The 41,954-nt window shown below is 37.7% G+C and carries 38 protein-coding genes and 1 pseudogene; 14 read left to right on the top strand and 25 right to left on the bottom strand.

The annotated features are described in order from the left end of the window. A partial coding sequence (locus ACR2MV_RS13750; RefSeq protein ID WP_434022569.1) for a tRNA (adenosine(37)-N6)-threonylcarbamoyltransferase complex transferase subunit TsaD occupies positions 1 to 565 on the bottom strand: 565 nt, incomplete at its 3' end. A gap of 96 nt (positions 566 to 661) precedes the next feature. On the opposite strand from ACR2MV_RS13750, the gene ACR2MV_RS13745 reads away from it, so the two are divergent. From ACR2MV_RS13745 to ACR2MV_RS13720, 6 genes are all read left to right on the top strand, one after another. Continuing rightward, complete coding sequence (locus ACR2MV_RS13745) at positions 662 to 5,107, top strand: translocation/assembly module TamB domain-containing protein (RefSeq protein WP_434022567.1); 4,446 nt, start codon at positions 662 to 664, stop codon at positions 5,105 to 5,107. A gap of 167 nt (positions 5,108 to 5,274) precedes the next feature. After that, positions 5,275 to 6,576 (top strand): sugar MFS transporter, encoded by a 1,302-nt coding sequence (locus ACR2MV_RS13740; RefSeq protein ID WP_434022565.1) that lies wholly within the window; start codon positions 5,275 to 5,277, stop codon positions 6,574 to 6,576. 187 nt (positions 6,577 to 6,763) lie between these two features. Further along, on the top strand, positions 6,764 to 8,215 hold the full coding sequence (locus ACR2MV_RS13735) for a sodium:solute symporter (RefSeq protein WP_434022564.1): 1,452 nt from the start codon (positions 6,764 to 6,766) through the stop codon (positions 8,213 to 8,215). A gap of 6 nt (positions 8,216 to 8,221) precedes the next feature. Further along, positions 8,222 to 9,043 carry an N-acetylmuramic acid 6-phosphate etherase gene (gene murQ, locus ACR2MV_RS13730; RefSeq protein WP_434022562.1) on the top strand — a complete coding sequence of 274 codons (822 nt, stop codon included), beginning with the start codon at positions 8,222 to 8,224 and terminating at the stop codon, positions 9,041 to 9,043. Between the two features lie 69 nt (positions 9,044 to 9,112). Next, positions 9,113 to 9,856 carry a shikimate dehydrogenase family protein gene (locus ACR2MV_RS13725; protein ID WP_434022561.1) on the top strand — a complete coding sequence of 248 codons (744 nt, stop codon included), beginning with the start codon at positions 9,113 to 9,115 and terminating at the stop codon, positions 9,854 to 9,856. A gap of 131 nt (positions 9,857 to 9,987) precedes the next feature. Next, entirely contained in the window at positions 9,988 to 12,078 is a 2,091-nt protein-coding gene (locus tag ACR2MV_RS13720; RefSeq protein ID WP_434022560.1) for a DUF349 domain-containing protein, read from the top strand. A 44-nt stretch (positions 12,079 to 12,122) separates the two neighbouring features. Here ACR2MV_RS13720 and ACR2MV_RS13715 read toward each other — a convergent pair whose 3' ends face one another. From ACR2MV_RS13715 to ACR2MV_RS13700, 4 genes are all read right to left on the bottom strand, one after another. Next, on the bottom strand, positions 12,123 to 12,521 hold the full coding sequence (locus tag ACR2MV_RS13715; RefSeq protein ID WP_434022558.1) for a hypothetical protein: 399 nt from the start codon (positions 12,519 to 12,521) through the stop codon (positions 12,123 to 12,125). 11 nt (positions 12,522 to 12,532) lie between these two features. Further along, positions 12,533 to 13,297 carry an alpha/beta hydrolase-fold protein gene (locus ACR2MV_RS13710; protein WP_434022557.1) on the bottom strand — a complete coding sequence of 255 codons (765 nt, stop codon included), beginning with the start codon at positions 13,295 to 13,297 and terminating at the stop codon, positions 12,533 to 12,535. A gap of 27 nt (positions 13,298 to 13,324) precedes the next feature. After that, positions 13,325 to 14,065, bottom strand: a complete 741-nt coding sequence (locus ACR2MV_RS13705; protein WP_434022555.1) for a hypothetical protein — start codon at positions 14,063 to 14,065, stop codon at positions 13,325 to 13,327. A 350-nt stretch (positions 14,066 to 14,415) separates the two neighbouring features. Beyond that, on the bottom strand, positions 14,416 to 15,852 hold the full coding sequence (locus tag ACR2MV_RS13700) for a serine hydrolase (RefSeq protein WP_434022553.1): 1,437 nt from the start codon (positions 15,850 to 15,852) through the stop codon (positions 14,416 to 14,418). A 214-nt stretch (positions 15,853 to 16,066) separates the two neighbouring features. Between ACR2MV_RS13700 and ettA the strand changes: the two genes are divergently transcribed. Both ettA and nudK read left to right on the top strand, forming a co-directional pair. Then, complete coding sequence (ettA, locus tag ACR2MV_RS13695; RefSeq protein WP_434022551.1) at positions 16,067 to 17,758, top strand: energy-dependent translational throttle protein EttA; 1,692 nt, start codon at positions 16,067 to 16,069, stop codon at positions 17,756 to 17,758. Between the two features lie 6 nt (positions 17,759 to 17,764). Continuing rightward, positions 17,765 to 18,349, top strand: coding sequence for a GDP-mannose pyrophosphatase NudK (gene nudK, locus ACR2MV_RS13690; RefSeq protein WP_434022549.1), 585 nt, complete (start codon positions 17,765 to 17,767; stop codon positions 18,347 to 18,349). 28 nt (positions 18,350 to 18,377) lie between these two features. On the opposite strand, the gene ACR2MV_RS13685 is transcribed toward nudK, so the two are convergent. The 10 genes from ACR2MV_RS13685 to ACR2MV_RS13640 form a co-directional block, all read right to left on the bottom strand. Beyond that, complete coding sequence (locus tag ACR2MV_RS13685) at positions 18,378 to 20,195, bottom strand: hypothetical protein (protein WP_434022547.1); 1,818 nt, start codon at positions 20,193 to 20,195, stop codon at positions 18,378 to 18,380. A 213-nt stretch (positions 20,196 to 20,408) separates the two neighbouring features. Beyond that, positions 20,409 to 20,600, bottom strand: coding sequence for a cold-shock protein (locus ACR2MV_RS13680; RefSeq protein WP_434022546.1), 192 nt, complete (start codon positions 20,598 to 20,600; stop codon positions 20,409 to 20,411). Between the two features lie 75 nt (positions 20,601 to 20,675). After that, positions 20,676 to 21,905, bottom strand: a complete 1,230-nt coding sequence (locus ACR2MV_RS13675) for an Nramp family divalent metal transporter (RefSeq protein WP_434022544.1) — start codon at positions 21,903 to 21,905, stop codon at positions 20,676 to 20,678. Positions 21,906 to 21,914: 9 nt separating this feature from the next. After that, positions 21,915 to 22,469, bottom strand: coding sequence for an RNA polymerase sigma factor (locus ACR2MV_RS13670; RefSeq protein ID WP_434022543.1), 555 nt, complete (start codon positions 22,467 to 22,469; stop codon positions 21,915 to 21,917). Positions 22,470 to 22,481: 12 nt separating this feature from the next. Next, entirely contained in the window at positions 22,482 to 23,582 is a 1,101-nt protein-coding gene (locus ACR2MV_RS13665) for a glycosyltransferase (protein WP_434022541.1), read from the bottom strand. A 9-nt stretch (positions 23,583 to 23,591) separates the two neighbouring features. Next, complete coding sequence (locus ACR2MV_RS13660) at positions 23,592 to 23,813, bottom strand: membrane or secreted protein (RefSeq protein WP_434022540.1); 222 nt, start codon at positions 23,811 to 23,813, stop codon at positions 23,592 to 23,594. A gap of 89 nt (positions 23,814 to 23,902) precedes the next feature. Next, on the bottom strand, positions 23,903 to 24,673 hold the full coding sequence (locus ACR2MV_RS13655; RefSeq protein ID WP_434022538.1) for a GNAT family N-acetyltransferase: 771 nt from the start codon (positions 24,671 to 24,673) through the stop codon (positions 23,903 to 23,905). Between the two features lie 70 nt (positions 24,674 to 24,743). Next, entirely contained in the window at positions 24,744 to 26,849 is a 2,106-nt protein-coding gene (locus tag ACR2MV_RS13650; protein WP_434022536.1) for an elongation factor G, read from the bottom strand. A 152-nt stretch (positions 26,850 to 27,001) separates the two neighbouring features. After that, on the bottom strand, positions 27,002 to 28,006 hold the full coding sequence (murB, locus tag ACR2MV_RS13645) for a UDP-N-acetylmuramate dehydrogenase (protein WP_434022534.1): 1,005 nt from the start codon (positions 28,004 to 28,006) through the stop codon (positions 27,002 to 27,004). Then, positions 28,006 to 29,196 (bottom strand): pyridoxal phosphate-dependent aminotransferase, encoded by a 1,191-nt coding sequence (locus ACR2MV_RS13640; RefSeq protein ID WP_434022532.1) that lies wholly within the window; start codon positions 29,194 to 29,196, stop codon positions 28,006 to 28,008. The genes murB and ACR2MV_RS13640 overlap by 1 nt, the downstream gene beginning before the upstream one ends. A gap of 127 nt (positions 29,197 to 29,323) precedes the next feature. Between ACR2MV_RS13640 and ACR2MV_RS13635 the strand changes: the two genes are divergently transcribed. The 4 genes from ACR2MV_RS13635 (at position 29,324) to ACR2MV_RS13620 (ending at position 31,806) form a co-directional block, all read left to right on the top strand. Next, positions 29,324 to 29,686, top strand: a complete 363-nt coding sequence (locus ACR2MV_RS13635; RefSeq protein WP_434022531.1) for a YtxH domain-containing protein — start codon at positions 29,324 to 29,326, stop codon at positions 29,684 to 29,686. Positions 29,687 to 29,705: 19 nt separating this feature from the next. Further along, on the top strand, positions 29,706 to 30,056 hold the full coding sequence (locus ACR2MV_RS13630) for a hypothetical protein (RefSeq protein ID WP_434022530.1): 351 nt from the start codon (positions 29,706 to 29,708) through the stop codon (positions 30,054 to 30,056). Beyond that, positions 30,046 to 30,384, top strand: a complete 339-nt coding sequence (locus tag ACR2MV_RS13625) for a hypothetical protein (protein WP_434022528.1) — start codon at positions 30,046 to 30,048, stop codon at positions 30,382 to 30,384. Before ACR2MV_RS13630 ends, ACR2MV_RS13625 begins: the two co-directional genes overlap by 11 nt. Before the next feature lie 96 nt (positions 30,385 to 30,480). Then, the gene (locus ACR2MV_RS13620; protein WP_434022527.1) at positions 30,481 to 31,806 is read left to right on the top strand and encodes a PDZ domain-containing protein; all 1,326 of its coding nucleotides are present in this window, start codon (positions 30,481 to 30,483) and stop codon (positions 31,804 to 31,806) included. Positions 31,807 to 31,831: 25 nt separating this feature from the next. Here the strand turns inward: ACR2MV_RS13620 and ACR2MV_RS13615 are convergent, their stop codons facing one another. After that, positions 31,832 to 32,281 (bottom strand): DUF1573 domain-containing protein, encoded by a 450-nt coding sequence (locus ACR2MV_RS13615; protein ID WP_434022526.1) that lies wholly within the window; start codon positions 32,279 to 32,281, stop codon positions 31,832 to 31,834. Positions 32,282 to 32,392: 111 nt separating this feature from the next. Here ACR2MV_RS13615 and ACR2MV_RS13610 point away from each other — a divergent pair, with 111 nt between their 5' ends. After that, positions 32,393 to 35,023 (top strand): valine--tRNA ligase, encoded by a 2,631-nt coding sequence (locus ACR2MV_RS13610; protein ID WP_434022524.1) that lies wholly within the window; start codon positions 32,393 to 32,395, stop codon positions 35,021 to 35,023. Positions 35,024 to 35,034: 11 nt separating this feature from the next. Here ACR2MV_RS13610 and ACR2MV_RS13605 read toward each other — a convergent pair whose 3' ends face one another. From ACR2MV_RS13605 to rsfS, 8 genes are read right to left on the bottom strand one after another with little or no spacing between them, the layout of a single operon-like run. After that, a complete protein-coding gene (locus ACR2MV_RS13605; protein ID WP_434022522.1) occupies positions 35,035 to 35,451 on the bottom strand; it encodes a VOC family protein in 417 nt (138 codons plus the stop codon). A gap of 3 nt (positions 35,452 to 35,454) precedes the next feature. Beyond that, the gene (locus ACR2MV_RS13600) at positions 35,455 to 36,072 is read right to left on the bottom strand and encodes a YceI family protein (RefSeq protein ID WP_434022520.1); all 618 of its coding nucleotides are present in this window, start codon (positions 36,070 to 36,072) and stop codon (positions 35,455 to 35,457) included. A gap of 31 nt (positions 36,073 to 36,103) precedes the next feature. Next, positions 36,104 to 36,373 carry an acyl-CoA-binding protein gene (locus ACR2MV_RS13595; RefSeq protein WP_434022519.1) on the bottom strand — a complete coding sequence of 90 codons (270 nt, stop codon included), beginning with the start codon at positions 36,371 to 36,373 and terminating at the stop codon, positions 36,104 to 36,106. Continuing rightward, the gene (locus ACR2MV_RS13590) at positions 36,373 to 37,023 is read right to left on the bottom strand and encodes a phosphatidylserine decarboxylase family protein (RefSeq protein ID WP_434022517.1); all 651 of its coding nucleotides are present in this window, start codon (positions 37,021 to 37,023) and stop codon (positions 36,373 to 36,375) included. The genes ACR2MV_RS13595 and ACR2MV_RS13590 overlap by 1 nt, the downstream gene beginning before the upstream one ends. Further along, complete coding sequence (locus ACR2MV_RS13585) at positions 37,023 to 37,844, bottom strand: phosphatidate cytidylyltransferase (protein WP_434022515.1); 822 nt, start codon at positions 37,842 to 37,844, stop codon at positions 37,023 to 37,025. The genes ACR2MV_RS13590 and ACR2MV_RS13585 overlap by 1 nt, the downstream gene beginning before the upstream one ends. Before the next feature lie 4 nt (positions 37,845 to 37,848). Further along, positions 37,849 to 38,448 carry an LUD domain-containing protein gene (locus tag ACR2MV_RS13580; RefSeq protein ID WP_434022514.1) on the bottom strand — a complete coding sequence of 200 codons (600 nt, stop codon included), beginning with the start codon at positions 38,446 to 38,448 and terminating at the stop codon, positions 37,849 to 37,851. Between the two features lie 39 nt (positions 38,449 to 38,487). Continuing rightward, complete coding sequence (gene ftsH / locus ACR2MV_RS13575) at positions 38,488 to 40,536, bottom strand: ATP-dependent zinc metalloprotease FtsH (RefSeq protein ID WP_434022512.1); 2,049 nt, start codon at positions 40,534 to 40,536, stop codon at positions 38,488 to 38,490. Between the two features lie 27 nt (positions 40,537 to 40,563). Then, positions 40,564 to 40,935 carry a ribosome silencing factor gene (gene rsfS / locus ACR2MV_RS13570; protein WP_434022511.1) on the bottom strand — a complete coding sequence of 124 codons (372 nt, stop codon included), beginning with the start codon at positions 40,933 to 40,935 and terminating at the stop codon, positions 40,564 to 40,566. A 73-nt stretch (positions 40,936 to 41,008) separates the two neighbouring features. On the opposite strand from rsfS, the gene ACR2MV_RS13565 reads away from it, so the two are divergent. Continuing rightward, entirely contained in the window at positions 41,009 to 41,740 is a 732-nt protein-coding gene (locus tag ACR2MV_RS13565) for a biotin--[acetyl-CoA-carboxylase] ligase (RefSeq protein ID WP_434022509.1), read from the top strand. A gap of 11 nt (positions 41,741 to 41,751) precedes the next feature. Here the strand turns inward: ACR2MV_RS13565 and ACR2MV_RS13560 are convergent. Continuing rightward, positions 41,752 to 41,954, bottom strand: a pseudogene (locus tag ACR2MV_RS13560) (SRPBCC family protein); the annotation flags it as partial.

Raw genomic sequence — 41,954 nt, 5'->3', positions numbered from 1 at the left:
CAAGTGGACCACCTGGATAAGGAAGTCCCAATAGTTTGGCCGTTTTATCGAAAGCTTCTCCAACGGCGTCATCGATTGTTTCACCTAAAATTACAAACTCCTGATAATTGATGACCTTTAAAATCTGCGTATGTCCCCCGCTAATGGTCATGCAAAGAAATGGGAATGGCGGGATTCGTTGAGTCTCATCTTCAATAAAATGTGCCATCACATGGGCCTGCATATGGTTCACCGGGATGAGCGGAATACCCAAGGCTATAGCAAGCGACTTTGCAAATGAAGTTCCAACCAGCAAAGAACCCATTAATCCAGGGCCCTGAGTAAAGGCAATTGCATCCAATTCCTCTTTTTTTACCTTCGCTTGCGCCAAGGCCTGATCCACCACGGGAACAATATTCTGCTGATGGGCTCTTGAAGCCAATTCCGGAACCACACCTCCATAGGCCGCATGTATATTTTGATTGGCTATCACATTCGATAATACCTGGTTATTTTTGAGCACGGCAGCCCCTGTATCATCGCATGATGACTCTATTGAAAGTATGTGAATAGTTTTTTTTTGCATGAGAAAAATTTAGGCACAAATATTGTACTTTTAAAAATGCAAATTTAGAAATAAAATATTATCAGGCGTTTTAAAAGAATAGCAATTCGTATTTTTTTGATCGGTAGCTTTTTGCTGGTGATGCTGAGTGTTATACTCTCATTTTCAACCGTTCAAACCAGCCTGGCCAAAGCTGTGACGAGCAGGGTCAACAAAGCCTATGGCACATCCATTGATATAAATAGATTGGACCTTTCATCAATTCGAAATGTGGCATTGAAAGAAGTGCTTATCAGAGATCATCATGGAGACACCTTGATCGCTGCCAGTTCCCTTGAAACATCCATTTTGAATTACCGGCAGTTATTTAGCAGCGAGCTGAATTTTGGGGATATTTATTTAAAAGATGGAAAACTTATACTGCGCACTTATAAGGATGAAACGATAAATAGCCTTTCCGTTTTTGTTAATAAGTTTAGAAAGGACAGTTTAAGCGAATCAAAGAAATTTAAAATGTCTTCTTCTTTAATCAGTGTGGAGAATATCAATTTTTCATTATTTAATGAAAATAAAAAAGAAGGTCCCATTGTCTATTATAACAGAATAGAGGGTGATTTCGAGGATTTTAAAATAGACGGGTCGAATGTAAGTGCCAATGCCAGAGAAATTAGGGTTGTTGATGATCATGATATTGCAGTAACGAGTTTTACAACAGATTTCAGCTATGCTGATACACGCATGGAATTTTATAACACCCACCTTTATACCAAAGGATCGGAGTTACATGCAGATGTGGTATTTAATTATGAAAAAGGAGATCTGTCGGATTTCACCAATAAGGTAGAGATTGAGGCGGATTTTAAAAAAGCGGATGTTGTACTGTCCGATTTGAAGAAACTCTATGGCCAGTTTGGAAGGCATGACAAAATCCATTTCACAGCAAAAGCCAAAGGAACTATTAATGATTTTGTTATAGAGGATATTGATTTAGAGTCAGACAGGCACTCTTCTTTACGAGGGGATGTACATTTAAAAAATGTCCTCTACCGCGAGAAATTCAGATTAAAGGGAGATATCAAAGAAATCAGTTCCAATTATGACCACTTAACCAATTTATTGCCGGGTCTGTTAGGAGAGAAGATCCCAAAAGAGTTAGAAAAGATTGGCTATTTTTCCAGTAGTGGAAAGGTATATATTACCAGATCAAATGTTGACATTCAGTTACGGACGATCGCACAAATGGGTATGTCTGATGTTGATTTAAAATTATATGATATTGATAAAGGGGATCTTGCCTCCTATAAAGGGAAAATTGAACTGGTTGATTTTAAACTGGGTGAATTTGTAAAAGACAGTTTAATTGGAGATTTTTCGATGGTAGGAGAAGTAGAAGGACAAGGTTTTTCTATCGATAAGATTAGTATCGGAATCAAGGGGCATATTTCAAAACATCAATACAAAGGATATACCTATACAAATATTGATATCAATGGAGTATTAAGAGACAAGCAATTTGATGGATATTTAAATGTGAACGATCCGAATATCAGACTTGACTTTAAAGGACTGGCTGAACTTGCCGATAATAAAAAATTCAAGTTTGAGGCGAATGTTGATTATGCTGACTTTTTAAAATTAAATCTATTTACCAGGGATGAAAAATCTATTCTGAAGGGTAAAATTATGATGGATCTCACCGGGAGCAGTCTTGATAATATTGAAGGCTCTCTCAGTTTTAAAGACGCTTCTTATTCAAATCAGAATGATGACTATTACTTTAAGGATTTTGCGATTACTTCAGAGAACAGGGATGATATCAGAGAAATTAAAGTGAATTCCACCGACATTGTGAACGGTTTTGTAAGAGGTAATTTTAAGTTTAGGGACCTGAAGAAACTAGGAATGAATTCTTTGGGGAGCTTATTCGTAAATTATGAAAAGGAAAATGTGGAAGAGGGACAGTTTTTAGCCTTTCGGTTTAATATTTACAACAAGATTGTCGATGTTTTTTTTCCAAACCTGCAGTTAGGACCCAACTCTATTATTCGGGGTTCGGTTGATTCAGATGAGGATGTGTTCAATTTGACCATAAAATCACCTCATATTGAGGCATTTAACTATACGATTGATAAGATTGACTTGCAGGTGGATAATCAGAACCCCTTGTATAATACACTGCTAAGTATTGATGAAATAGACTCCAAATATTACAATTTGTCTGAGATTAATCTGGTGAATGTGATGTTGAACGACACCTTGTTTATGAGGGCAGATATGCTAGGGGGTAGGGAAAAACAAGAAAAATATAGTTTTAGTTTTTACCACACGATAAACGAAAAGAACCAGTCTGTTTTGGGGATGAAAACCTCGGAATTGACTTTTAAACAAAACACCTGGTATATCAATCCTGAAAATAACAATCAGAATAAGATCGTATACGATGATGATATTAAGACTTATGCCATTGATAACTTTAACATGATTACTGGCAATCAAGAGGTGCATCTGGCGGGATTACTGACTTCAGATCAGGAAAAGAATATAGATTTAAAGCTTTCAAATGTCAATCTTGATGATATTACGCCTTCAATCGATAGCGTTGCACTGGACGGGAAAGTCAATGGATCCATAAATTTCAGGGCTGTAAATGATAAGATTCTTCCCATAGCCGATCTGGCCATCAACTATTTTAGCATTAACGATGATTACTACGGTGACCTTCGGTTTAATGCGGAATCTGATCAGAACATTCGTAATTATACATTTGACCTTCTTTTAGAAAACTCAGATTTAAAAACTGTTACAGCTCAGGGAGCCATTGATTTTGCAGCCAAAGAACCAACGATCCTTGCTTCAGCCAAATTAGATCGATTTCGGGTGAATGGTTTTAGCCCTTTAGGTAAGAATGTCTTAAGAAACATACGGGGCTATGCCAGTGGCGAAGCAATGATTACCGGAAATTTGTCGAACCCTGATATTGGTGGAGAAATAATTCTGATGGATTCGGGTCTGGAATTACCTTATTTAGGGGTAGATTATGATTTTGAAGGGCAGTCGGTGGTGAAGTTATATAACCACACCTTCGATTTTCAGTCTTTTCAAGTAGTGGATAGAGAGATGAAAACCCGAGGAGTTATCAGTGGTACCATTACTCATGAAGGATTTAAAAAATGGATGATGGATCTTAGATTAACTACAGATAATTTACTGGTATTAAACACAGAGGATAAAGAAGGAGCGCTGTATTATGGTACGGGACTTTTGGGAGGAAGCACAACGTTAAAAGGGTATACGGATGATCTTGTTATCAATGTGAATGGAACCACTAATGCCGGAACGGAATTCATTGTGCCATTAGGCAATGTAAGCACGGTAAACAGTACGAAATTGATTCATTTTGAAAATGTTGAGTTGGAAGAAGGGGAGGAAAAGAAAGATGATGTGGTATTTGAAAAGTTAAAAGGTTTAAACCTTAATTTTAGATTAAATGTTACGAGACAGGCTGTTGCACAAATAGTACTGGACAAGGCTACAGGGAGTGTTTTAAGAGGGTCAGGTGATGGAAACCTCCGATTAAATATAGATACCAACGGTAAGTTTGAAATGTTCGGTAATTTGGTAGTTGACAATGGGGAATATCAGTTCAAGAATATTATTAATAAAGATTTTGAGGTTCAAAAGGGAGGTACCATCATATGGTCAGGAAATCCCTACGATGCGCGCGTGGATATTACAGCAATTAATTATACCAAGGCAAATCCTTCTGTTTTATTGGACGATATTGCAAGTTCACGTAAAATTGACGTGGAGTTGTATACGATGATTTCAGGAAACTTATCTGCTCCTGAGCTGGATTTTGATGTGAAAATTCCTAATGCCAGTTCGAATGTTGCCAATGAGCTTGATTTTAAATTGAGAAATGAAGATGACAAGCTGACCCAGTTCTTTTCGCTTCTGGCTACCGGAGCTTTTGCGAGGACAGATAATAATAAAACTAATTTTGATGGAAATGCAGCCATCGCGGGAACCATCGCACAAAAGGCTTCTCAATTATTATCCAATATGATGAAGAGCGATAATGAAAACTTTGAAGTGGGTGTTACCTATGATATCGGTACTGATAATAGTGTGCAGGATGTAACTACTGACGACCAGCTCGGATTGGAAGTATCCGGAAGAATTGCCGATAAGGTCATTGTGAGCGGTAAAGTTGGGGTGCCAGTGGGGTCGAATACAAACTCAAATGTAATCGGTGAAGTAGAAGTCAAGGTGCCGTTGAATGCAGCAGAAACCTTTCAGGCTAAAGTGTATAACCGACAAAATGAAATTCAGTTTGACGTAGCAGAAGGAGAAGGTTATACCCAGGGAGTCGGGATTTCTTATCGTTTTGATTTTAACAATGGAGGCGAATTTCTCGAGAAAATTGGTTTGAAGAAAACAGCTGAAGAAAAAGAAATGTCCAAAGAACAGATAGATAGCCTACGCTTGAATAATAAAATAGAAAGAAAATTAGAGAAGGAAGCTTTCAAGGACGAAAAAGAAAAGAACAAACCGAATCCTTAACTGGAAGGCGTGTTTATTTCAATTTTATAAGGTTTTGTTGTTATTTATCTAAGGAATAAGGCCTTTTGTAGAATAATGAATCTCGGAATTGGAATTATGCTTACTTTTATTTTCGATTCCCCCTTCAATTGATGAACTTATAAATAGTATACGCTAAAACTCAAAATATGTCAAAATCTTCTTCTTTTGTTCCATTAATGATTATTGCAGCCTTGTTTTTCATTTTTGGATTCGTCACATGGATTAATGGGGCACTGATCCCTTTTATGAAAACCATTAATGAATTGACAGAAGCTCAATCGTATCTGGTTGCTTCAGCATCGTATATTTCATTTGTGGTGATGGCGATTCCATCTTCGGCTATTTTATCAAAAATAGGTTATAGAAAAGGGATGTCTCTTGGTTTATTTATCATGGCATTGGGGGCCTTGGTATTTATTCCAGCCGCAAATGCAAGAACTTACTGGTTGTTTCTCTTAGGTATTTTTATTCAAGGTGCAGGTATGACTTTATTGCAAACGGCTTCCAATCCTTATGTAACCATTCTAGGGCCCATAGAAAGTGCCGCCAAAAGAATTTCTATAATGGGTATTGCAAATAAGGTCGCAGGTGCTCTCGGATCTTTGATTTTTGGAGCCTTGTTGCTATCTGGAATTGATGAAGTAAACGAAAAACTCGACACGGTTAGTGGAGAAGAAAAAAATCAATTATTGGATACGATGGCCGATAGTGTTTTTATGCCTTACCTGATTATGGCGATTGTGTTGGCTGTTTTAGCAATTTTAATTAGAAAGGCGCCACTTCCTCATGTTGAGGCGGCACCAACGAAAGAAGAGGCAGAAGGGAAAACGGCGAAAACCAGCATCTTTCAGTTTCCTCAGTTAATACTCGGTGTGGTTGCCTTATTTATGTATGTTGGGGTAGAGGTAATTGCAGGGGATTCTATCATTGCCTATGGTTTGTCGCTGGGATTACCAGTGTCACAGGCAAAATGGTTTACAACATTTACCTTGTTTGCCATGGTGGGTACCTATGGGTTGGGTGTTATTTTGATTCCTAAATACATGAGTCAGACCACCGCCCTGAAAATAAGCGGTGTTCTCGGAATTGTTCTAAGTTTAATCATCGTCAATACATCTGGTTTTACCTCCGTATTATTGGTAGCTTCTCTAGGTGTTGCGAATGCTTTGGTATGGCCGGCTATTTGGCCATTGGCAATAGACGGTCTTGGGAAATTCACGAAAACCGGAGCAGCCTTTCTGATTATGGCGATTTCCGGGGGTGCCATTCTTACGCCTATGTATGGAAAATTAGTTGATTATTTAAAAGAAGTATACCTGGCAGAAGGTATGGAAGAAGTCTTAGCTACTTCTCATGCTGCCAACCAGGGTTACTGGATATTATTGCCGGCCTATATTATTATCTTCTTATATGCATTTAAGGGGCATAAAATAAAATCATGGTCATAAAAAAAAGGAATGTTAGTAGTATTCCCTATTGAAATCTGCACAAATTTCAATCTTTTTTTTGAGTAAGTATAGCAATTCGGAGTAGCCTGAGAAACTACTCCTTGCTATACATTAAAAAAATAATGCTTGATTATTTTTATTTAACAGTGCAGGAACCTATTTTTGAGGTTTAACACAACGCATTGTATTGAGCACTTTTCTCATTTTTAGTATTATCGTGATATACTTCGGTATGATCATGGCCATTTCTTATGTAACCTCAAGAAATAGAAGTGAAGATTCTTTTTTTACCGGTGATCGCGAGTCTCCATGGTTCTTGGTGGCCTTTGGGATGGTCGGTGCAGCTTTGTCAGGCGTTACTTTTGTTTCAGTTCCGGGAATGGTGGGGAACAATAGTTTTTATTTCTTTCAATTTATTTTAGGAAATGTTGTAGGTTATTTATTTATAACCTTTGTGTTGATTCCCTTGTATTATAAATTGAAACTAGTGTCGATTTATGCCTATCTGAATGACCGGTTTGGAAAGAAAACCTATAAGACCGGCTCACTGTTTTTCTTAGTATCTCAATCTTTCGGAGCTTCTTTACGATTGCTGCTGGCGGCAAAAATTTTACAATTTGCATTTTTTGACAAACTGGGTATTCCCTTTTTTCTCACCGTAATCATCGTATTATTGCTCGTTTGGTTGTACACGAACAAGTCTGGTATAAAAACCATTGTCTGGACGGATACCATGCAGACGTTCTTTTTGATGCTGGCTGCTGTCGTTACCATTTATTCAATTACGTCCGCTATGGATTTGAGTTTGAGCGATTCCGTAAATAAAGTGGTGAGCCATGAGTATTTTAAAGTGTTTAACTGGGAAAATAACTCAGGAAACAATTTCTACAAACAATTTATTGCAGGAATATTGATCGCCATTGCCATGATGGGGCTGGATCAAAACATGATGCAGAAAACCCTGACGTGTAAAAACCAATGGGATGCTCAGAAGAATACGTTGACTTTTAGTTTGATCCTGGCTTTGACTCAATTTCTCTTCTTGGGATTGGGAATACTATTATATATCTATGCCGATAGTATTGGAATAAAACTTCCTTTGGGTGAACAAGGGCAATTTCTTGATACAGATACGCTGTTCCCAAATCTGGCCATTAATCATTTGGGGCTTATTACAGGGGTTAGTTTTTTATTGGGAATTATTGCAGCGTCTTTTTCAAGTGTAGATTCGGCACTGACTGCTTTGACCACTTCTTTCACCTATGATTTTTTGGATATGTCGAACAAGACAGGTGAACAAAAGAAAAAACTAAAAAATTATGTGCTTTTTGGTTTTAGTGTGGTTGTGTTTCTGATCATAATGATGTTTTCCGGAAGCAGAGGAGATGTTATTTCACTCATTTTCAAAGTAGCCGGATATACCTATGGTCCTTTGCTGGGCTTATATCTTTTTGGTATGTTTTCTTCTGTTTCAGTCAAAGATAAATGGGTGCCATTGGTTTGTGTTGCAGCACCTCTTTTGACCTATGCTCTTAGTATCTACCTGAAAAAAAGTTTTAATTTTGATTTCGGATTTATCAGTATCGCTGTGAATGGTATGTTTACCATTTTAGGTCTCCTATTAATTCAAAAAAAATAATAATCTATGATATCTCGATCTACCACTGAACAATCTTCATCCTACGACAATTTAGAACATATGAATGTCAATGAATTATTGGTCAATATGAACAATGAAGATAAAAAGGTCGCATTGGCTGTAGAAAAATCTATTGTGCAGATTGCCCCATTGGTCGAAGAGATTGTTGCGCGATTTAAGAAAGGAGGCCGGTTATTTTATATTGGAGCTGGAACAAGTGGAAGACTGGGGGTATTAGATGCCTCTGAATGCCCTCCAACATATGGAGTGCCGCACGATTGGGTGATAGGATTAATCGCTGGAGGTGATGGAGCGCTTCGCAAAGCGGTGGAAAATGCTGAGGATGATGAAACGCAGGCCTGGGAAGATCTAAAGGCTTTTTCAATTAACGAAAATGATGTGTTAATTGGTATAGCAGCTTCAGGAAGAACTCCTTATGTGATTGGGGGATTGAAGGCTGCCAATGAGCATCAGGTTCTAACAGGGTGTGTAACATGTAATAAAGGTTCTGCAGTGGCTGAACAGGCAAAATACCCTGTTGAAGTCGTAGTCGGTCCTGAGTTTGTTACGGGAAGTACCAGAATGAAATCAGGTACAGCTCAAAAACTTGTATTGAATATGATTTCTACCTCAGTAATGGTCAAGTTAGGTCGTGTAAAGGGTAATAAAATGGTTGATATGCAATTGTCAAATGAAAAATTGGTTGAAAGAGGCACCAATATGGTGGCTGCTGAACTAAATATTGACAAAGCATTGGCGCAAACTTTATTGCTGAGATATAAAAGCGTTCGGGCCGCTGTGGATAACTACAGGGAAAAGGAAAAATAAGGATAAGAGGCTCTTGATTTTACAATCGGGATGCAGAAGAGATGATTACATAGGTAAGAAAATAAAATAATGGAGAAGCGTTTTGGTTTAGTGGGCAAGAATATATCGTATTCATTTTCAAGAAAATACTTTACAGAAAAATTTCAAGAACTGAATTTAAATCAATTTGAATATGTTAATTATGATCTAGGAAAGATCATAGAATTTTCAGACAAGGTGTTGGTTGATGCTGATTTTTTAGGAGGTTTGAATGTGACGATTCCTTATAAGGAACAAATAATTCCATTTTTGGATGAGATTGATTCGGAAGCAAAAAGTATCGGAGCTGTCAACACGATAAAGATGCTCAAGGGAGGGAGGTTAAAAGGCTACAATACGGATGCTTATGGTTTTGAAACTTCTCTTAAGAATTGCTGGAAAGGTGATGAGCAAGGTGCTTTGATTCTTGGAACAGGTGGCGCCTCAAAAGCTATCGCTTTTGTTATGAAAAAGCTACATATACCGTTTTTGTTTGTATCAAGATCGAAAAAGAAAGAACATACGATTTTATATGAGGAGGTGGATGAGCAAATTCTAAAGAATCATGAACTCATCATTAATTGCAGTCCTTTGGGTACTTTTCCTGATATAGACTTAAAGCCGAATTTGCCCTATGAATATATAGGACAGAGGCATTTGCTGTTTGATTTAATTTACAATCCTGAACGAACAGCTTTTCTCAAAATGGGTGAAAAAGCAGGAGCTATTGTGCAGAACGGGGCTTCTATGCTAAAGCATCAAGCTGATCGCTCATGGGAAATTTGGAATTCTTAGCGAGAGGAGTATCCACGCAACCTATTGAAAATTGTCCATCTTATTTAAAACATAGTTTTGCGCTTTGCTAGGCTATTAGTATCTTTCAAAACTTTTTCAAAGTAATATATAGGAACCTTAAACATGAAACAATGTTAGACGTAAATAATGATAATTTATCATCTGAATCTGCCGAAGGTAGTTCAAATATTGAAAATGAAAAATCTCCGGTAAAACCACAGAATACGGAGCAGGAAAAAGATGATAGTAAGGATGAAGATGTTGCTGAAAAAACGCAAGTTACCGAGGCTGAAAAAGTGGTAAAAGAGGATGATGTTGTCAGTTCCGAGAAAGAAGAAGTGAAGGAAGTAGTAGAAGAGTCAAAAGAAGCGGTTGCCGATACATCTGTTGAAGAGGTGTCTATTGATGAAGCGAAAGAGGAGGTCAAAGAGACGTCATCTGAGGAAGCGGATGATAGCGCCGCAGGTGGTACTGAGGAGGATGCCCCTGCTGTAAAAAATAAAGAAATTCCTGAATTTGACCTGTCGACAATGTCTATGGATGATATTGTAAAAATGATGAACAACCTGCTTGTTGGTTTTGAAATTAAGGATATCAAGAATCAAATCGAAAGTTTAAAAATTGATTTTCAGAAAAAATTCAGCACCTTCGTCAAAGAACAGAAAGAGGCTTTTTTGAAAAGTGGAGGAGAAGAAGCCGATTTTTTCCTTTCGGCCCCGATAAAACACAAATTTGATGAGCTGATGAGCGATTATAAGCGCAAACGTCAGTACTTCTATAAAGAAGTCGAAAGGACTCAAAAGGAGAATCTGGAATTGAAACAGGCACTGATTGATGAATTGAAAGAATTGATCAATAATGCGGAAGCATCTACCATGTACAAGAATTTCCGAGTGCTTCAGGAAAGATGGAGAGAGGTTGGTCAGATTCCTCATGCAAAATACAATGATGTTTGGAGAACCTACCATCATCATGTAGAACGGTTTTATGATTTATTGCATTTAAACAATGATTTCAGAGATCTGGATTTTAGACATAACCTGGAAGAAAAATCAAAATTAATTAAGAAGGCAGAAGTGCTGGCAGAAGAGGAAGATGTCAATCATGCTTTTAAAGAATTACAGATACTTCACAGAATGTGGAAAGAGGATATAGGTCCTGTAGCCAGGGAGTTACGCGAGGAGGTCTGGCATAAGTTTAGTGAAGCAACAAAGAAAATTCATAAAAAGAGGCACGATTTCCAAGATCAGCTGGAAGAAAAATTCAAAGCAAATGTCGGTTTAAAACTGTCGGTAATTGAAAAAATAAAAGGCCTGGATATTTCTGCCAACTCAAGCCATAAAGACTGGCAACAAAGCATAAAAAAACTGGAGGCCTTAAGAGATGAGTTTTTCGCAATAGGAAGGGTGCCTAAATCAAAAAATGAAGAAGTCTGGCAATTATTCAGAGATGCGACGAGAAAATTTAATTCAGAGAAAAATAGTTTCTATAAAGGGATTAAGAATGATCAGGCCGAAAATTTAAAAAAGAAACTTCTGTTAGTGGAACAAGCTGAATCTTTGAAAGAAAGTGAAGATTGGGGTATGGCTACAGAGGTTTTCAAGAAAGTTCAGGCAGAGTGGAAAAAAATTGGTCATGTTCCAAGACGTGATTCAGATAAGATATGGAAGCGATTTAAAGACGCCTGCAATCATTATTTTGACAGGTTACACGAAAAGCAGAATGATTTAGACAAGGGGCAATCAGAAATTATTGAAAAGAAGAAGGATTTCATGGATGCTCTTAAAAAAGAGATTGAGGCCGGTAAGGAGTTAAGCATGGAGTTTGTGCAGAAAGGCCTTGAAGATTGGAGAGCCTTGGGAGTTTTACCTCAAAAAGTGAAACATCTTGATATCAAGTTCAATAAATTGCTTGATACTGCCTATAAAAAATTAAATATTGATAAGGATGAGGCGACTTTCCTTAGATTTAAGAGTTCGGTAGATAGTTTGCTGGATCAGAGAAATGTTAGGAAACTGGATAGTGAACAACTCTTTATCCGACGTAAGATTGATGAGATTACAAAGGAAATAAAGCAATTGGAGAATAATATCAGCTTTATCTCCAACGCCAGTGCGGATAATCCTTTGGTAAAGAATGTGTATAAAAATATTGAAGAATACAAAAAGTCTTTACAGATTTGGAAGCGCAAGATCGATTACATGAAGAAAATGGAATATTAAAAAAAAAGACTCGCTTCAAAGCGGGTCTTTTTTTGGAAAAATAGTTATTGATTTGTAAAGTCTTTACTAAAAACGGTTTTTCGAAATTCTGCCGGTTGCTTCTCATTGAGCAGGCTCAATTCTCCTCTTTGTTTGATTAATTCCTGAAAGTGTTCTTCTCTCTTTTGAAATTGCAGGGAGTCTTTATAACTGGTCATAAGAACAATGCTGAAGTTGTTTTTATCCTTACTCATATCTTTTAAGAGCTTAAAAGATTGAATATATCCTTTTTTTAGCGCCATTTGTCTCAGCACCTTCCAGTTGTTTTCGTAATAGAACCAGGCCTCTTCCTCATTAGAATCAACCACTTCGACAAAATCCATACTCGTTATGGAGTAATCTTTTTGTCCATAACAAAGACTTGCTGTAAAGATAAAAATAAGAAGCAGTTGTTTATAAAACATATGATTTGAGTTTATGGAGTGAGACTTTCAAGGCGTTCCTGCATTTTTAACAAGATCACCTTATGAGAAAATTGAGAGCAATGACCTTCCATTGGAGTGAATTCAATAATGGCATCTGATGTTGGATTTTGAGTAGATTTCAGGAATTTATCAAAACCTCTTGTACCGGTATTCAAATAGAAATGATCCATGTCACCCATCCATATATAAATTTTACCCTGCAGTTTAGGACCTAATTCTGGCCAGTTGGCTTCAGCATATTTTTTAAAATCGTATTTCTCCCATGATTTTGCTACCTCTAGGTCAATAACTCCTGTATAAGGGTCGAACATTGGTTTAGGTAAACCATTCTCACCTTTAGGGCTATAAAGTGCTGTATGTGCACTAAACTGGCCTCCAGAGTTTAAATATGAATCAGAACTTCCGAATACATTCTCGTAAGCTATAAATTCTTTCATGGAAAGCAAGGGCTCTCCATTGGTGTCCCTCATTATAGGTCTTAGGTATCCGGCCTCATTGATAAAGGCCTGGCTTTCTTCATAGATATTGATCAGTTGATAATTCTCAAAATCGATGGCATCTGGGCTATAAGAGTAAACGCCATTGAATACATCCGGATAGTATAATTGCAATCCTAAAGAGACCCAGCCTCCGGTAGAGCACCCATCTACAAAACGGGTAGTTGCCGAATCTGTACCACGGTATTTGTTTTCAATGGCCGGGATCAATTCATGGATTAAAGAGTAGCCGTATGGGCCACTGTTATCAGAATCCATTTGATAGGAATCCCCAAACGGGCCTTCTCAGTCAAGAAAGACAGTAATTATTTGAGGAGCCTCCTCAGAGTCCCACCATTTCATAAAGGAATCATTTGAAATCAGGCGATTGATGCGTGTATAGCGACCTCCGTAGCCTGCCACATTATAACGTATAGGGTAGTCTTTGTTTTTATCGTAGTTGTGGGGCAGCAAAACACTGGCTTTTAGGTGTATGTCTTTTTTCCACCAGCTTGATAAGGTGTCACTTTTAATGTCTATTTGTTTGGAGAGTGCATGCTCTTTTAAGGACCTGGGCTGGTTTACCTGATTTAGATTGAAAGAGATATTTTTATCAGCATCCAGCAGAACTTCTTTTTTTAATGCATACAGGTTGCCGGGCGCATCCACCCTTGATTCATGCGTGTCTTGGTCCCATAGCACCTGTATGTAATAAGTTCCTTCTGGAACCGAGTTGAGCTCCCATGCCGGGGTTTTGGTCCAGCTGTCAAGATGGTTTAAAGAAATAACACCTGTTTTTGTAGCGTTTTCAATATTTCTGGCAAATATATGTGTCTTACGATAAGGGTTCGGCCATTGTTGCTGTCTTGGCTCAATGATTGAATCCTGAGTTAAAAAAATAAATATGCGTCCCTTGTTTTGGAAGGAATCCTGTACATTCTCATCAATAGAGATGTTGACTGTCAGACTGTGATTTTTTTCTTGTGCAGCACTTTGCATTCCAATGCAGAGGAGCAATGCAAAGATACATTTGATTGTTTTGTTCATTTGGATAGGCTTAAGTTAAGGGAGTCGATACTAGGTAACTCATGTTATTTTAAAGATACCACAATATTATTGACTTTAAAATCTGGTCATATGGTATGGCTTGTGCCTTTAATTATTTATCTGTCATTGACCCTGGAATGTCTTGATTTTTGATTCATGTAGTATGGGACGTTGAACGTATTGTTAAGCTGCTTTACAGATATCAGTAGTTAAAATTCAGAAACAAAAATACCAATTATTTTAAAGCTCCAATTGGTTGTGAAACAATAATTTATAATTATTTATTTAAATTGTTTAATTACATTTTTTCACCTGGCGTAAGAAACAAAGAAACAGGGTCATGGAAACGACTATCTTTCAATTTTACTGGAGAAATTACCATGTCTTTCTATTTTGATAACCCTTCCATCTTCGTTCCTGATAAAGGTCAAGGTTTCACCTAAATTTTTATCGTCACGAATGCGTCTAAACACATCTCCTTCCACATGTTTGTAAAAACTCATACTCTCTGCAGGCTCTTTTGAAGGCAGTCCTAAGCTGACTAACTTCCCATTATGTGTTGAAATATAGGTCTCTCCCCACCAGGGTGAGCTGTCGTAGTAGCCCACGTATTCTTTAAGTTTTGCAGTGGCTTCGGGATCCACATCTTTTTTATTGATCACCATTTTTTTCATGATGGCATGGATTCCTTTGCCATATTGGTTCGGATTAGTACCACTGGCATTGATCATCACTGAAAATGCCATTTTTGTTTTTAGATTTATTTGTAGTGTAGATCTGAATCCGGGGCATGAACCTCCATGGCCTACCCAGGTAGATCCGTCACTTCCTTTATACACTGAAAAACCAAGACCCCAGGTGGTGGTCCAGTCTGGGTTTGTCCAATGAACACGTTGCATATTTTTAAGTGTAGATGATTTTAGGATTTCTACCTGGCTGCTGTCTCTCAGCCTTAATTGCCATGATGCAAATTTTCCTAAGTCCCCAACGGTTGAAGAAAACCCGGCTGCCGGGCCAATTCCATTGGCCTGGAATAGCTTGACCTTATCCCTTTTTCCTGCTCTGTTCAATGCTGCGTACCCAATAGCAAGGTCAGTGCCATATAATTCTTCAGGCATCTTGGTTCTGGTATTAGAGAGGCCCAAGGGTATGAGTATATTTTCTTCAACGTAGGTGTCATAAGGCATTCCTGATATTTCCGCCACGATCTCTCCCAATAGCGTTAAACCTAAATTGCTGTATTGAAAATAGGTCGAAGCGGGATACAGCGTTTCCTGATCTTTTAGTTTCGCATCAATCTCTTTTTGTGTAGGAAATGGAAAATCCGGTCCTGTCCAATAAGGATATCCCGCTTCTCTGGGCAAACCTGAAGAGTGTGTCAATAGTGATCTGATGGTGATAGGGCCACTTTCAGGATACTTTTGTTGTAAGGTATACGCAGGCAGGTGATCACTCACTTTATCATCGAGTCTAATTTTACCTTCATCATACAATTTCATAATGGCAACAGACGTGAATAATTTTGATATAGAACAAATGCTACAAATGGTATTGGTGCTGGTCTTTAATTGAGTTTCTTTATTGGCCATTCCAAAGGCCCCGGTCCATAATACCTCCTGATCTTTAACCACAACAGCAGTAAGGCCCGGTAGCTGATCAAAATCCTTTTGAGCCTCTAACCAAACATCTACTAATTGAAAAGCTTCGGTATAGTCTTTTTCTGATTCCTGTGACTGAATGCTTTGCATGAGAAAAACGCAGGAAATAAATAAAAAAATATTTTTCATAATTAGGGTTTGATGTTGGTTGATAGTTCCTCTAAAAATAAGAAATATAATTAAGAGTATTTAAAAACTTCATTTGAGTTGATGGCTATAGATCCATTTTATTTTTTATGATTTGCATCACATGTGTAAAAAGAGTCGGGCGATTGCTATATTTGTAATCCAAAAATTAGTCATAAGAATTTCATTCAAAGAATAACAATAAAAAATATTAAGTATGTCAGATGATAAAAAGGTCATTTTTTCGATGTCCGGAGTTAGTAAGTCTTATCAGGGAAGCAATAAACAGGTTCTTAAAAATATATATTTAAGTTTCTTCTACGGAGCTAAAATTGGAATCTTGGGACTGAATGGTTCTGGTAAATCAACGTTGCTAAAGATTATTGCCGGTTTAGAGAAGAACTACCAGGGAGACGTTGTTTTTGCACCGAATTACTCGGTGGGTTATTTGGCCCAGGAGCCCGAACTGGACGACAATAAAACAGTGATGGATGTAGTGCGTGAAGGCGTTGCAGAAACCGTGGCAATCCTTGATGAATACAACAAAATCAATGATATGTTTGGTTTAGAGGAAGTCTATTCCGATGCAGATAAAATGGAAAAGTTGATGGCGCAGCAGGCGGAGCTCCAAGATAAAATTGATGCCCAAAACGCCTGGGAACTAGACACAAAATTGGAAATCGCCATGGATGCTTTAAGGACGCCAGAAGGGGATGTGCCAATAAAAAATCTTTCTGGGGGTGAGCGCCGTCGAGTGGCACTCTGCAGATTATTATTGCAGCAACCGGATGTGCTCTTACTTGATGAACCTACCAACCATTTAGATGCTGAATCAGTTCATTGGCTAGAGCATCATTTGGCACAATACAAAGGAACAGTAATCGCGGTAACGCATGACAGGTATTTTCTGGACAATGTCGCCGGATGGATTTTAGAACTGGATAGAGGGGAAGGGATTCCTTGGAAAGGAAATTACTCCTCTTGGTTGGAGCAAAAATCTGATCGTATGGCCAAAGAAGAAAAAACGGCTTCAAAACGTCAAAAGACCTTGCAGCGAGAGCTGGAATGGGTTAGAATGGCACCCAAGGGACGCCATGCCAAATCCAAAGCCAGGCTGTCGAGTTATGATAAGTTAATGAGTCAGGATCAAAAGCAGCAAGAGGAAAAGCTTGAAATTTATATACCTAACGGTCCGCGATTGGGAAATAATGTAATTGATGCGGTGGGTGTTTCAAAGGCTTTTGGAGATAAATTGTTGTATGATGATTTGAATTTTAAATTACCACCAAACGGTATTGTTGGTATCATTGGACCAAACGGTGCGGGTAAAACAACTATTTTTAGAATGATCATGGGAGAGGAAACACCTGATAAGGGTGAATTCAAAGTTGGTGAAACGACCAAGGTGTCGTATGTCGACCAGAGTCATTCCAATATAGATCCTGAAAAATCTATTTGGCAAAATTTTTCTGATGAACAGGAGATGATTATGATGGGTGGAAAAATGGTAAACTCCAGGGCTTATTTAGGTCGTTTTAATTACAGTGGATCTGAACAGAATAAAAAGGTTTCGGCCCTGTCAGGAGGGGAAAGAAACAGGCTTCACCTTGCCATGACATTAAAAGAAGAGGGTAATGTTTTACTTTTAGATGAGCCAACTAACGATCTTGATGTCAACACATTAAGAGCTCTGGAAGAAGGTTTGGAAAACTTCGCAGGCTGTGCTGTGATCATCTCGCACGATCGATGGTTTTTGGATCGTGTTTGTACGCATATTTTGGCTTTTGAAGGCGATTCTCAAGTTTATTTTTTCGAAGGAAGTTTCTCAGATTATGAAGAAAACAAGAAGAAAAGACTGGGAGGTGATATGATACCCAAAAGGATCAAATACAAAAAACTGATGCGTTAAGCTGAGATGAATTCAAATGTAAAAAATGTAAAGAAGGTGTTGCTGTCAGACAATTGGTACACCTTGAATAAAGTGGTGTTTGACTATAAAATGTCGAATGGAGACTGGGTTGAACAAGAACGAGAAGCATATGATCGCGGGAATGGTGCCACCGTCCTGCTGTACAACAAGATGAAGCAAACTGTGGTCCTGATCTCGCAGTTTAGAATGCCTACCTATCTTAACGGGAATGAATCGGGAATGTTGATAGAAGCCTGTGCAGGACTCTTGGATGGTGATGATCCCGAAACATGTGTTTTAAAAGAGGCTGAAGAAGAATCAGGTTTTAGAGTTTCAAGAGTTAAAAAAGTGTTTGAAGCGTACATGTCTCCCGGAGCCGTTACAGAGGTGATACATTTTTATATCGCTGAATACCATGAAAAGGATAAGGTGGGATCAGGAGGTGGTTTGGCCGAAGAACAGGAGGATATTACTGTTTTAGAAGTGAAATTTGACAAGGCCATGTCCATGATCAGCAAGGGAGAGATCAAAGATGCCAAAACCATAATGTTATTACAGCATTTAAAACTACATGGTATCATGAATTCTTAAATGCTGTAAGTAATGTCTTCAATAATACTTAGGCTTTTTGAACCTTATTGACCATTTTGATAATGCTTTCCTGCATTTCGTTGATACTGGTTTTGTATTGTTTAAGTTCAGCCATGATCTGGATTTTGGAATTCTCAAACTTGTCGCTGCTGTTGTTGAAAAGATTCTTGTAATAAGCAACACCTTCATTTAAGTTCTCACTAAAAGATAGAAGGTATTTTTCCTGTCTTTTTGTAAGAGCTCCCTGTACCTCATCAATTTTACCCTTTAAATGATCTGAATAAAGTTTTAATTCTTTGATAAACATGTTAGGCCTTCCCTGATTTGAGATCACATTGCTTCGCCCGTAAATATGGTCGGTAATTTCTTTTAGACTCATCAGCTTGGAAAAGTAGGCCATGTTCGGTCCAGGACATACAGAGACGCCCTTAGATGACTTTTTGACATCCATATCATGGATTTGCTCAGTGGCAGCGCCAAGTCCCATACAAAGACATGATTTTTCAACAATTTTTTGAAAACGATTTTTGTAAACCTTGGCGGATACCTCTTCGGTATCCAGTTCTTTGATTTTTGAACGTTGATATTGTCTCGACGCCGTACATATTGACTTCTCGGAAAACTCACTGTTCAAAGCCAAAAATTCTTTAGGGCAAGGGCTCCCTGGTCTTCCGGCGTCTATTTTGTTACCTTTTTCCAGATCTTTAGAGTTTCCTTTCAAATTATTAAAAGGTACTCCTAAAGGTGAAATATTACTGAGGTATAAGTCTTTCTCGGTAGCTAAAGCTAATTTTTCCAGGGTTTTATCATCTACGGTGGTCGCTTCCGGGACCAGCAAAAACGGGCTTCCCCATCCTATGGAATCGAGCTCGTAATGGTCCATTAAAAAACGGTGTTCTTCTTCCGTACCCACACCGCCCTGTGCCGTGATCTTTAAGGGCAATGAATGAGACGGAATATGTTTATTTCTGTCCTGCAGTGCCGGTACTAAAATATCATGTACCGTTTGAATAAGTGCTTTTTTATTGGATTTAAATTCTTCCAGAATCGGTCCCATCAAATATCCTTCAGTGGCAAAGGCATGCCCACCACAGTTAAGTCCGGATTCAATTCTGTATTCCGAAACCCACAGTCCTTTTTTTGCAAGAAATTTTCCTTGTATCAGGGCAGATCGATAGTCACTAACCTTGATCACAATCTTTTTTTTCACATGATTGTTTTTATCCGGATAGAAATCATCGAACTGTTCCATATAACTATAGAGTCGAGGATTCATACCTGCTGATAATACGATGGAAGATTCTAATTTACTTAATGCAAAGCCTCTAAGAGCTGCATGAGCATCATTATATTCGGTAGGCAGCTTTTCACCTTTTACATAATTGACCTTATCAAGTTTGGTCATTATATTTACGTCAATGCTACCCATTTTTAAGTGCTGACCAGCCCAGTTTCTAAGTTCTTTTAAAGAGCTATTATTTGATACCAATGCTTCAAATTGACTTTTCAACTTGGATTGCTCCGGCAGCATATTTAAATAAGATCTCAGCTCATGACTTGTTTCCAGCGTGGCATTTTTTATTTCATTGAACTTTGCTTCGGCCAGTTCCTGCAGCAGGTTAAGATAAGATGTGATCCTTTTTGCTCTGAAGTCTTCAATTTTATCTGTAATGGCCTGGTAAGGCATTTCGAATTTTTCGCAATATGTTTTTCGTAGGTTTTCTATCAGGACGTCATCGACGATAGAAACTACTGAGTCCATTCCAAATGGTGACACCTTTAAAGGTGTGTCAAGTGTGAATCCGGTTCCCATAACAGGAATGTGGAAAGTGTGTTTTGTAGACATGTTGATTTTTTTAGATGCTAATTGAACAAACTGTTAATCCTTGCTTACATAAAAAGCAACAGGTTAGCAGTAATCTACAAAAGTAAAAATCGAATTCTCTAATTTGTTGACATTTGTCATGTTTGGGGATTTACTTGTCAACTTTGTTGTCAGGCATAAAAAAAACCTGTCATATGACAGGTTTTGATACATTAAAAAAATTAAAGCCTTATATTAAATGGTCTTCACATTTACTGCGTTTAATCCTTTTTTACCTTCCTTTAAGTCGAATTCAACTGCATCTCCTTCTTTAACTTTGTCAATTAAACCAGAAATGTGAACAAAATGCTCGCTGTTTGAACCCTCTTCTGTAATGAATCCATAACCTTTAGATTCGTTGAAGAATTTTACTGTTCCTTGTAACATTGTAATAAATTATAATTAAAATACAAAGATACTACTATTTTAGAAATTTTGTTTAAATGTTCATAATTAATTGATTCATACGGTCATTAAGAACCATGCACTGAATATGAGCAGAAATATAATGCCGAGGTAACTCAAAAAGCTGAGCAAAGCTGAAGGTCGATATTTCTCCGGCATGTGCTTTCCCTTTACCAACATAAAATTGGCAATCGCGTAAAAAGGAGCGGTTAAAAAAGATAAGACCGTGGCCACTTTTACAAAGGTGATCATACTGGTTTCAAAATACGTTAAGATGATCAAGGTTCCTAAGGACAGCAGGGATATCCAGATCAGATAAAATCTTTTATTACTGGAGCCAGTCAATAGTTCTGTGCTTTTGGCCATGGCCCTCGGAGAGGCATCCAAGGTGGTAAGTGTAGTGCTGAACATTGTTGTAAAGGCTGCTATGCCAATAAAAACAGCAGCTCCTTTGCCCAGGTTCTGGGTGTATAAACCGATCAATTGTTTGGCAAAAACACCGGCCCTGGCACTGATTTCTTCTTCAGAGTAAAACATGACCAATGCGCCGAGACTCATAAAGCAAATCCCTAGAAAAACCGTTGTTACATATCCGGTATTAAAATCAAACAACGATTTTTTTAGTGCAAGTGGGGTTTTGGATTCTTTATTTTTTTCAAGCGTCCATAGAGAATGCCAGGTAGAAACGTCCAAAGGTGCTGGCATCCAGCCAAGAAAGGCAATAAGGAAGGTGATCTGAGCAATGCCTTCAGGAATCACCGGACTAAAAGAATACGACTGATCAGTTTTAATTAAGGCTACTGACACAGCGATCACAGAGCTAATCGCTAATATGGTAATGATCAATTTCATAAACGTATCGAGAATCTTATATTTTCCGATCAACAATATTCCCAGGCATACAATCGTGATCATCAAGCTCCAGATACTCAGATTGGAGCTCAGCCCGAACAAGTTTTGTGCGAGTCCGGCCGTAACAATTGTAACGGCAGCCTGAATCGTAAACATGGTGAGAAAGGTCAGGATAAAATAGATGATCAGCACCCATTTCCCTAATTTTTTATAGCCATCAATCAGGCTTTCTCCGGTTGCTGAGGCATATCTAGGACCGTATTGAAAGAAAGGGTATTTAAATAGATTGACAAGCAGTAAGGCCCAGAGCAAACCGAAACCGAAATCAGCCCCTGCACGCGTGGATTGTACCAGATGTGAAACACCGATGGCCGCCCCCGCAAATAACAAGCCCGGACCAAGGTTTTTAATCGACTTAACCACCCGCTGCTTCATACATATAACTTATTTACTGCTAATGATTTCTGCTAGTAATTTTTTAGCTCTCAGTAGTTTAACTTTGATATTGTTCATGGGTTCGCCCAATTTCTCAGCCATTTCCTTATAAGTCAATTCTTGAAAATACCTGAGATTAATGACCTCTTGATAATGAGGTTTAAGCTGCAGAATATAGGCCTTCAGCTGAGCGAGATTCTGTTCTTGAATAAGTTTGTCTGAAGGGCTGGGATCTTCATCTACGATTCGATGAATCTCCTTGTGATTTTTATTGATAGAAATCGTTTCGGTCTTTTTCTTTCTAAGATGATCTATATACAGATTGCTGGAAATGGTGAAAAGCCAGGTGTTGAACTGAAAGTTATCATCAAAGCTGTCAATCTTATCAAAGGCTTTGGCAAAAGCTTTGATGGTAATATCTTCGGCCTCATCTTCATTTTGACATTTGTTGAGTTGGAAACGATATACATCCTTCCAATATAAATTTAAAAGATCATTGAAAGCCTTTTGATCCCCTTTTTTCGCCTGAAGTATTAATAGACTAATGTCTTTTTTGTCGCTCATGTAGCAAAGCAATTACCAATATTTCGGGGGTGAAATAATATTCTTGAAAAAAATATACAATTGTATAAATATAATTGAAATTTCATACAATGGACCAAATGCCCATAAATCTTTTTCCTCGAGTTTATCGGCTGCCTTGTATAGGGTTGAATACCAGATGAGAAACCTTAAAAGGATCAGGGGAATAATAATTCCCAGAGATGTTTTAGTGATCATGGCGACAACTGCCAGTATGTAAAATAAAAACTGAGATAGGTAAAACAGTCCAAGACTTCGCTTCACCTGTTTTGCATAATGTTCTGCAGTTGTTATATGCCTTCTTTTTTGTCGCAGCCATTCGGAGAATTTTAGATGTGGCTTTGAAAGTGTAAAGGATTTCGGGTCGTCACAAATGGCAACGTTCTCCGCTGTAGCGACCTGAGAAACAAATAGATCATCATCTCCCGATTTGATATGGGTATGTTTATTGAACCCATCTGCCTTCTTGAATATCGTTTTTCTATATGCCAGGTTCCTTCCTACGCCCATATATGCCTTCCCATTCAAAGCATATGAAAAATATTGAATTGCTGTGAGTAACGTTTCAAAGCGTATTAGCTTATTGACCCAGGAGCCTTCAATTTTTTCGTAGGCTCCGTAGCCCAAAACAATTTCATGTTTCTCACTGAAGGAATAAAACATTTTGCGGATCCAGTCAGTGCTCAACGGTTTGCAATCTGCATCCGTCAACAAAAGATGCTCAAAACGGGCTGCTTTAATGCCCTGGGTCAAGGCATGTTTTTTACCTGCAGATTGTTCAGGGTCCAGCGAGAGTATTGTAATTTCAAACCTGTCTTCCTTGTGAAGTTCTTTAAAAGAATTCATTTGGGAATAGGTGTCATCACTGGAGGCATCATTCACCAAAATAATTTCAAAGACTGGGAAGTTCTGATTTGCCAAAGCAGGCAGTAAATGGGGTAAGTTTATAGCCTCATTTTTTGCAGCCACAATGATGCTCACTCCCTTTTCAGAAAGCGCATTAATCGTTGTTTTATAAGAAGTGTATTTCCGGAACAGAAATAAATAAAAGTATAATTGAATGATAATTACGACACAAAAAGCGCTCAGTAACATCATTGGACCTTAAGAGATGCTTTTTGCTGCTAGGTCGGCCTCTTTATTATCAAGATTCGTTTTACAACTTCCTTCATTTCCACATCCACAAACGATGCCTTCGGCCTTCATACGAACATTACTTCCGGCACAGGTCCCATCAAATTCTCCATCTTTTTTTGCCCATATTTTAATGGCTATTCCTGCAAAACCAATACCTAGTAAAACAATACTTAAAATCAGTAATTTCATAATGAATCAATTATGCTGCAAAATTAATCATTTATTACAGGAAAGAAAAACAAATCATCAATTTTGTCACCTGCTTGAAAGGGCCATACCTATAACTTAGAAAGGCGTTCCAGATAAAGGTCTGTGTCTTGCTTAAACTCATCTGACGTAAACGAGGCATCCGATTTGCACTTACTTTTTAATAATTTGACATCGTGAATCCATTGGTTGCCATCAAAATAAGACAAGCCTTTGAAATCCCTTACTTTATAGAGGGATTTTTCTCCATAGCAGGTGCCGAGATATACATGTTCCATTCCTTGTTCATGCGCCCATTTTATCACACTGAACATCATCCATTTTCCCAGGGAGTACTCCTGCTGGTCAAGATTAAAAAAGGCAAACCAATAATGCAGGCAGCCTTGTTCAATAATGCTTATAACATATCCAACGGTCTTATTTTCCAGCTCAAACTGAAAAACATGACTGATACTTTCGGCATGCAAAATATAATTTAAACGTTCCGAGCTGATTGGTTCGCTAAACCTTTGTTTTGCAAAATCAATGCAGTATTTTTTAAAATCAGCGTCATCAACATTGAACTGATTTATGGGAATGACTTTAAAAGAAGGGGAGAGCGGTTCAATTTTTCGGGAGACTCTTCTGTTCTCTGAAGATTCCTTAAAATCCTTGAGGTTGACTCGTAAGCTCCTGGCTAAATAATAGGTTTCCTGCTTAAGGTCTATATCGTTGGAATAAGGTAGGAAGCCTTTGGCATATATCTCAGGAAGCTCTTTTTGATGCTCTTTGATACAATAGGAAGCATAGTTAAAAGTGTAGGTCTTATAATCGACAAAACTTTCTGATCTAAATAATATCATAGGTTGCTTATGTAAATAAAAATACCCATCAAAAAATGGATTTTTGATGGGTAAAAGTAACAATTTTTATCTATGATTCCTTGACTAATTCACTTTGTACATTTGATGGCACCGGTTCAAACGAGGCAAAATCAGTGCTAAATGTAGCCCGTCCCTGGGTTTGAGATCTAAGGCTTGTGGAATACTTGTACATTTCAGCTTCAGGAACTTTGGCTTTAATGATCTGATGCTTGCCGTCACTGTCCATTCCCATGATAATAGAACGTCTGGATTGCAGATCTGTCATTACATTTCCCATCAGTTCTTCCGGGACTCTCACCTCAAGGTCGAGAATTGGTTCCAGTAATTTAGGTTTGGCATCTAAAAAGGCTGCTTTGAACGCATGTGCTCCGGCAATCTTAAATGAAATATCATTGGAGTCAACCGAGTGCATTTTTCCATCATAGACCATTACCCGAATATCTCTGGCATAAGAGCCGGTAAGCGGACCTTCTTCCATTACTTCCAGGATACCTTTCATAACAGCAGGCAGGTATCTGGTGTCAATGACACCTCCGGTAATGCAATTGTAAAAAATAAGTTTTCCACCCCATTTTAAGTCAATTTCTTCCTTACCTCTTATGTTAAAGCCTTCTGGTTCATGAATTCCTTCATGCCAGGGTTCTATTTTTAAGTGAACCTCCCCAAACTGACCGGCTCCACCGGATTGTTTTTTGTGCTTATAGCTTTGTGTAGCTGCTCTTTGGATGGTTTCCCGATAAGCCACTTTTGGTTGATAGAACAGGGCCTTAATCCCATACAGATTTTGAAGTGTCCAGTCAATCGTAGCCAAATGTAATTCTCCTTGACAAGATAAGATCTGTTGTTTTAATTCATTGCTGAATTTAATGGTAACCGTTGGGTCCTGAGAATGAATTTTTTTAAGCACTTCATTCAGTTTTTCTTCATCTTTTTTATTCTCAGCCTCTACCGCTTTTCTAATCCGTGGTTGAGGGAATATAATGGGTTTGATCGTAATTTCTTCATTGCTCGCTCTCAGGGTATCATTGGTCTCGGTATTTTTTAATTTGAGCGTCGCACCAATATCTCCCGCGGTTAATTTTTCAACAGAATGTCTCTTTTTACCATCCATGATATACAATTGATTCAAACTTTCAATTTCATCATTTCTTGAATTCTTCAAACGATCATTTTGTTTTACTTCACCTGATTTAACTTTAAAAAATGTGATCTGACCTAAGTTGGGTTCATGAAAGGTTTTAAAGATAAATAACGATGTTGGCTCATCGGACTTGCAGTGAATTTCATTGCCCTCCAGGCTTTGCTCTGGTTTCAAATCAGCTGCAGCAGGTGCTACATTGTCAATGAATCCCATCAATCGACCCGTTCCCATGTCATTAAGAGCAGATACGCAGAATACCGGGAATAATTCATGATGCAACATCCCTTTTTGAATACCCTTCCTCATTTCATCTTCGTTCAGAGTTCCTTTGTCAAAATATAACTCCATTAATTCTTCGTCATTTTCTGCTGCTTTTTCTACCAGTTCATTGTGCAGAAAATCAGCCATTTCTTTTTCATCTTCAGGAATTTCAAGTTTTTCCGGCTTTCCACCTTCAGGTCCAAATTTATAGACCTTCATTTTTAGTACATCAACGATACATTGAGATCCATCTATTACAATGGGATATTGAATTTTTACCGCATTGTTTCCTACCAGATCTACAATACTTTGATAGCTATTATCAAAATTTGCCTGTGGATGATCTATTTGATTAATTACAAATAGGGTAGGTCTGCTGAATCTATTAATGTATTGCCAGATAATTTCGGTTCCGACTTCAACACCATGCTGTGCATTGATCACTGTTACCAAAGAATCAGCAACTCTCATGGTAGAGGCAATTTCTCCAATGAAATCGTCAAGACCCGGAGTGTCAATAATGTTGATTTTATAATTTCGCCATTCTGTATGCAGCGGAGTTGCAAATACGGAAGTTTCTCTTTCCTGTTCTATTTCATGATAATCAGCTACGGTGTTTTTGTCTTCCACAGTACCTCTCCGATTAATCATTCCGGCCTCAAATAGCATGGTTTCGGCAAGTGTGGTCTTGCCGCTGTTATGGGCTCCAACAAATGCAACATTTTTGATGTGTTTTTCGTCATATATTTTCATGGGAATACGCTTTAAAGGTTCTCTTGTATAAAGTTAAGAAAATATATGACAAGTATTTTATGACATATGTTAGGTCTTATTTGAAAAATTTTACTTCAAATATACGTCCAACTAAAACCATTGATAATCAGGAAGAATGCTTTGAGAATTTTTTAAATAATATTGACTTCCATGTCAAGGTCGATCTCAAATTGCCTTGAAACTTCTGTTTGAATGTTTTTGGCAAGGTCTAAAATATCAGCCCCCTTCGCCCTGTTGTAATTCACCAGAACCAGGGCCTGTTTTTTATGTACTCCGGCATCGCCGAACCGCTTGCCTTTGAAACCGCATTTTTCAACCAGCCACCCGGCAGGAACTTTTATGGCATCTTCAGTTACCGTGTAATATGGAACTTCGGGATGCGCTGCCTTGATTTTAGAAAAGTGCGTGGCAGAGATCACAGGGTTTTTAAAAAAACTACCGCTGTTTCCGATTTCCTTTGGGTCGGGTAGTTTTGATTTGCGAATGGCGATCACTGCCTTTGAAATGTCTTGAATGCTCGGGGATAGCACCCCGTCGGATGCCAATTGATCTTTAATGGCCCCATAATCTGCCTTTATTTGATGCGAAGAGGTGCTCAGTTTAAATGTGACATTTAAAATGATATACTTTCCTTTTAAATCATTTTTAAAAACGGATTCTCTATAACCGAAGGCACATTCCTTTGCCGTGAATTGTTTGATGCGTCCTGTGCTAATTTCCAAGGCTTCCAGATTTTCAAAGCAATCTTTAATTTCAACGCCATAGGCACCGATATTCTGCATTGGAGAGGTACCTACGTTTCCTGGGATGAGAGACAGATTTTCAAGACCTCCAAAATCATGAGACAAACACCAGCAGACAAATTCGTGCCAGTTTTCTCCGGCCTGGGCTTTGACAAGCACATGAGAATCGTTTCTTTCAATGATATCGATTCCTTTAATGTTGAGAAAGACGACCGGTTTTTCAATGTTTTTGGTCAATAAAATATTACTTCCGCCACTGAGAATAAAAACATCCTTTTGAGCCTCAATGATCGTTGAAAGCTCGCTCACAGAATTGACTTCAGCGAATTTTTCGGCCAAGGCATCAATGCCAAAAGTATTCAGGGCCCGGAGAGATACGTTTTTTTGAAACATTAATTCGGATATTGCTCTAATGCAAGTTTAAGTAATTCAACCGAACGAATCAAACTTTCCTGTTTCAGAACATAGGCTATTCTAATCTGATTTTTTCCAGAACCCGGCGTAGAATAGAACCCACTTGCAGGTGCCACCATTACCGTCTCGTTTTGATCACTGAATTTTTCCAGCATCCATTGGGCAAATCTATCCGCATCTTTAACCGGTAACTCAGCAATACAATAGAAAGCTCCTTTAGGTTTTGATACCTTTAGACCTTCTATCTTACTTAATTCGTTGATTAAAAGCATTCTTCTTGCATCATATTCTTCAATGACTTTACTGAAATATTCGGGAGGTGTTTCCAAAGCTGCTTCACTGGCCAACAAGGCGTACGTTGGGCTGCTCAGTCTGGCCTGGGCATATTTTAATACCGTTTGAATAAGTGACTGGTTTTTAGAAACGATACATCCTATTCTGGCACCACACATACTATATCTCTTGGATACAGAATCGATGATAATGGCATGTTGGTCCAATCCTGATAAGCTCATGATCGAATGATGCCTGATTCCTTCATAAACAAACTCTCTATAGACTTCGTCTGCCACTAAAAACAGATCGTGTTTAATGGCTAAATCTCTCAGTTTCTCGAGTTCTTCTTTTGAATACAAATATCCTGTGGGATTGCCCGGATTACAAATCAGGATAGCTCTTGTTTTATCTGTAATTAAATTTTCAAAATCTTCGATCGCAGGCAAGGCAAAATCATTCTCAATGGAAGAGACGATTGGTACTACTTTTACACCATTTGCAACAGAAAATCCATTGTAATTAGCATAAAAAGGTTCAGGAATTATAATTTCATCACCAAAATCTGTGATACTGCCTAAGGTGAAAAGCAAGGCTTCTGATCCCCCTGTAGTCACAACAATATCTTTTTCTGTAACGTCGATGTTGTTCTGTCTGTAATACGTGCTTAATTTTTTTCTATATGCTTCTGACCCTTCACTCCGAGCATAGGATAATACGCTGATATCGTTCTCTTTAACGGCTTTTAAGGCCGCCTCCGGAGTTTCAATATCGGGTTGCCCAATGTTCAAATGATAGACATTCACGCCTCTTTCTTTCGCATCCTCGGCGAAGGGAACTAGTTTTCGTATCGGTGACTCTGGCATTTGCTGCCCTTTGAGTGATATTTTTGGCATAATTAACGGGTCTTATATGGATGTGCAAAATTGCGAAATATTATTTACTTTTTCTTCATTAGAATGGCTTTTTTGAATGATTATTAGTATCTTTATAAGTATTAATATAAACTTAAATTACGCTATTATGTCAAGTGATTCTAAATTGTTGTTAGGGCTCATTTTAGGTGCAGCAACTGGTGCGGTGGCAGGTTTGCTTCTGGCTCCGGCTTCGGGGAAGGAAACTCGTGATAATTTATCTGAAAAAGCGGGTGAATTAAAGAGTGATCTAGATAAAAAGGTTACTGAATTGTCAAATAAATTGAAAGATTTAGACAGTGAATCATTAACCGATTTCAAAGAAAAGTTCAATGAGGTAAAAGCAACCGTCAAAGATAAATTTGATACGGTTTCTGCCAAAGTGAAAGATTTAGAGAAAGAACTTTCTGAAAAAATTGAATCGATTAGAAAAGAGGCAAAAGAGATGGAAGCCAATTCTAATTCAATATAACTTAAGGTTTATTTAGCTAATGATAGATTTGGTTAAGAAGTATGTTGAAAATAGAATTCAGCTTGTAAAGTTTAACTTTATTGGTGCTATTTCCAACGTAGCTGCAGGACTTGTGAGTTCCTTTTTGTTGTTAATAATGGGTGTTGCCATAATGCTCATGTTTAGTATTGCTCTTGCTTTTTGGCTGGCTACTTTCTTCGAAAGCGAAATTATTGGATTCGCTTTGGTAGGACTTATTTATTTGATTCTGTTGGTTGTATATGCATTGTTTGCAAAGGATGCCATTGAATTAAAAATTAAAGATAAGATTGTAGAGTCAGCTCTCAAGGATGACGATGATTTTAATGAATCCATAGACTATGAAGAGTAAAGCGGAACGTAAGATCACCTCATTCGAGGAATTAAATGCGGCCAAAATTGAATTGGCAAATACCATAAAAAATCAGGAAGAAGAAATTCTTAAGAATCCTTTATTTACGATACCATCAGCGCTGTTTCAAGGAGGCTCGCTGAAGGGGAATATTATGGATTCGATGGAGTCTATTTCATTAGATCATTATAAGAAAGCAGCGATGAATTTATTGAGTACAGCCTTGATGGCGAACCGTCGAACAAGAAAGTTTTTCATAGGTTTTATCATTGCAAAAGAAATGGTTCCTTTTATTCGTGACAAGGTGAATGAATATGTGAAAAAATAGCAATTCGACAGCTAATTTTGAAAAGCTAAACTTTTCTTAAAATTATTGCGGACTCTTATATTTATAGTACTTTCCATATGCTTTTCACATTTCAGCATGTTAAATAGAACTTTCCTTGTCATCCTTTTATTCTGTTCTTCATTTTATGTTGGAGCACAGGGAAGGTTTCGGATTGTAGACAATGGGAAGCAGAGTGTTACAACGAGTTTTTCATTGGTCAATAACATGGTTGTTTTATCAGCAGAACTGAACGGCCGAAAATTATCTTTTTTACTGGATACCGGGGTAAGAAAAACCATGTTGTTTAATATTAAAGTTGAGGACTCTCTTCAGCTAAGAAATGTGGCCAAATTACAACTTCGAGGACTAGGAGAAGGGGAATCGATCAATGCCTTAAAATCACGTGGTAATTATTTTAAACTAAAAGGAGTCGTAAATGCCGATCTGGCTTTGTTCGTTATCACCGATGATCTGTTTGACCTTTCGGCTAAGATGGGAATGGATATTCATGGGATCATTGGAGGTGATCTGTTTCGGGATTTCGTCATAAAGATTAATTACGGATCTCAAAAAATAACTTTTTATAACCCGGACACCTATGACCCTCCTTCGTGTAAAGGCTGCGAAACTTTCCCTTTGGATTTTTACAATAGCAAACCTTTTATGGAAGCAATCATTCAAAATCATTTAGGAAAGGAATTCCCGGTGAGATTGTTAATTGATTCAGGTGGAGGTGACTCCTTATGGTTATTTCCGCACTCCAATCCTGATATTATTGTAGGAGATAAGTACTTTGATGATTTTTTAGGAAAAGGGCTTAATGGTGATATAACAGGAAAAAGGAGTAAAATCAAAAGGATCAGAATAGGAAGTTTTGAATTTGATGATGCTACGGTTTCATATCCCGATTCTACTTCAATAGTTCGTGTTCATGCCAACAAGGATCGAAATGGAACCTTAGGTGCCGGCTTGTTGAAACGATTTGTCGTGACCTTGAATTATCCGAAAAGTCAAATAACGCTTAAAAAGAATCGCAGGTTTTATAAAGCACCTTTTTTATACAACAAAAGTGGCATTGAATTAATGTTTGGTGGGGAAATGCTGGTGAAAGAACACAGAAGTAAATTCAATGAGGCCAAGCAAGGTCAGTATACCACCATTACTGAGGTTTTTTATAGTTTTGGTTTAACCTATAAGCCAAGTTTTAAGATCTCATTGATTAGAAAAGGGTCTCCGGCTCATATAGCAGGATTGAGGCAAGGTGATATTGTATTGGAAATAAATGGGAAAGAAGCTTATAATTTAAAAATGGAAGAAATTGTATACCTTCTTTCTCAGAAGGATGATAAAAGGATCAAGATGCTGGTAGATCGAAATGGAGAACATCTTCGTTATGAGTTTTATTTGAAAAGTTTGCTATAAAAAAAAGCCCGTAAAGGGCTTTTTATTAGTTGGTTTCAGAAACAATACTTTTCTTTTTTTGCAGATCATCTGCCTGTTTTTCAAGTACCCTTCCTTTTATTTTTAAAACAACGGTTGGTTCATACGCATTCGAAGTAATTGTCACCGTCTTTGAAAAAGGCCCGATTCTATTCGTTGCATATTTTACTTTTATTTCACCTGTTTCACCTGGCATAATTGGTTCTTCAGGTTTTGTAGGTACCGTACAACCACAACTTCCTTTTACGTTTGAAATAATAAGCGGTGATTTACCTACATTCTTAAATTTGAAAACCCTGTTTCCGTCAGAATTTGCAGCTATTTCACCATAATCAATCACTTCGCTTTCAAATTCAAATACAGGTCCAGTATAGTCCTTTTTGATGTCTTGCTCTGTTTGTCCATTCATCGATAGAGAAAAGACTCCCACAAATAATAATACTAGTATTTTTTTCATGATAAATAATTTAAGCCAAAATTAATACTTTTTGGATAAATCTAACTTTTATTGACTGAATTTATTGCTTAAAATTGTAATTTTGCAGACGATTTGACAAAATTTTAACATATGAATATCCCTACTAAATACGATGCAGCCCAGGTTGAAGCAAAATGGTATCAATATTGGATGGACAATAACTATTTTAATTCAGAACCGGATGAGCGCGAGGCATATACGATCGTAATTCCTCCACCAAATGTAACTGGTGTGCTTCATATGGGGCATATGTTAAACAATACCATACAGGATGTACTGGTTCGTAGAAAAAGAATGCAGGGATTCAACGCTTGCTGGGTGCCGGGAACGGACCATGCTTCTATTGCAACAGAAGCTAAAGTTGTTGCCAAATTGAAAGAAGAAGGAATTGCTAAAGCTGATCTGTCTAGAGATGAGTTTATAGCCCATGCATGGGAGTGGACGCATAAGCATGGAGGTCTGATACTCGAGCAGTTAAAGAAGTTGGGCGCATCTTGTGATTGGAACAGAACTAAGTTTACAATGGACGATGATTTAAATCGTTCGGTAGTAAAAATCTTTAAAGATCTTCATTCAAAAGGTTTGATCTATAAGGGATACAGGATGGTGAACTGGGATCCGGAAGCTAAAACAACACTCAGTGATGAGGAGGTTATTTATGTAGAGAAACCCGGGAAATTGTATTATGTAAATTATGCGATCGAAGGAAGTGATGAGAAAATACAGATTGCCACCACCAGACCTGAAACTATTCTTGGAGATACAGCGATTTGTATTCATCCTGAAGATGATCGTTTTTCACATTTAAAAGGAAAAAAAGCAATTGTGCCCATTGCGGGAAGAGCTATTCCCATTATAGAAGATGACTATGTTGATGTTGAATTCGGAACAGGTAGTTTGAAAATTACGCCTGCGCACGATCCTAATGACAAAGTAATTGGAGAAAAACACCAACTAGAGGTAATTGATATTTTTAACGATGATGCAACTTTAAATGCCAACGGGTTGCATTATGAAGGAAAGGACAGGTTTGTTGTTAGAAAAGAGATTGTAAAAGAACTGGAGGCAAAGGGGTTTTTAGTAAAAACGGAAGATCACATGCATAAGGTAGGAACTTCTGAAAGGACCAAGGCAGTCATTGAGCCTAAAGTATCTGAGCAGTGGTTTTTAAAAATGGAGGAGTTGGTGAAGCCAGCTATTGAAGCCGTATTAAAAACAGAAGATGTCAAGCTGGTGCCGCATAAATTTGTGAACACCTACCGTCATTGGATGGAGAATATTCGTGATTGGAATATTTCCAGGCAATTGTATTGGGGTCATAGGATACCGGCTTATTATTATGGTTCGGGAACCAATGATTTTGTAGTTGCCGAAACTGAGCAGGAAGCGGTTGACTTAGCAAGAGAAAAAACGGGCAATGCCTCATTGAATTTTGCGGACCTGCAACAAGATAATGATACTTTAGATACCTGGTTTTCTTCATGGCTATGGCCTATCAGCGTGTTTGATGGCATCAACAATCCGGAAAATAAAGAGTTCAAGTATTATTATCCAACCAATGACTTGGTAACTGGGCCAGATATTTTATTCTTTTGGGTGGCCAGAATGATTATAGCGGGATATGAATTTGCCGATGAAAAACCTTTTAAGCATGTGTACCTCACAGGACTTGTTAGGGATAAACAAAGAAGAAAAATGTCGAAATCATTAGGAAACTCACCGGACCCGATCGGTTTGATGGAGACCTATGGTGCCGATGGAGTAAGGGCAGGGATTTTGATGAGTTCTGCAGCAGGTAACGATTTGCTATTTGATGAGAGTTTGATGTTGCAGGGAAGAAACTTTGCGAATAAAATATGGAATGGTTTTAGACTTGTAAAAGGATGGGAAGTTTCCGATACGATTGAACAACCTGCATCGGCAAAAACAGCCATTCGCTGGTATGAGGCAAAATTTCAGAAGACGCTGACTTTTATTGAAGATCAGTTTGAGCAGTATAGACTGTCAGATGCCTTAACGGCTATTTATAAACTTGTCTGGGATGATTTTTCGTCCTGGTATCTTGAATTGGTAAAGCCGGAATACGGGCAGCCAATTGATAGAAAAACACTGGAAGCAACGGTGGCCTTTTTTGAAGATAATGTTAAGATATTACATCCATTTATGCCTTTTATCACTGAAGAAATTTGGCAATATTTTTCGGAGAGAGAGGAGAACGAGGCATTAATTATTAGTGATTATCCGAAAGTGAAATCTGTAGACTTTACTATTTTGGAAGAAATTGAAATGACAAAAGAGGTTATTTCTGCTATCAGAAATCTGAGAAAGCAAAAGAATATTTCTTTCAAAGAATCACTGGAATTGTCTCTGATAAAAAAGGAGGCGATCAATGAGGAGTATTATGCCTTGATCAAAAAAATGTGTAATGTGTCACAAGTGAATGAAATAGCTTCTAAAATAGAAAAAGCACTGACCTTTCGAGTTGGATCAAATGAATATTTTATTCCATTTGCCGAGCAAATCGATGTAGCTGCTGAAACAGCGAAACTAGAGGAAGAACTGGCTTATCATAAGGGGTTTCTAGCATCCGTTCAAAAGAAGCTGAGTAACGAAAGATTTGTGAACAATGCGCCTGAGCAGGTGATTACGAATGAAAGAAAGAAAGAAGCGGATGCCTTGGCCAAGATTGCCATGGTAGAGCAAAGTTTAGCCTCTTTGTAGCTCCTCGTTTTTTATTTGGTTGTTTTTCCTTGTAAACTGTCGGTGAAGACCTGGTCAACAGGTTCCCAGAGTTCAATTTTATTTCCGTCTGGATCCATAATATGGACGAATTTGCCGTAGTCAAAAGATTGGATTTCGTCACAAATGGTCACTCCTTCTTTTTTTAGTTCCTGAACCAATGCCTCTAAATCAGCGACGCGATAATTAATCATAAACTCTTTCTTCGAAGGTTCAAAGTACTTGGTATCATCCTTAAAGGGACTCCATTGCAAATAGTTGATCTCTTCGGGATTATTGGCATTTCTAAATTCAAAAGGAGAGCCATAAGCATCTACGGTAAGCCCCAGATTTTTATGGTACCAATCCTTAATTTTTGCGGGATCAGATGTTTTAAAAAAAATGCCTCCTATGCCAGTAACCTTCTTCACTGATTATTTTTTAACCGTCAGGATTTTGGCCTCGATGCCAACTTCATCCCAGGTTTTACTTATACCGTCGGCACCAGTATGCAGTTCTAAACAAACTTCATGCAACGATCCCAAGGCTTCTTCTGCACCCCAGTTATTGAGGTCCATTTTACCATTGATGATGATGGTGTCTTTGCTCATTTCATAGGTGAAAGGAAGGTCTTTTGTTAATCCATTCATTGAAATAGCGACATTTCCATGACTTTCATCTTTGATGGAAAAGCTGCCTTTTAGACTCAGTGTGTTCTCCATTATGGCGAAAAAGAATTTCTTCAATTTCCCATCGCGAATACTGTCTTTAGAGTAAATACTAGACACGGGAATTTCAAATGTCAGGCCTTCGAGAGAAGAGGTTGCTGTAGCTGCAGGCTTTGATTCCGTAATATTAATTTCTTTAAAAGTACCTTTTACCGGAACTTTATCCGTTGTTTTATAGCCCGTCCACTGTACACTGGAATTAGCAGCATCAACCATATAGGTAATTTCTTCTTTCGCAGCTTCTTTTTGTTTTTCTGATTTCCCGCAGGCAATGATTGATATTGCAATGACAAGGAATAGTGAAAAGTGAATGATCTTTTTCATGATGATTGTTGTTAATGTTAGTAGCAGTTTATTATTTGATTTTTTCTCCGGTATATTTTTCGACCAGCGCAATGTATTGTTTCTTTGCTTCGTCCGGAGTAATATTGGCAATTTGAAAATAGGCGTTTAGCTTAAAAGCGTTTCTCACAATATTGTTTCCTGAAGGTCTTACAACCGCATTTTCGTTGGTAGCATGTTTGTAATAAGAATAAAACTGAAGCATAACATCCGCAGGAAGTTTTTCAGTCATGGCTGAAGCTATTTCAAATGCGTTGTTAAATCTTCGGTCCAGGTCCTTCATTATTTAGAAGCTATGATGGTTTCTCCACCTTTTGTTTTTTGATCAAGTGAGACATTGATTTTCATGTCCAAAGGTACAAAAATATCTATTCGAGAGCCAAATTTGATAAATCCACCATCTTCACCTTGAATCACTTGTTTATCTTTCTTGGCATAATTCACAATCCTTCGGGCAACCGCTCCAGCAATTTGTCTATAGAGAACTTCTCCCAGCGTATCATTGTGAATCACAATGGTGGTTCGTTCATTTTCTTCTGAAGATTTAGGATGCCAGGCAACTAAATATTTTCCAGGGTGGTATTTGCTATAGGTCACCTTTCCAGAAATTGGATATCTTGTTACATGCACATTAAGCGGTGACATAAAAATCGAAATTTGTCTTCTTTTTCCCTGAAAATATTCTTTTTCTTCTACTTCTTCAATGACTACAACTTTTCCGTCTGCCGGCGCGATTATCTGCTCATCGTTTAAAATAGTATTTCTTTTTGGGTCTCTAAAAAACTGAAGTACCAAAACGAAAACGAGCAATAACAAAATCATTAAAGATTTCTGCAACCAATAGATACTGATGAAATTGTCGATGATCAACATACCACTGACCGTAATTAAGGCCGTGATAAATATGATTTTAAATCCTTCTTTATGAAACATTAGGTTGTTAGGAATAAATAAATAAATACAAATGGTGTTGCAAAGATAATACTATCTAATCTATCTAAAAAGCCTCCGTGACCAGGCAGTAAATTACTGCTGTCCTTTACTTGAGCCTGTCTTTTGAACATCGATTCAATAAGATCTCCAAGTACACCAAAAATACTGACAATAATAGCAATGGTAAACCATTGTACAGGTTGTATGCTACTGCAGTATCTGGCTACGAAATATCCGGCGATAAATGTAAAAATGAAACCACCTAAGAAGCCTTCTATGGTTTTGTTCGGAGAAACTCTTTCAATGAGTTTATGTTTTCCAAAATTCTTTCCAATCAAAAAGGCAAAGACATCATTACTCCAAATCAATATGAAAATGCCTATGATAATAGAGGTGTCAAAAGTGCCCTCAAAATTTAGATATGGAATCTTGATCAACATTGAAAATGGAATGACAACATACATTAGGGTCAGAAAGTTTTTTCCCAAATATTGACGACCAATTTTTCTCGAGGAGACCAAAGCCAGAATAAAAGAAAAATAAATGGCTGAAAGAAAAATAGATAAGGTGATTTTTTTAGAAAGATCATCTTCAAATACAACCAGATTATTATTAGAGATGACGGCTGTAATAAAACAGGTAGCTCCCAACAGGTATGGGAAAACACTTTTGAGTTCTATTATTTTTATAAATTCATAAATGCAAAGCATCATGAATACCAAAAAAAGACTGTAAAAATAAAGTGCTCCCAGTGCAGAGGAAGCTATAACAAGACCCACGTATAATAGGCCAAAAACAATACGTTTGGTAAAGTTGTTCATGAATTTATAGATCTTCTAACAGCAGCAAATATAGCGTTTTGGAATTAGTGTTTCCATAACTCATAAAATCAGTTTCCGTTTTGTTTATGATGAAATCTTTAATGGAACTGATAATCGTGGGAGAGTTCTTTTCAGAACGGTTTCTTATCCCTGAAATTCCATCACGAGAATCCTTTACAATCTGACTGGTTTTTGCGTAAACAATAAAATTACTTGGAAGATCCTTAAGCTTCTTGTCTTTTAATTGCTTGGATGAGAACATCAGACTTCCGTCATTGGCAATGAGACATTCACATTGAGTCATAAAAGGCAGTGAAGGTATAATTTTGGAGGTTTTTGCACTCTTGATCTCTGTCAGTAAATCGTTGATTTCCTTATCAAAGGTAACAACATTATTCCATTGATTTTCTTGTAAAACCTGTACCAGATTCTTTTGTACCTCTTCCGCATCGGTACAATAAAGAAATTTACCACCTTTATGGATAAACTTCTTCACAAATAACTCATCAATGGAAAGATCACCTGTTTGATCAATAGATCCTTGATCTTCTTCTTTCTGAGAAGTTTTAACTAGATTTTTAAAAAATTTATTAAAAAAACTCATAATCAAATAGTATGGTTCAAATGTACAAAAACACTTTGATTATTTTGAGTTTTCCTCCGTAATTTCCTCTTTAGAATTCTCTGTTTCACTCGTTTTAGGAGCTTCCTTCTCTTCAGCTTTTGGCTGAACTTTAGGTTCGTCTACTTCTTTTGACTGTTCTATTTCTTTCGCAAATGGTCTTTCACCAAAAATCTTGTGGAGATCTCCTTCAAAAATCACTTCCTTTTCAGTTAAAATTTCAGCGAGTTCTATCAATTTGTCTTTGTGCTTCTCAAGAATTGCGATAGCTCTATTGTATTGTTTTTCGATAATCTTTGAAATTTCCTCATCGATGGTCTGAGCTGTTAGTTCACTGTATGGTTTTGTGAAACCATACTCATTTTGACCACTTGAATCGTAATAGGTAATGTTTCCTATTTTATCATTGAGTCCATAAATACTAACGATGGCTCGGGCTTGTCTGGTTACTTTTTCAAGATCATTCAAGGCCCCTGTTGAAATTTTATCAAACATCACCTTTTCAGCAGCTCTTCCACCAAGCGTGGCACACATTTCATCGAGCATCTGATCCGTTTCTACGATTTGTCTTTCTTCTGGCAGGTACCACGCAGCTCCTAGTGATTTTCCACGAGGAACAATAGTCACTTTTACCAAGGGAGCAGCATGCTCCAACATCCAGCTCACGGTGGCATGTCCTGCTTCGTGATATGCAATGGTCTTTTTTTCTTTGATCGTAATAATTTTGTTTTTCTTCTCCAAACCACCCACGATTCTGTCTACTGCGTCAAGAAAATCCTGATGATGAACACTTTTCTTACTCTTTCTTGCCGCAACCAGAGCAGATTCATTACATACATTGGCAATATCAGCTCCTGAGAAACCAGGTGTTTGTTTTGACAAAAATTCAAGATCAACATCCTTGGCCAGTTTCAATGGCTTTACATGCACGTCGAATATTTGTTTTCTTTCATTTTTATCTGGTAAGTCAACATAGATCTGTCTGTCAAATCTACCGGCACGCATCAATGCTTTATCTAATACGTCTGCACGGTTTGTAGCAGCGATGACAATAACATTTACGTCCGTTCCAAAGCCGTCCATTTCCGTTAGCAATTGATTTAACGTATTTTCTCTTTCGTCATTTCCACCTGTTACATTATTTTTTCCTCTGGCGCGACCAATAGCATCAATCTCGTCAATAAAAATAATAGAAGGAGATTTGGCTGCGGCCTGCTTGAAAAGATCTCTCACCCTTGAGGCACCTACACCAACAAACATCTCAACAAAATCAGATCCGGAAAGAGAGAAGAAAGGTACTCCGGCTTCACCAGCAACTGCCTTGGCAAGCAAGGTTTTACCGGTACCCGGAGGTCCTACCAATAAGGCTCCCTTAGGAATTTTCCCTCCTAGACTTGTATATTTATCAGGGTTTTTCAGGAAATCAACAATTTCCTGTACTTCTTCTTTGGCACCCTCAAGACCCGCCACGTCTTTAAAAGAGGTTCTTACTTTTGTGTTTTCATCAAACACCTTGGCTTTTGACTTCCCAATGTTAAATATTTGACCACCGGCTCCGCCGCCACCGCCGCCAGACATTCTTCTCATAAAAAAGATCCACAGACCAATGATAAAGATAAAAGGCAGCCACACTAGAAATGAGTCAAAGAAACTCGTACGTGTCGTATTGTCCTTGTCAAAATCAAGTTCAAATTCCCCTTTTGCAGTTTCCAGGTTTTTTTCAAAATTCTGTAAATCTCCAAAGTCATAAATATAGACCGGGGCAGTTTGACCAAAAATAGACGGATTTTTGTATTTTTTGTACTTGTCCTTCGTGTTTAACGCTTCACTTTTTATCGTAAGTTGCGCTATATCTCCATTAACAATGAGAATTTTGTCAATATCATTGTCGTTCAGAATTTCCTTGAATTCGTTTTGTGTCAGCTTATTGCTGGCAAGATCAGAACTATTAAGTAATTGATATCCGATTAAAAGCGCGAATATGATTCCATAGATCCAATAAAAATTGAATTTGAAATTAAACTGCTTAAATGGGCTATTATTTTCCTTATTTGAATTTTCTTTTTTCATGTGTCAAATTTAACGATTGTTGCTCAATTAATAAGCACTTTCAATGTTTGTGATTTTTCCGTCTCCCCAAAGCTCTTCTAAATTGTAAAATTCTCGCACGTGTTTTTGAAAAACATGCACGGCAAGATTTACATAATCGAGCAAAATCCATTCAGCATTTGCCTCTCCTTCAACATGCCATGGTTTGTCTTTAATACTTTTACTCACAGTTTTTTGGATGGAGGCTGAGATGGCACTTACCTGTGTGTTGGAAGTTCCATCACAAAGAATAAAGTAGTCACAAACAGTATTTTCAATCTCTCTCAGATCAATTATAGAAATATTTTCGCCTTTTACTTCTTCAATTCCCTTTATGATTTCCGTGATCAAAAGATCCGAATTAACTATTTTATTTGTCATTAATTTGTTTCAAAATTTCTTGCAAATGTATCACATTTTTATCACTTTAGATGACTGACAATTGCAATTATACATGTATCTATTCAAACTTGATGCCACAGATTCTACAAATTCTTTTTTGAGAGAAATGTCCAAAAACAAGGACTTGGGAAAGTGGACGGCAGTGACGGCAAATTTTCAAAGACAGGGACGAGGCCAAAAGAATGCCGTATGGCATTCTGAAAATGGTAAAAATTTGATATGCAGCATATTGCTTCGGTTTGAAGATATGAAAGCTGAGCATCAATTTTTAATTAATTGTGCAGTATCCTTGGGGATTCATCAATATTTACAACGCTATCACCTGCCAAAATTAAGTGTGAAATGGCCGAACGACATTATGTCAGTATCGAAAAAGCTGGGTGGGATTTTAATTGAGAATACCTTGTCAGGTGACAAGATTACAAATTGTATTATCGGTATCGGTATAAATCTCAATCAGGAGACCTTTCCTGAAGACTTACCCATGGCGGTTTCAATAAAACAGCTGACAGGTCAGATAGTAGACAAGGATGTGTTTCTTCAGGATTTGCTTAATTCTATTCAGAATAAGTTTGAATTGGTTTTTGATAAAAAAAATGACGCCTTGAGAGATGCCTATGAAAAGGTCTTATTCAGAAAAGACAAGGTACATATGTTTCAGGAAGCTTCTGGCAATAAAATCATGGGCATTATTCGAGGTGTTTCCAAAGAGGGACAACTCCTTCTCGAACATGAAAACGGCAGCATTCATAAGTATAACTTTAAGGAAGTCGTTTACCTTTAAAAGCAGCGTTATTATTTATCACCAATATTACTGATCAGTGTATCGATAAATTTTTGCAACGGTTTCTTCACCATCATGGCCACCATGGGGTTGAATTTCCCATCGAAAAGTAATTGAACATTACTGCTGTCAGCAGTAGCTTCTTCAATATCCGCTGTTAAATTAAAAGGGAATTTTTCGTTGGCCGAGCCCAGCACAATTTTATTTGGAGATT

This window comes from Lutimonas sp., from assembly GCF_051011215.1.
Taxonomy (GTDB): Bacteria; Bacteroidota; Bacteroidia; order Flavobacteriales; family Flavobacteriaceae; genus Lutimonas.
This window is presented reverse-complemented; position numbering and strand designations above follow the sequence as displayed.

Excerpts from the sequence above, each read along its gene's own strand:
- ACR2MV_RS13565 (WP_434022509.1), top strand. The coding sequence starts at position 41,009 with ATGTATCTATTCAAACTTGATGCCACAGATTCTACAAATTCTTTTTTG.
- ACR2MV_RS13675 (WP_434022544.1), bottom strand. The coding sequence starts at position 21,905 with ATGAAGCAGCGGGTGGTTAAGTCGATTAAAAACCTTGGTCCGGGCTTG.
- ACR2MV_RS13720 (WP_434022560.1), top strand. The coding sequence starts at position 9,988 with ATGTTAGACGTAAATAATGATAATTTATCATCTGAATCTGCCGAAGGT.
- ACR2MV_RS13590 (WP_434022517.1), bottom strand. The coding sequence starts at position 37,023 with ATGTTTCATAAAGAAGGATTTAAAATCATATTTATCACGGCCTTAATT.
- ACR2MV_RS13665 (WP_434022541.1), bottom strand. The coding sequence starts at position 23,582 with ATGTTACTGAGCGCTTTTTGTGTCGTAATTATCATTCAATTATACTTT.
- ACR2MV_RS13670 (WP_434022543.1), bottom strand. The coding sequence starts at position 22,469 with ATGAGCGACAAAAAAGACATTAGTCTATTAATACTTCAGGCGAAAAAA.
- ACR2MV_RS13610 (WP_434022524.1), top strand. The coding sequence starts at position 32,393 with ATGAATATCCCTACTAAATACGATGCAGCCCAGGTTGAAGCAAAATGG.
- ACR2MV_RS13700 (WP_434022553.1), bottom strand. The coding sequence starts at position 15,852 with ATGAAAAATATTTTTTTATTTATTTCCTGCGTTTTTCTCATGCAAAGC.
- ACR2MV_RS13620 (WP_434022527.1), top strand. The coding sequence starts at position 30,481 with ATGTTAAATAGAACTTTCCTTGTCATCCTTTTATTCTGTTCTTCATTT.
- ACR2MV_RS13635 (WP_434022531.1), top strand. The coding sequence starts at position 29,324 with ATGTCAAGTGATTCTAAATTGTTGTTAGGGCTCATTTTAGGTGCAGCA.
- ACR2MV_RS13660 (WP_434022540.1), bottom strand. The coding sequence starts at position 23,813 with ATGAAATTACTGATTTTAAGTATTGTTTTACTAGGTATTGGTTTTGCA.
- ACR2MV_RS13650 (WP_434022536.1), bottom strand. The coding sequence starts at position 26,849 with ATGAAAATATATGACGAAAAACACATCAAAAATGTTGCATTTGTTGGA.
- ACR2MV_RS13655 (WP_434022538.1), bottom strand. The coding sequence starts at position 24,673 with ATGATATTATTTAGATCAGAAAGTTTTGTCGATTATAAGACCTACACT.
- ACR2MV_RS13710 (WP_434022557.1), bottom strand. The coding sequence starts at position 13,297 with ATGGATTCTGATAACAGTGGCCCATACGGCTACTCTTTAATCCATGAA.
- ACR2MV_RS13585 (WP_434022515.1), bottom strand. The coding sequence starts at position 37,844 with ATGAACAACTTTACCAAACGTATTGTTTTTGGCCTATTATACGTGGGT.
- ACR2MV_RS13580 (WP_434022514.1), bottom strand. The coding sequence starts at position 38,448 with ATGAGTTTTTTTAATAAATTTTTTAAAAATCTAGTTAAAACTTCTCAG.
- ACR2MV_RS13640 (WP_434022532.1), bottom strand. The coding sequence starts at position 29,196 with ATGCCAAAAATATCACTCAAAGGGCAGCAAATGCCAGAGTCACCGATA.
- ACR2MV_RS13715 (WP_434022558.1), bottom strand. The coding sequence starts at position 12,521 with ATGTTTTATAAACAACTGCTTCTTATTTTTATCTTTACAGCAAGTCTT.
- ACR2MV_RS13630 (WP_434022530.1), top strand. The coding sequence starts at position 29,706 with ATGATAGATTTGGTTAAGAAGTATGTTGAAAATAGAATTCAGCTTGTA.
- ACR2MV_RS13705 (WP_434022555.1), bottom strand. The coding sequence starts at position 14,065 with ATGAACAAAACAATCAAATGTATCTTTGCATTGCTCCTCTGCATTGGA.
- nudK (WP_434022549.1), top strand. The coding sequence starts at position 17,765 with ATGAATTCAAATGTAAAAAATGTAAAGAAGGTGTTGCTGTCAGACAAT.
- ACR2MV_RS13725 (WP_434022561.1), top strand. The coding sequence starts at position 9,113 with ATGGAGAAGCGTTTTGGTTTAGTGGGCAAGAATATATCGTATTCATTT.
- ACR2MV_RS13615 (WP_434022526.1), bottom strand. The coding sequence starts at position 32,281 with ATGAAAAAAATACTAGTATTATTATTTGTGGGAGTCTTTTCTCTATCG.
- ACR2MV_RS13740 (WP_434022565.1), top strand. The coding sequence starts at position 5,275 with ATGTCAAAATCTTCTTCTTTTGTTCCATTAATGATTATTGCAGCCTTG.
- murQ (WP_434022562.1), top strand. The coding sequence starts at position 8,222 with ATGATATCTCGATCTACCACTGAACAATCTTCATCCTACGACAATTTA.
- ftsH (WP_434022512.1), bottom strand. The coding sequence starts at position 40,536 with ATGAAAAAAGAAAATTCAAATAAGGAAAATAATAGCCCATTTAAGCAG.
- murB (WP_434022534.1), bottom strand. The coding sequence starts at position 28,006 with ATGTTTCAAAAAAACGTATCTCTCCGGGCCCTGAATACTTTTGGCATT.
- ACR2MV_RS13595 (WP_434022519.1), bottom strand. The coding sequence starts at position 36,373 with ATGAAGGACCTGGACCGAAGATTTAACAACGCATTTGAAATAGCTTCA.
- ACR2MV_RS13680 (WP_434022546.1), bottom strand. The coding sequence starts at position 20,600 with ATGTTACAAGGAACAGTAAAATTCTTCAACGAATCTAAAGGTTATGGA.
- ACR2MV_RS13685 (WP_434022547.1), bottom strand. The coding sequence starts at position 20,195 with ATGTCTACAAAACACACTTTCCACATTCCTGTTATGGGAACCGGATTC.
- ACR2MV_RS13600 (WP_434022520.1), bottom strand. The coding sequence starts at position 36,072 with ATGAAAAAGATCATTCACTTTTCACTATTCCTTGTCATTGCAATATCA.
- ACR2MV_RS13625 (WP_434022528.1), top strand. The coding sequence starts at position 30,046 with ATGAAGAGTAAAGCGGAACGTAAGATCACCTCATTCGAGGAATTAAAT.
- ettA (WP_434022551.1), top strand. The coding sequence starts at position 16,067 with ATGTCAGATGATAAAAAGGTCATTTTTTCGATGTCCGGAGTTAGTAAG.
- rsfS (WP_434022511.1), bottom strand. The coding sequence starts at position 40,935 with ATGACAAATAAAATAGTTAATTCGGATCTTTTGATCACGGAAATCATA.